Consider the following 56,268-nt stretch of genomic DNA (forward strand, 5'->3'; position numbering starts at 1 on the left):
CAGGGAACGGGTAGAGTCGACCAGGCGGCGGTCATCGGCCTGGTCGCCGACGTTCAGCGGCAAGGCACCGAAGACACTGCCGGCGGAAACCCGCTGCAGGCCGTTGACGCGGATATCGGAGATGGTGAAGGACTCGGCGTGAACTTCAGCGATCATCAGTGCGGACATGACCGCAGTTAGCAGCAGACGTTTCATGAAGTCCTTTTATTCCAACTGGCAATAAACAACCCGCCGCGACAACACGGCAGGTTCGCAATTGAGCGAAGCTTTATAGTCGACCCAGATCGTTGATCAGGGCGAGCAACATCACCCCTATGACCAAACTGATACCGATCTGGACCCCCCAACCTTGCACCCGATCCGACAGCGGACGACCGCGCGCCCACTCGACCAGGTAAAACAGCAAATGCCCCCCATCCAGTACCGGGATGGGCAGCAGGTTAAGAACCCCCAGGCTTATGCTCAGGTAGGCCAGGAAATTCAGGAAATCCCCCACGCCGGACTGGGCTGAAGCGCCCGCCACTTTAGCAATGGTTATCGGTCCGCTCAAGTTTTTTACCGAGAGCTCTCCGAACAGCATTTTCTTCAGCGATTCAAGGGTAAGGACGCTCATGTTCCAGGTGCGCGACAAGCCCTCACCTACTGCATCCAGCGGGCCGTAGCTGACTTCGCGAAGCATGCTGGCAGGCCATTCGCCACCCTTTACCCCGGCACCAAGATAGCCAGCGGCAGCCTTGCCCTCACCCTTGCGCGCCAGGGTGACCGGTACATCCAGGGGCGCGCCATCGCGCTGCACATGCAGCACCACTTTGGCATCCGGGCGAGCACGCACGCTGTCGACCACCTGCTGCCATTCGGTCACTGCCACACCATCGACAGCCAGCAGTTTGTCACCTGTTTTCAGGCCCGCAGCAGCAGCCGGCCCCTTCGGATCGATCTCGGCCAGCACCGGCACGATAGCCGGACGCCAAGGGTGCAGCCCCAGGGACTGAATCGGGTCCGGCTCGTCGGCGCCCTTGAGCCAGCTGTCCAGTTTCACCTGCAGCTGGCGCTCGGCGCTGGCGCCTTCATCGCGCACGCCAACCTGCAAGGTGCCGCTTTCGCCCAGACGACGCACCAGCTGGAGGTTGACTGCCGACCAACCGCTGGTCGGTTTGCCGTCGACGGAGACGATTTCCTGCCCTGCGACCAAGCCGGCCGATGCTGCCAGGCTGCCAGCATCCACCGCACCGATTACCGGGCGAACCTGCTGGGTACCCAGCATCGCCAGCACCCAGAAGAACAGGATGGCCAGCAGGAAGTTGGCGATCGGACCGGCCGCGACGATTGCAATACGCTGGCGCACGGATTTGCGGTTGAACGACTGATCGGCCATCGCCGGCGGGACGTCACCCTCGCGCTCGTCGAGCATCTTGACGTAGCCACCCAGCGGAATCGCCGCGACCACGAACTCGGTGCCATGGCGGTCATGCCAGCGCAGCAGCGGCGTGCCGAAACCCACCGAGAAGCGCAGCACCTTGACGCCGCAGCGGCGCGCCACCCAAAAGTGGCCGAATTCATGGAATGTGACCAGCACACCCAGGGCCACGAGGGTGCCGATAATCATGTAGAGCGCTGTCATGTCCATCTCCGAATGATGTTCAGCGGGCCGGCGTCACGCCATGCCCCCTCACGAACCGTGGCAGGCCAGCATCAGCGACCGTGACGCCTCAGCCACTCACGGGAAAGCTCCCGGGCACGCTGGTCGGCGGCGAACACCGCGTCCAGCGACGGCAGCGGCACGACGGGCTCCTGATCGAGCACCTGTTCGATCATACCCGCGATCTCCGGGAAGCGGATACGCCGCTGGAGAAATGCCTCGACCGCAACCTCGTTGGCCGCGTTGAGCACCGCGGGTGCGCTGTTACCGGCCTCGGCAGCCTGCCGCGCCAGACGCAGGCAAGGGAAGCGCTGTTCGTCGGGCGCCTGAAAATCCAGACGGGCGATGGCAAACAGATCCAGCGGAGCCACGCCGGAATCGATCCGCTCGGGCCAGGCCAGGGCGTTGGCGATCGGCGTGCGCATGTCTGGGTTACCCAGTTGCGCCAGCACCGAACCGTCCACGTAGTCGACCAAGGAGTGGATCACGCTCTGCGGGTGCACCACCACCTCTACCTTGGCCGGCTGGGCATCGAACAGCCAGCAGGCCTCGATCAGCTCGAGCCCCTTGTTCATCATGCTGGCCGAATCCACGGAAATCTTGCGCCCCATGGACCAGTTGGGGTGCGCGCAGGCCTGTTCCGGCGTAACGTCGGCAAGCGCTGCCTGCGGCGTTTCGCGGAATGGGCCACCCGAGGCAGTCAGCAGGATACGGCGCACGCCAACCTGGCTCAGGCCGCGGGCGTAATCACCCGGCAGGCACTGGAAGATCGCGTTGTGCTCGCTGTCGATCGGCAGCAGCACGGCACCACTGCGCCGCACCGCCTCCATGAACAGCGCGCCAGACATCACCAGCGCCTCCTTGTTGGCCAGCAGCACCTTCTTGCCCGCCTCGACGGCAGCCAGGGTCGGGCGCAGCCCGGCGGCACCGACGATGGAGGCCATCACCGCATCCACTTCCGGCGCCGAAGCGACCTGGCATAGCCCGGCCTCACCTTCCAGCACCTCGGTGGCACAGCCAGCCGCCGCCAGGCCTTCGCGCAGCCTGACGGCCGCCTCGCTGCTCGGCACCACGGCGAACGCCGGGCGATGACGCACGCACAGTGCCAGCAGTTCTTCTATACGCGAATAACCGCTGAGGGCGAACACCGAATAGCGCTCTGGGTGACGCGCGATCACATCCAGCGTGCTCAGGCCGATCGAGCCAGTGGCCCCGAGCACCGTGATACGCTGCGGGCGATTCACATCACACCCCATTCGGCAGCCCACAACAACACGGCGAAAATCGGGATCGCCGCAGTAAGGCTGTCGATACGATCAAGCACACCACCGTGCCCCGGCAGCAGGTTGCTGCTGTCCTTGATGCCGGAGCGGCGCTTGAACATGCTCTCGGTCAGGTCACCGACCACCGAGGACATGACCACCAGCGCGGCACCCAGCAGGCCCAGCAGGATCTGGCCGAAGCCCCAGTCGCGACTGATGCCGACCACCAGGGTAATCACCAGGCTGACTGCCAGGCCGCCATACACGCCTTCCCAGCTCTTGCCCGGGCTGACCTGCGGGGCGAGCTTGCGCTTGCCGAAAGCACGGCCAGAGAAGTACGCGCCAATATCGGCGGCCCACACCAGCACCATGACCGACAGGATCAGCCAATTACCCAACGGCCAGTGCTTGAGCAGCACCAGCCCCTGCCAGGCCGGCAGCAGTACCAGCAGGCCGATCAGCAGCCGACAGGCGGCACTGGCCCACAACTCGCTGCTGCGTGGGTAGGTGAGCACCAACCAGGTAGCCAACCCCCACCAGATCACCGCAGCGCCCAGCACCCAGGGCGCCAGCTCTGGAAGGAGATGAAGCAGCATCAGCGCCCCGGCGACGACCACGGCATAGGCAATGCGCAGCGGTTGGGCCATCAGCCCCGCCAGGCGCGCCCACTCCCAGGCACCGAGGGTGACCACGAAGCCGATGAACAGGGCGAAATCCCCACCATTGAGCAGGAAGAAGCCACCCAGCGCGATCGGCAACAGGATCAGCGCGGTAATGATGCGTTGTTTAAGCATTAAGCACGAGCTCCAGCCTCGACCTGCTCGCTGGTCTTACCGAAGCGGCGCTGGCGCGAAGCGAAATCGGCCAGGGCTTTGCGCATGGCCTCGTGTTTGAAGTCCGGCCAGTACAGGTCGGAGAAGTACAACTCGGCGTAGGCCAGCTGCCACAGCAAGAAATTGCTGATGCGATGCTCGCCACCGGTGCGGATGCACAGATCCGGCAGCGGCAACTCGCCGGTTGCCAGGCAGGTTTGCAGCAGGCCCGGGGTGATGTCTTCCGGGCGCAGATGGCCGGCTTGCACTTCCCGCGCCAGGCGCTGAGCAGCCTGGGCGATGTCCCACTGGCCACCGTAGTTGGCCGCGATCTGCAGGATGAAGCGGTTGTTGCCGGCGGTCAGCGCTTCGGCCTCGCGCATGGCAGCCTGCAGCTCGGGGTGGAAACGCGAGCGGTCACCGATGATGCGCAGGCTGATGTTGTTTTCGTTGAGGCGCCTGGCCTCACGGCGCAGGGCCGAGAAGAACAACTCCATCAGCGCGCCGACCTCTTCGGCAGGGCGCTGCCAGTTTTCACTGGAGAAGGCGAACAGGGTCAGTACCTCGACCCCGGATTCGGCACAGACTTCGATAACCGCGCGAACGGCATCGACACCCGCCTTGTGCCCGGCAACGCCGGGCAGCAGGCGCTTTTTCGCCCAGCGGTTGTTGCCATCCATGATGATCGCGACATGACGCGGCACCGAGGACGGCGCCGCTGGCTTGGTCTTTTCCATTAAAAAACCCCGGCCTTAGACGGCCATCAGGTCCTTTTCCTTGGCTTTGAAGGCAGCATCGACTTCGGCGACGAACTTGTCGGTCAGCTTCTGGATCTCGTCAGCAGCACGACGCTCTTCGTCTTCGCTGATTTCCTTGTCCTTGGTCAGCTTCTTCAGGTCGGCCAGGGCGTCACGGCGCACGTTGCGCACGGCCACCTTGGCATCCTCGGCAACGCCGCTGGCCTGCTTGGTGTAGCCCTTGCGGGTTTCCTCGGTCAGGGCCGGCATCGGCACACGGATGGTGGTACCGGCGCTGGACGGGTTCAGGCCCAGGTCGGAGGTGAGGATGGCCTTCTCGATGGCAGCGCTGAGGTTCTTGTCGTGAGCGACGATCTTCAGGGTGCGGGCATCTTCGACGGTGATCGCGGCGACCTGGTTCAGCGGCATCTCGCTGCCCCAGGCAGTGACCTTGACGGTATCCAGGATGCTTGGGTGAGCGCGACCGGTGCGGATTGCCGCCAGGTTGCGGCCCAGGGCCTCGAGGGACTTGGTCATGCGCTCCTGCGCGTCTTTCTTGATGTCGTTGATCATGCTTGGCCTTCCTCGATCAGAGTACCTTCAGCGCCACCTACCACGATGTTCAGCAGGGCGCCAGGCTTGTTCATGTTGAATACCCGCAATGGCATCTTGTGGTCACGGCACAGGCAGATTGCGGTCAGGTCCATCACACCCAGCTTGCGATCCAGAACCTCATCGTAGGTCAGGTGATCGAACTTCTCGGCATGCGGGTCCTTGAATGGATCGGCAGTGTACACACCATCGACCTTGGTGGCTTTCAGCACCACGTCGGCATCGATTTCGATGGCGCGCAGGCAGGCCGCGGAGTCGGTGGTGAAGAACGGGTTGCCGGTACCGGCGGAGAAAATTACCACATCCCCGGAGTTGAGGTGGCGAATAGCTTTGCGACGATCGTAATGATCGGTGACACCGACCATGGAAATGGCCGACATGACCAGGGCCGGGATGTTCGAACGCTCCAGCGCGTCGCGCATGGCCAGGCCGTTCATCACGGTGGCCAGCATGCCCATGTGGTCACCGGTGACGCGGTCCATGCCGGCTGCGCTGAGCGCGGCGCCGCGGAACAGGTTGCCACCACCGATCACCAGGCCGACCTGGACACCGATCCCTACCAGCTGGCCAACTTCAAGGGCCATGCGATCCAGCACCTTCGGGTCGATCCCGAAGTCTTCCGAGCCCATCAGGGCCTCGCCGCTAAGTTTGAGCAAAATGCGTTTATAGCGAGGTTGGCGACCACTCACCTGCTGAGCCATTGCGAGTCTCTCCTGCGGCGTACTTTTAGAAAATTCGTGCGGGCTGTTTGCAGCCTGCTAACTGTAGCGTGGCACCATTTTGGTGCCAGCGGCGGCGGGCTTTATAAACCCTTCGCCGTTTTGACAAAGAGGCTGCGCGCGTGAGCGGGCAGCCTCTTTGGGGCGACAGACGGGGCTGTCTTACTGCTTGGCAGCAGCTACCTGAGCGGCAACTTCAGCAGCGAAGTCGTCGACTGGCTTCTCGATGCCTTCGCCTACTTTGAAGTAGGTGAAGGAAACGATTTCAGCGCCGGCTTTCTTGGCCAGCTCGCCAACTTTGACTTCCGGGTTCATGACGAAGGCTTGCTCTTTCAGCGAGGCTTCGGCCTTGAACTTGGTGATACGACCGTTGATCATGTTCTCAACGATGTTTTCCGGCTTGCCGGCGATCTTGTCAGCGTTCAGCTGCAGGAAGACGCCCTTCTCGCGCTCGATGGCCTCGGCGGAGATTTCCGACGAATCCAGGAACTCTGGGTTCGAAGCTGCAACGTGCATGGCGATGTTCTTGGCCAGCTCGACGTCACCGCCTTTCAGGACAACAACAGCACCGATCTTGTTGCCGTGCAGGTAGGCACCGACAACGTCACCTTCAACGCGCACCAGGCGACGGATGTTGACGTTCTCGCCGCACTTGGCAACCAGGGCTTCACGAGCAGCTTCACGCGAGGCGATCAGCGGAGCAGCGTCGGTCAGCTTCTGGGCGAAGGCTTCTTCGAGGCTTTCGGCAACGAAGTTCTTGAAGTCGTCTTGCAGGGCCAGGAAGTCGGTCTGCGAGTTCACTTCCAGCAGGACGGCGGATTTACCGTCGGTCTTGACGGCGATAGCGCCTTCAGCAGCGACGTTGCCAGCCTTTTTGGCGGCCTTGATGGCGCCCGAGGCACGCATGTCGTCAATGGCTTTCTCGATGTCGCCGCCGGCCTTTTCCAGGGCCTTTTTGCAATCCATCATGCCTTCGCCGGTACGCTCGCGCAGTTCTTTTACCAGCGCTGCAGTAATTGCTGCCATTTCAAAATCCTCTTGGAAAGTTTTTCAACCATTCCACCCGTTGCTCACGGGCGTTAAATTCTGCAAATCCGCTGTTTTCATTTCAGCAGGCCCATGATGCGGGGCCGAAGCTGACAGCAGGATTTCAAGGTGGCAAAAAGGGGGCAAAGCCCCCTTTTCGCGTGCCAAGTAGACGCTAGCGCCTAATTACTCAGCAGCAGGTGCAGCCGCTTCTTCAGCGTAAACTTCGGTGCCGCCGGCAACGTTGTTGCGGCCGCGGATGACTGCGTCAGCCATCGAAGTCATGTACAGCTCGATAGCGCGGATGGCGTCATCGTTACCCGGGATGATGTAGTCAACACCTTCAGGGCTGCTGTTGGTATCGACAACGCCGATAACCGGGATGCCCAGCTTGTTGGCTTCGGTGATCGCGATGCGCTCGTGATCAACGTCGATAACGAACAGAGCGTCTGGCAGACCGCCCATGTCCTTGATGCCGCCCAGGCTGCGATCCAGTTTTTCCAGGTCGCGGGAGCGCATCAGGGCTTCTTTCTTGGTCAGCTTGGCAAAAGTGCCGTCTTCGGCCTGGGTTTCCAGGTCGCGCAGACGCTTGATCGAAGCGCGGATGGTCTTGTAGTTGGTCAGCATGCCGCCCAACCAACGGTGGTCAACGTACGGCGAACCGCAACGAGCTGCTTGCTCGGCGACGATCTTGCCAGCGGAACGCTTGGTGCCGACGAACAGGATCTTGTTCTTGCCCTGGGCCAGGCGTTCTACGAACGACAGAGCGTCGTTGAACATTGGCAGGGTTTTTTCCAGGTTGACGATGTGGATCTTGTTACGCGCGCCGAAAATGTACTTGCCCATTTTCGGGTTCCAGTAACGGGTCTGGTGGCCGAAGTGCACACCGGCCTTCAGCATATCGCGCATGTTGACTTGGGACATGATAGTTCCTTGATAAGTCGGGTTGGGCCTCCACGTATCCCAATGACCAACCCGCGAATTCTGCAACTCGGGGCACCCAGGTCATCGTGTCGACACGTGTGTGGGTTAAGTGCTTACGGGGTCGTCCCCGAAAGCGGCGCATTTTATACCACAGACCGCGGCCGAACGGAACCCGGATACTGTTGCGTCCGTCAGCGGCTTTTGCAGCACCTGCGCTTTCGCGCCAGAATGCCAGCTATAGACAGCAGCCTGGCCTCCTTTATCCCGACCGATCGGCGCCCTGCTCTGCTAGAATCCGGCCTTTCCCGTTTGTTCGCGCCGTGCACGGCGCCGTAGAGAGCCTGTAATGACCGTCACCATCAAGACCGCAGAAGACATCGAGAAGATGCGCATCGCTGGCCGCCTGGCCGCCGACGTGCTGGAAATGATCGAAGAACACGTCAAGCCCGGCATCACCACCGAAGAGCTCGACCGCCTGTGCCACGACTATATCGTCAACGTCCAGCAAGCCATCCCGGCACCGCTCAACTACAAGGGCTACCCGAAGTCGATCTGCACCTCGATCAACCATGTGGTCTGCCACGGCATCCCCAACGACAAGCCGCTCAAGGACGGTGACACGCTGAACATCGACGTCACCGTGATCAAGGACGGCTACCACGGCGACACCAGCCGCATGTTCCACGTCGGCAGCGTGCCGGTCTGGGCCGAGCGCCTGTCCAAGGTGACCCAGGAGTGCATGTACAAGGCCATCGAGCTGGTCAAGCCAGGCTGCCGCCTGGGCGACATCGGCGAAGTGATCCAGAAACACGCTGAAAAGAACGGTTTCTCGGTGGTGCGCGAGTTCTGCGGCCACGGCATCGGCAAGGTGTTCCACGAAGAGCCGCAGATCCTGCACTACGGCCGCGCTGGCACCGGCATGGAGCTGAAAGAAGGCATGACCTTCACCATCGAGCCGATGATCAACCAGGGCAAGGCCGACACCAAGGTGCTGGGCGACGGCTGGACCGCCATCACCAAGGACCGCAAGCTTTCGGCCCAGTGGGAGCACACCCTGGTGGTGACCGCGACCGGCTACGAGATCTTCACCCTGCGCAAGGACGACACTATCCCGCGCACCTCGGCCTGACCGCACCCCCGACAGGCCACCCCACGACAGGAACGTGACGCGATGCCCCAGGTGGACCCCGAGCTGTTCGACCGCGGCCAGTTCCAGGCGGAACTGGCCCTCAAGGCGAGCCCTATCGCCGCCTTCAAGAAAGCCATCCGCCTGGCCGGCGAGGTGCTCGACAAGCGCTTTCGCGCGGGCGGCGAAATTCGCCCGTTGATCGAGGCCCGTGCCTGGCTCGTCGACAATATCCTGCAACAGGCCTGGAACCAGTTCGAATGGGGCGACCAGAGCGGCATCGCCCTGGTCGCGGTGGGTGGCTACGGGCGGGGTGAACTGCACCCGCACTCTGACATCGACCTGCTGATTCTGCTAGGCGCCGCCGAGCATGAGCAGTACCGCGACGCCATCGAGCGCTTCCTTACCCTGCTGTGGGACATCGGCCTGGAAGTGGGCCAGAGCGTACGCACCGTCGACGAGTGCGCCGAGCAGGCCCGCGCCGACCTGACGGTAATCACCAACCTGATGGAAAGCCGCACCATTGCTGGCCCCGAGGCCCTGCGCCAGCGCATGCTGGAAGTGACCAGCACCGCGCACATGTGGCCGAGCAAGGAGTTCTTCCTGGCCAAGCGCGCCGAACTCAAGGCCCGCCACCACAAGTACAACGACACCGAGTACAACCTCGAACCCAACGTCAAGGGCTCGCCCGGCGGCCTGCGCGACATCCAGACGGTGCTGTGGGTGGCCCGCCGCCAGTACGGCACCCTCAACCTGCACGCGTTGGCCGGCGAAGGCTTTTTGCTGGAAAGCGAGAACGAGCTGCTGGCCTCGTCCCAAGACTTCCTGTGGAAGGTGCGCTACGCCCTGCACATGCTGGCCGGGCGTGCCGAGGACCGCCTGCTGTTCGACCACCAGCGCAGCATTGCCGCGCTGCTGGGCTACAGCGACGACAACCCCAAGCGGGCGATCGAGCAGTTCATGCAGCAGTACTACCGGGTGGTGATGAGCATCAGCCAGCTGTGCGACCTGATCATCCAGCACTTCGAAGAGGTCATCCTCGCCGATGATGACAGCGGCACCACCCAGCCACTGAATGCGCGCTTTCGCCTGCATGATGGCTATATAGAGGCCACCAAGCCGAACGTGTTCAAGCGCACGCCGTTCGCCATGCTGGAAATCTTCGTTCTGATGGCCCAGCACCCCGAGATCAAGGGCGTGCGCGCCGATACGGTGCGCCTGCTGCGTGAGCACCGCCATCTGATCGACGATACCTTCCGCACCGACATCCGCAACACCAGCCTGTTCATCGAGCTGTTCAAGTGCGAAATCGGCATCCACCGCAACCTGCGGCGGATGAACCGCTACGGCATCCTCGGCCGCTACCTGCCAGAGTTCGGCCTGATCGTCGGGCAGATGCAGCACGACCTGTTCCACATCTACACGGTCGATGCGCACACCCTCAACCTCATCAAGCACCTGCGCAAGCTGCAGTACACGCCGGTGTCCGAGAAATTCCCGCTGGCCAGCAAGCTCATGGGCCGCCTGCCCAAACCCGAGCTGATCTACCTGGCCGGCCTGTACCACGACATCGGCAAGGGTCGCAAAGGCGACCACTCCGAGCTGGGCGCGGTGGACGCGCAGAAGTTCTGCGAACGCCACCAGTTGCCGGCCTGGGACAGCCGGCTGATCGTCTGGCTGGTACAGAACCACCTGGTGATGTCGACCACCGCCCAGCGCAAGGACTTGTCCGACCCGCAGGTAATCAACGATTTTGCCCTGCACGTGGGCGACGAGACGCGCCTGGACTACCTCTATGTGCTGACCGTGGCCGACATCAACGCCACCAACCCCAGCCTGTGGAACTCGTGGCGGGCCAGCCTGCTGCGCCAGCTGTACACCGAGACCAAGCGCGCCCTGCGCCGTGGCCTGGAAAACCCGCTGGACCGCGAAGAGCAGATTCGCCAGACCCAATCCGCAGCACTGGACATCCTGGTGCGCGAGGGCACCGACCCGGACGACGTCGAACAACTGTGGTCGCAGCTGGGCGATGACTACTTCCTCAAGCACAACGCCGCCGACGTGGCCTGGCACAGTGACGCGATCCTGCAGCAGCCGGCCGATGGCGGGCCACTGGTGCTGATCAAGGAAACCACCCAGCGCGAATTCGAAGGCGGTACGCAGATCTTCATCTACGCCCCCGACCAGCACGACTTCTTCGCCGTGACGGTGGCAGCCATGTCGCAGCTGAACCTGAACATTCATGACGCGCGGATCATCACCTCGAGCAGCCAGTTCACCCTCGATACCTACATCGTGCTGGACAACGACGGCGGCTCGATCGGCGACAACCCGCAACGGGTGCGGCAGATTCGCGACGGCCTGACCGAAGCACTGCGCAACCCCGAGGACTACCCTACCATCATCCAGCGCCGGGTACCGCGCCAGCTCAAGCACTTCGACTTCCCGCCGCAGGTGACCATCCTCAACGATGCCCAGCGGCCAGTGACCATCCTCGAAATCACCGCGCCAGACCGCCCAGGCCTGCTGGCCCGGCTCGGGCGGATCTTCCTGGAGTTCGACCTGTCACTACAGAACGCCAAGATCGCCACACTTGGCGAGCGCGTGGAAGACGTGTTCTTCATCACCGATGCCGACAACCAGCCGCTGTCCGACCCGCAGCTGTGCAGCCGCCTGCAGGAGGCCATCGTCCAGCAGCTGCAGGCCGGCCAGGCCAGCGATGCCAGCCCTACCCGCGTGACCTTTTAACGATTAGACGATTGACGAGACCTTGCGCCGATGAACCATGCCTTGACCCAGCTTCAGCCCTACCCGTTCGAAAAGCTCCGCGCCCTGCTGGGCAGCGTGAAGCCTGCGGCAGACAAACGCGCCATCGCCCTGTCGATCGGTGAGCCGAAGCATGAATCGCCGGCGTTCGTCGCCCAAGCCATGGCCGACAACCTCGACAAACTGGCGGTTTACCCGAGCACCATCGGCTTGCCAGCGCTGCGCCAGGCCATCGGCCAGTGGTGCGAGCGGCGTTTTGGCGTGCCGGCCGGCTGGCTGGACGCCGACCGCCACATCCTGCCGGTCAACGGCACCCGTGAAGCGCTGTTCGCCTTCACCCAGGCCGTGGTCAACCGCGCCGATGACGGCCTGGTGGTCAGCCCCAACCCGTTCTATCAAATCTACGAAGGTGCAGCGTTGCTGGCCGGCGCTACCCCGCACTACCTGCCATGCCTGGAAAGCAACGGTTTCAACCCTGACTTCGATGCCGTGCCGGCAGAGGTCTGGAAGCGTTGCCAGATTCTGTTCCTGTGTTCGCCGGGCAACCCCACTGGCGCCCTGGTGCCGATGGATACCCTGAAGAAGCTGATTGCCCTGGCCGACGAGCACGACTTCGTAATCGCCGCCGACGAGTGCTATAGCGAGCTGTACTTCGACGAAGACGCCCCGCCACCAGGTCTGCTGACCGCTTGCGCGGAACTTGGCCGTAGCGACTTCAAGCGCTGCGTGGTGTTCCACAGCCTGTCCAAGCGTTCCAACCTGCCTGGCCTGCGCTCGGGCTTCGTCGCCGGCGATGCCGAGATCATCAAGCCGTTCCTGCTGTACCGCACCTACCATGGCTGCGCCATGCCGGTACAAACCCAGCTGGCCAGCATCGCTGCCTGGCAGGACGAGGCGCATGTGCGCGAAAACCGCGACCAGTACCGCGCCAAGTACGATGCCGTGCTGGATATCCTGCAACCGGTGCTGGACGTGCAGCGCCCGGATGGCAGCTTCTACCTGTGGGCCAAGGTGCCGGGCGGCGATGCCGAGTTCACCCGTGACCTGTTCGAAGCCCAGCATGTGACGGTGGTGCCGGGGTCGTACCTGTCGCGTGAAGTGGATGGGGTCAACCCGGGTGCCGGGCGCGTGCGCATGGCGCTGGTTGCACCGCTGGCCGAGTGCATCGAGGCGGCAGAGCGGATTCGCGCATTCCTGCAGAACCGCTGACTCAGCAAATTGGGCCGCTTTGCGGCCCTTCGCAGTCTACTTGACTGACCCCAGGTTCGCCTCACTCATATCCAGCTCACCCAGCACCTGCCGCACCACTTCATCCCCCACTTCGTGCCGGCGATGCAGGTTATACAGCTCCAGCCGCTGCGCCCTTAGCGCCCGCAAGCGCAAACGCCGTTCCAGCAAATCCATCTGCTCGGCCAGGGCCTTGGCTTCGGCACTGTCGTTGTAACTGTCCAGCTCATCCCGATATTCCGCCATCAAGCGTGCCTTCAGCTCGGTCGCCAGGGTCGCCTGCGCGGCATCCTGCGGGGCATTGCTGTCGATCACTTCCTCTGCCTCAAGGGCATGGATCGCCGCCTCGGCCGTGCGCCGCCAGGCTTCCTGCACCTCCTGGTGCAAGCGCTCGTCGGGGCTCTTGGTCACCCCACGCAGCAACAGCGGCAGGGCAATACAGGCACTGATCAACGACAGCAGGATCACCCCGGCAGCAATGAAGATCAGCAGGTCACGTTCCGGGAAGGCCTTGCCCGCCCCCATCAGCAGCGGTATCGACATCACACCGGCCAGGGTAACCGCACCGCGGACACCGCCCAAGGTCATTAGCCAGCAGGAGCGCGCCGTGGGCATCAGCACCAGTGCCGGCTTGCCGCGCCAGCGGCGTACCACACCGATCGCGCGCCAGATACTCTGCACCCAGATGAACCGCAAAAGTATCAACACGGCAAAGATTGCCACCACGTCCAGGCTGCGGTAGGCCAGGGTCGGCCAAACGGTGGCCTCGTGGCTGACCACGGCCTTGATGATGTCCGGCAACTGCAGGCCCAGCAGCAGGAAGATCAGGCCGTTGAAAGCGAACTCCAGCAACGACCACACGCTACGGTTGAGCAGGCGGGTGCTGGTCTGCCGTGGCAGCAGGTCAAGCCAGCTCTGCATCATGCCGGCCGCTACCGCCGAGAGAATACCCGACACGCCCAGGCGTTCGGCTAGCACGTAGGCGGCAAACGGCAGCAACAACATGAACACCACGTGGGTGGCCGGGTCGTCCCAGCCACGGGCGATCATCCAGGTGCGCAGGCGGCCAATCAGCCAGCTCAGCGCCACCCCCACCGCCAGGCCGCCAAGGGCGACCAGGACGAAGCTGAAGCTTGCGTCGGTCAGCGAGAACACCCCAGTGATCGCTGCTGCCAGGGCAAACTTGAAGGTCACCAGGCCCGACGCGTCGTTCATCAGCGCCTCACCCTGCAGCATGTGCATCAGCGGCGTAGGCAGGCGGTCCTGGCTAATTGCCGAAACCGCCACGGCGTCGGTCGGTGACAACACCGCAGCCAGGGCGAAGGCCACTGGCAACGGGATGCTCGGCATCAGCCAGTGTATGAAGTAGCCGGCCCCGACCACGGTGAACAACACCAGGCCCACGGCCAGCGCCACCACCGGCCCACGGATGCGCCACAACTCACGTTTGGGAATGCGCCAGCCGTCGGCGAACAGCAGCGGTGGCAGGAACAGGAACAGGAACAGCTCGGGGTCCAGGGCCACATGCAGGCCCAGTGTCGGCCACGCCAGCAAGGCGCCAGCGGCAATCTGCACCAGCGGCAAGGGCAGCGGAATCATGCGACCGACCAGCTTCGACAGGCTGACCAAGGTCAGCAGGATGAGGACGGTGTAGGCGGACTGCATCCGGGAAAGCTTCCTTTGTGAACCAGAAACGACAACAGGGCGAAACATCGCCATTGAAACAATATGTTAGCGGCGATCGGCGAGTTGAGGCCGCTGCACGATAGTCGCAGGTGGCTGGGGAATATGTAACATGATGATACTTCGGTTTGGTGGTTGGGCCTGGCTTGGGTCTTGCCGCGCCTATGAGATCGAGCGCCGCCCGCGCGGCGCATCGCGACGCAAGGCCGCTCCCACATTTGTTTCGGGCCAATTATTCCTGTGGGATTCGCGCGCGAGCGCCTTGGCGCATGGCTCGATATCGCGTCGTACAGACAAGGCAGTCGCGCGCGCCTGGCACAGGATGGACTGGCCCGAAACAAATGTGGGAGCGGCCTTGCGTCGCGATGCGCCGCGCGGGCGGCGCTCGATCTCATAGGCGCTGAAAATGTTCCGGTGAACACCTGCGACGCTCGCCCCCACAGGCGCTGCAAGACCCACGGCAGGCCCAACCACGCTCCCACCGAACCCCAAGACATGCACACCCGTGGCGCTCACAACGTCGTTCCCGCATAATCCCGCGACTAACATCGGAAAATGGAGAGATTGGGGCAACCTGTGATCCCCAATGCACACAATGACCTACACGCTCTACGGCATCAAAGCCTGTGACACCATGAAAAAGGCGCGCACCTGGCTGGAAGACAAAGCCATCGCCTACGAATTCCACGATTACAAAACCCAAGGCATCGACCGTGACAGCCTGAACCGCTGGTGCGACGAACACGGCTGGGAAGTCATCCTCAACCGTGCCGGCACCACCTTCCGCAAGCTGGACGACGCCAGCAAGGCCGACCTCGACCAGGCCAAGGCCGTCGAACTGATGCTGGCCCAGCCGTCAATGATCAAACGCCCGGTGCTCGACCTTGGCGCGCGTACCCTGGTCGGCTTCAAGCCCGACCTGTACGCCGCTGCCCTGGCCTGAGCCCCTACCCTATTTCGCACGAGGTAATCACATGTCCAATACCCTGTTCAGCCTGGCCTTCGGTGTCGGCTCCCAGAACCGCCAGGGCGCCTGGCTGGAAGTGTTCTACGCACAACCGCTGCTCAACCCGAGCGCCGAACTGGTTGCTGCAGTAGCCCCCGTTCTTGGTTACGAAGGTGGCAACCAGGCCATCGCCTTCAGCAACGCCCAGGCCGCACAACTGGCCGAAGCCCTGAAAGGCGTCGACGCCGCCCAGGCCGCACTGCTGACCCGCCTGGCCGAAAGCCACAAGCCGCTGGTCGCCACCCTGCTGGCCGAAGACGCTGCACTGTCCTCGACCCCAGAGGCCTACCTCAAGCTGCACCTGCTGTCGCACCGCCTGGTCAAGCCGCACGGCGTGAGCCTGGCCGGCATCTTCCCGCTGCTGCCGAACGTGGCCTGGACCAACCAGGGCGCGGTCGACCTGAGCGAACTGGCAGAAATGCAACTGGAAGCGCGCCTGAAGGGCGAGCTGCTGGAAGTGTTCTCGGTAGACAAGTTCCCGAAAATGACCGACTACGTGGTCCCGGCCGGCGTGCGTATCGCCGACACCGCCCGTGTGCGCCTGGGCGCCTACATCGGCGAAGGCACCACCATCATGCACGAAGGCTTCGTCAACTTTAACGCTGGCACCGAAGGCCCGGGCATGATCGAAGGCCGCGTTTCCGCTGGCGTATTCGTTGGCAAGGGCTCGGACCTGGGCGGCGGCTGCTCGACCATGGGTACCCTGTCCGGTGGCGGCAACATCGTCATCAAGGTTGGCGAAGGCTGCCTGATCGGCGCCAACGCCGGTATCGGCATTCCGCTGGGCGACCGCAATACCGTCGAAGCCGGCCTGTACATCACCGCTGGTACCAAGGTGAACCTGCTGGACGAGAACAACGAGCTGGTCAAAGTGGTCAAGGCCCGCGACCTGGCCGGCCAGACCGACCTGCTGTTCCGCCGCAACTCGCTGAACGGCGCGGTTGAGTGCAAGACCCACAAGTCGGCCATCGAGCTGAACGAAGCATTGCACGCTCACAACTGAGATTCCTTCAGCCCTGTAGGAGCGAGCTTGCTCGCGAACAGCGTACGCTAAGCGCTTGAAGTGTTAAGATCGGGTCTGGCACCACGCCAGACCCGATTTTCATTCCAGGCCTCGCAAACATGTTCCAGCCCTCCCCCTGGCGTGCCGATTTCCCCGCCATCGCCGCCCTGCAACGGCAGCACCAGACTTACCTGGACAGCGCCGCCACCACCCAGAAGCCGCAGGCCCTGCTCGATGCCCTGAGCCATTATTACGGCCATGGCGCGGCCAACGTGCACCGTGCCCAGCACTTGCCCGGCGCACTGGCGACCCAGGCCTTCGAAACCAGCCGCGACAAGGTCGCCGCCTGGCTAAATGCCGCCGACTCACGGCAGATCGTGTTCACCCATGGCGCCACCTCGGCACTGAACCTGCTGGCCTATGGCCTGGAATACCGCTTCGAAGCGGGTGACGAAATTGCCGTCAGCGCCCTGGAGCACCATGCCAACCTGCTGCCTTGGCAACAGCTTGCACGCCGGCGCAACCTGCGCCTGGTGGTGCTGCCGCTGGATGCCCATGGCCACATCGACCTGGACCAGGCATTGCAACTGATCGGCCCGCGCACCCGCGTGCTAGCCGTCAGCCAGTTGTCCAACGTGCTGGGCACTTGGCAGCCGCTGCCCGCCCTGCTGGCCCATGCGCGCGCGCAAGGTGCATTGACCGTGGTCGACGGCGCCCAGGGCGTGGTGCATGGCCGCCATGACGTACAGCAGCTGGGCTGCGATTTTTATGTGTTCTCCAGCCACAAGCTGTATGGCCCGGACGGCGTCGGCGTGCTCTACGGCCGCAGCCAGGCCCAGGAACTGCTGCGCCACTGGCAGTACGGTGGCGAGATGGTGCAACTGGCCGAGTACCACAGCGCCAGCTTCCGCCCGGCACCTTTGGGATTCGAAGCGGGTACACCGCCGATCGCCGGGGTGATCGGCTTGGGCGCGACCCTTGACTACCTGGCCAGCCTCGATGCCCAGGCTGTCGAAGCCCATGAAACCAGCCTGCACCAGCACCTGCTGCGTGGCCTGGCCGACCGCGAAGGCGTGCGGGTGCTCGGGGCGCCACAGGTCGCCCTGGCCAGCTTCGTCATCGACGGCGTACACAACGCCGATATCGCCCACCTGCTCACCGAGCAGGGCATTGCCGTGCGCGCCGGGCATCACTGTGCCATGCCGCTGCTCAAGGGGCTGGGGCTGGAGGGCGCGATACGGGTGTCGTTGGGCTTGTACAACGACAGCGACGACCTGCAGCGTTTCTTCGCGGCGCTGGATCAAGGCCTGGAGCTGTTGCGATGAGCCTGCCGGAACAGGCGCTTCAGGCGCTGGAAGCGTTTCAACAGGGCAAAGGCTGGGAACAGCGTGCGCGGCTGCTGATGCAATGGGGTGACCGGCTTGAGCCGCTGACTGACGCCGAAAAGACCGAGGCCAACCGGGTACACGGCTGCGAAAGCCTGGTGTGGCTGGTGGCCGAGCGGGTCGAGGGCGTGTGGCGGTTCAAGGCCGGTAGCGATGCCCGTCTGTTGCGCGGGCTGCTGGCGTTGCTGCTGCTGCGCGTGCAGGGGTTGGCCAGTGAAGAGCTGGCCGGGCTTGATCTGCGGGAGTGGTTCACCCAGCTGGGGCTGGAGCGCCAACTGTCGCCATCGCGCAGCAATGGTCTGCATGCGGTGTTGCAGCGGATGGCGGAGTTGGCGTCCAACCGCTAGATCGGCGCTGCCTTCTTCGCGGGTAAACCCGCTCCCACAGGAACAGTGCCAGCCTGAACGCTACGCAGCCCCTGTGGGAGCGGGTTCACCCGCGAAGAAGCCCACGCGGTCTATTCGGGCTTAACCCGCTCCGAAGGCCGCCGCGCCCCAGCCACAAGTTTTTCCACCGCCTTGCTCGCCGCCACCATGCCAAAGGTCGCGGTCACCATCATCACCGCGCCAAAGCCACCCGAGCAGTCCAGCCGCACGCCCTCGCCGACGAAGCTTTTCTGCAGGCAAACGCTGCCATCGCCCTTGGGGTAACGCAGCTGTTCGCTGGAGAACACGCACGGTACGCCATAGTTGCGGCTGACATTGCGCGAAAAGTTGTAATCGCGGCGCAAGGTAGAGCGCACCCGCGAGGCCAGCGGGTCGTTGAAGGTCTTGTTCAGGTCGGCGATCTGGATCTGCGTCGGGTCGATCTGCCCGCCGGCGCCCCCGGTGGTAACGATGGCGATCTTGCGCCGCCGGCACCAGGCAATCAGCGCCGCCTTGGCCATGACGCTGTCGATGCAGTCGATCACACAGTCGAGGTTCTCGGTGATGTACTCGGCCATGGTGTCGCGGGTGACGAAGTCGGCCACCGCATGCACGGTGCACGCCGGGTTGATCGCCCGCAGGCGTTCGGCCATGACCTCGACCTTGGGCCGCCCCACCTGCCCTTCCAGGGCATGGGCCTGGCGGTTGGTGTTGCTGACGCAGACATCGTCGAGGTCGAACAGGGTGATCTCGCCCACGCCACTACGGGCCAGCGCTTCGGCCGCCCACGAACCCACCCCGCCAATACCGACCACGGCCACATGGGCCTGGCCCAGGCGTTGCAGCCCCTGGTCACCGTACAGCCGGGCTACGCCGGCAAAGCGTGGATCTTCTGTGCTCATGTTCATACCCCAAAAAACCGGCGCGCATTATATGCCAGCGGGCCCATGGCCTGCATCGTTAGGAAAGAGACTACCAACCCTGCTTTAATGTCCTATCACTTCGACACATATGGACGACAATGTCTTCACGTAAATTCGGCCTGAACCTGGTCGTGGTCCTGGCCATCGCCGCGCTGTTCACCGGGTTCTGGGCACTGATCAACCGCCCGGTTTCCGCCCCCGCCTGGCCGGAGCAGATCTCCGGCTTCTCGTATTCACCATTCCGCCTGGGTGAAAGCCCGCAAAAGGGCCAGTACCCCACTGACGACGAGATGCGCCAAGACCTGGAGCAGCTGAGCAAGCTGACCGACAGCATCCGCATCTACACCGTGGAGGGCACCCAGGCGGATATCCCGCGCCTGGCCGAGGAATTTGGCCTGCGGGTAACGCTGGGGATCTGGATCAGCCCGGACCTTGAGCGCAACGAGCGCGAAATCGCCACGGCCATCCAGTTGGCCAACACCTCGCGCAGCGTAGTGCGGGTGGTGGTCGGCAACGAGGCGCTGTTCCGTGAAGAAGTCACGCCGGAAAACCTGATCAAATACCTGGACCGGGTCCGCGCAGCGGTCAAGGTGCCGGTGACCACCAGTGAGCAATGGCATATCTGGAAGGAAAACCCGGAACTGGCCAAGCACGTCGACCTGATTGCCGCGCACATCCTGCCCTACTGGGAGTTCGTGCCGATGAAGGATTCGGTCGAATTCGTGCTCGACCGGGCGCGGGAGCTGAAACAGCAGTTCCCACGCAAACCCCTGCTGCTCTCGGAAGTCGGCTGGCCGAGCAATGGCCGCATGCGCGGCGGTGCCGATGCCACCCAGGCCGACCAGGCCATCTACCTGCGCACCCTGGTAAACACCCTCAACCGACGCGGCTACAACTACTTCGTCATCGAAGCCTATGACCAGCCGTGGAAGGCCAGCGACGAAGGCTCGGTGGGTGCCTACTGGGGCGTGTACAACGCCGAACGCCAGCAAAAATTCAACTTCGACGGCCCGGTGGTGGCGATCCCGCAGTGGCGTGCCCTGGCGGTAGCCTCGGTGGTGCTGGCGATGATTGCCCTGATGGTGCTGTTCATCGACGGCTCGGCCCTGCGCCAGCGCGGCCGTACCTTCCTCACCTTCATCACCTTCCTGTGCGGGTCGGTACTGGTGTGGATCGCCTACGACTACAGCCAGCAATACAGCACCTGGTTCAGCCTGACCGTGGGCGTGCTGCTGGCCCTCGGCGCGCTGGGCGTGTTCATCGTGCTGCTCACCGAGGCCCACGAACTGGCCGAGGCGGTATGGATCCACAAGCGCCGCCGCGAGTTCCTGCCGGTGCAGGCCGACAGCGCCTACCGGCCCAAGGTTTCGGTGCACGTACCGTGCTACAACGAGCCGCCAGAGATGGTGAAAAAAACCCTCGATGCCCTGGCCGCGCTGGACTACCCCGACTACGAAGTACTGGTGATCGACAACAACACCAAGGACCCGGCCGTATGGGAGCCGCTCAAGGCCCACTGCGAGAAGCTCGGCGAGCGCTTCAAGTTCTTCCACGTCGCGCCACTGGCCGGCTTCAAGGGCGGCGCGCTGAACTACCTGATCCCGCACACCGCCAAGGACGCCGAGGTGATCGCGGTGATCGACTCGGACTACTGCGTCGACCGCAACTGGCTCAAGCACATGGTGCCGCACTTCGCCGACCCGAAAATTGCCGTGGTGCAGTCACCGCAGGACTACCGCGACCAGCACGAAAGCGCCTTCAAGCAGCTGTGCTACAGCGAGTACAAGGGCTTCTTCCACATCGGCATGGTCACCCGCAACGACCGTGACGCGATCATCCAGCATGGCACCATGACCATGACCCGGCGTAGCGTGCTGGAAGAGCTGGGCTGGGCCGAATGGTGCATCTGCGAGGACGCCGAGCTGGGCCTGCGCGTGTTCGAGAAAGGCCTGTCGGCCGCCTACGCCCACAACAGCTACGGCAAGGGCCTGATGCCCGACACCTTCATCGACTTCAAGAAGCAGCGCTTCCGCTGGGCCTATGGCGCCATCCAGATCATCAAGCACCACGCCAGCGCCCTGTTGCGCGGCAAGGGCAGTGAGCTGACCCGTGGCCAGCGCTATCACTTCCTGGCCGGCTGGCTGCCGTGGATTGCCGATGGCATGAACATCTTCTTCACCGTCGGTGCACTGTTGTGGTCGGCAGCGATGATCATCGTGCCGCACCGGGTCGACCCGCCGCTGATGATCTTCGCCATCCCGCCACTGGCGCTGTTCTTCTTCAAGGTCGGCAAGATCATCTTCCTTTACCGCCGCGCGGTGGGGGTGAACCTGAAGGATGCCTTTGCTGCGGCGCTGGCGGGGCTGGCGTTGTCGCACACCATCGCCAAGGCGGTGCTGTATGGGTTCTTCACCAGCAGCATGCCGTTCTTCCGCACACCGAAGAACGCCGATAGCCATGGGTTGCTGGTGGCTATTTCCGAGGCGCGTGAAGAGCTGTTCATCATGTTGTTGCTGTGGGGCGCCGCGCTGGGTATCTACCTGGTGCAAGGGCTGCCGAGTTCGGACATGCGCTTCTGGGTGGCGATGCTACTGGTGCAGTCACTGCCGTACCTGGCGGCGCTGGTGATGGCTTTCCTGTCTTCGCTGCCCAAGCCTGCAGAAAAGGCTGCCGAACCGCAGCAGGCTTGAGATTGCCGGGGCTGCTTTGCAGCCCATTCGCGGGCACGCCCGCTCCCACAGGTACTGCACAGTTCTGAATGTCTGTGACGGACCTGTGGGAGCGGGCGTGCCCGCGAATGGGCCGTGCCGCCTTAAACCGTTTGATATAAGATAACGCCCCTCAGAATTCCCCGCCTTGCCCCGGAGTCCCTCATGACGGCCCCTGCCGAGCTCTCGCCTACCCTTCAACTGGCCTGCGACCTGATCCGTCGTCCCTCGGTCACCCCCGTCGACGCCGACTGCCAGGCGCAGATGATGAACCGCCTGGGCGCCGTCGGTTTCCAGCTCGAGCCCATGCGCATCGAGGACGTCGACAACTTCTGGGCCAGCCACGGCAACCAGGACGGCCCGGTACTGTGCTTCGCCGGCCACACCGACGTGGTGCCCACCGGCCCGGTGCAGCAATGGCAGCATGAACCGTTCGAAGCGCTGATCGACGCCGACGGCATGCTCTGCGGCCGTGGCGCCGCCGACATGAAAGGCAGCCTGGCGTCCATGGTGATTGCCAGCGAGCGCTTCGTGCAGGACTACCCGGACCACCGCGGCAAGGTCGCCTTCCTGATCACCAGCGACGAGGAAGGCCCGGCCCACCACGGCACCAAGGCTGTGGTCGAACGCCTGAAAGCACGTAACCAGCGCCTGGACTGGTGCATCGTCGGCGAACCGTCCAGCACCACCCTGCTGGGTGACGTGGTCAAGAACGGCCGCCGTGGTTCGTTGGGCGCCAAGCTGACCGTGCGCGGCAAGCAAGGCCATGTGGCCTACCCGCACCTGGCGCGCAACCCGATCCATTTGGCCGCACCGGCCCTGGCGGAACTGGCAGCCGAGCACTGGGACGAAGGCAATGCATTCTTCCCGCCGACCAGCTTCCAGATCTCCAACCTCAACTCCGGCACCGGCGCCACCAACGTGGTCCCGGGCGAGTTGACCGCGCTGTTCAACTTCCGGTTCTCCACCGAGTCCACCGTCGAAGGCCTGCAGGCGCGGGTGTCGGCGATCCTCGACAAGCACGAACTGGACTGGTCGATCGACTGGGCGCTGTCGGGCCTGCCGTTCCTCACCGAGCCGGGCGAACTGCTGGATGCCGTTTCGGCCAGCATCAAAGGTGTCACCGGCCGCGACACCCAACCGTCGACCAGTGGCGGCACCTCCGATGGCCGCTTCATCGCCACCATGGGCACCCAGGTGGTCGAGCTCGGCCCGGTCAACGCCACCATCCACCAGGTCGACGAGCGGATCCTGGCCAGCGACCTCGACCTGCTGACCGAAATCTACTACCAGACCCTGGTCCGGTTGCTCGCCTGATGCTTGCCTGCCCCCTTTGCCAGGCGCCGCTGAGCCGGCTCGACAACGGAGTGGTGTGCCCAGCCGGCCACCGCTTCGACCGCGCCCGCCAGGGTTACCTGAACCTGCTGCCGGTGCAGCACAAGAACAGCCGCGACCCGGGTGACAACCAGGCCATGGTCGAGGCCCGCCGCGACTTCCTCGACGCCGGCCACTATGCGCCGGTGGCCCGCCGCCTGGCCGAACTGGCCACCGAACGCCGGCCTGGCGCCTGGCTGGACATCGGCTGCGGTGAGGGTTACTACACCGCACAGATCGCCCAGGCCCTGCCGGCCGCCGACGGTTATGCCCTGGATATCTCCCGCGAGGCAGTCAAGCGCGCCTGCCGCCGTGCGCCGGAGGTCACCTGGATGGTCGCCAGCATGGCCCGCGTGCCGCTGGCCGACGCCAGCTGCCAGTTCATTGCCAGCGTGTTCAGCCCGCTGGACTGGGCCGAGGCCAAGCGCCTGCTCAGCCCCGGCGGTGGCCTGATGCGCGTCGGCCCGACCAGCGGCCACCTGATGGAACTGCGCGAAGTGCTCTACGATGAAGTACGCCCTTACGCCGACGACAAGCACCTGGCCCTGGTCCCCGAAGGCATGGCCCATGCCCACAGCGAAATCCTCGAGTTCCGCCTGAGCCTGGCCGCGCCCAAGGCCCGCGCCGACCTGCTGGCCATGACCCCGCACGGCTGGCGCGCCAGCGCCGAAAAACGTGCCCGGGTGATCGACCAGCCCGAGCCGTTCGAAGTCACGGTTTCCATGCGTTATGACTATTTCGTGCGCCAAGACTGAGCACACCCGGAGCCCTTATGCGCCAACCTGATATCGAGATCTACCTGAAGGACGCCGACGTCGACCACAAGCAGATTGCCGAGTGGCTCGCCCAGGCGATCGGCCCGTGCAGCGAATGGAAGCAGAAAGGCCAGACCTTCAAATGCCAGGCCGGTAACATTCCGGTCACCTGGTTACCCAAAGCTGTAGGGAAATGGAACAGCCTTTACCTGGAAAGCGACCAGACGCCATGGGCCGATGACGTTGCCTGCGCCCGCGCCGCATTTGCCGCACTGGGTGTGGAAGTGCGCTGCGCACCGGGTGGCTGGGTCGAGGAAGACGGGGAAGAAGATGCCGACCGCTGGGTCCGCATCAGCGCCGACGGTGAAGAGGAAATCACCTGGCGTACCAGCTGAAACAGGTTGCTTCAGGCTGCAAGTTACACGGTCAACTTGCAGCTTGAGGCCTACCGCAAAAGGCTCAGAGGCCTACTACGTCTTCGGCTTGCAGGCCTTTCTGGCCCTGCACGCAGGCGTATTCCACGCGCTGCCCTTCGACCAGGGTACGATGCCCCTCACCGCGGATCGCCCGATAGTGGACGAACACATCCGCACCACCTTCGCGCTGAATGAAGCCATAACCCTTGGCATCGTTGAACCACTTTACATTCCCAGTCTCACGAGACGACATCTGAACTACTCCGGATTTTTATTGTGAAAATCGCCTTGTAGGCATGGGGTCACCTGCCCCGTACCAACGCCGCTTGCCGAAATATCCTGCAAGTGGCAGGCCGAGTATATGACACAGAACAAAAAAAATTGATGACGGTCCCGCTGTTGGCCGATTTTTGCTGAACTTACGCACATACGGCAGACTAAATAGCTGGATACTCACCTGAACATCACACCCAGGGCACACACCCCATGACCCGTTCCCCCCTGCGCCGCCTGATTTTCGGCGCCCTGCGTCGCCTGTTGTACCTGTGGGTGCGCTCCGAGACCATCAACCAGTCTTCCATGTCATTGAACCTGGACCGTAGCCGGCCAGTGTTCTATGCCCTGCCGTCACCGGCGCTCACCGACCTGGCCGTACTCGACCACGAATGCACCAAAGCGGGGCTGCCGCGCCCGGTGCTGCCGGTAGCGGTCGGGCCACTGCAAGAGCCCGCCGCGTTCTTCTACCTGACCCCCGACCCGGACTGGCTCGGCCGCCAGGACAAGCGCGGTGCCCCGCCCACGCTTGAGCGCCTGGTGGCTGCCATCAGCCAGCATGCCGAGGATGATGCGCAGATCATTCCGGTCAGCGTGTTCTGGGGCCAGACCCCGGCCAGCGAATCCAGCCCATGGAAGCTGCTGTTCGCCGACAGCTGGGCGGTTACCGGGCGCCTGCGTCGGCTGCTGACCGTGCTGATCCTGGGGCGCAAGACCCGGGTGCAGTTCTCCGCGCCAATTCACCTGCGCGAACTGGTGCAGCACAACAAGGGCCACGAGCGCACTGTGCGCATGGCCCAGCGCCTGATGCGCGTGCATTTTCGCAACCTCAAGACCGCTGTCATCGGCCCGGACATCTCGCACCGGCGCAACCTGGTCAAAGGCCTGGTCCACGCCCCACTGGTGCGCCAGGCCATCGCCGACGAGGCGCAGCGCGAAAACCTGCCACTGGCCAAGGCCGAAGCCCAGGCGCTGCGCTACGGCAACGAGATCGCCTCGGACTACACCTACACCGCTATCCGCTTCCTTGAAGTGGTGCTCAGCTGGTTCTGGAACAAGATCTACGACGGCATCAAAGTCAACCACATCGAGCAGGTGCAGGGCATTGCCCCCGGCCACGAGGTGATTTACGTACCGTGCCACCGCAGCCACATCGACTACCTGCTGCTGTCGTACCTGCTGTTCCGCAACGGCCTGACCCCGCCACACGTGGCCGCGGGCATCAACCTCAACATGCCGGTGGTGGGCAACCTGCTACGCCGTGGCGGCGCGTTCTTCATGCGCCGTACGTTCAAGGGCAACCCGCTGTACACCGCAGTGTTCAACGAGTACCTGCACACCCTGTACACAAAGGGTTTCCCGGTCGAGTACTTCGTCGAAGGCGGCCGCTCGCGCACCGGACGCATGCTGCAACCGCGCACCGGGATGCTGGCCATTACCCTGCGCAGCTTCCTGCGCTCGTCACGCACGCCGATCGTGTTCGTGCCGGTGTACATCGGCTACGAGCGCGTGCTCGAAGGCCGTACCTACCTGGGCGAGTTGCGCGGTGCCAGCAAGAAGAAGGAATCGGTGTTCGACATCTTCAAGGTGTTCGGCGCACTCAAGCAGCGCTTTGGCCAGGTCTACGTCAACTTCGGCGAACCCATCCGCCTGGCCGGTTTCCTCGACCAACAGCAGCCCGGCTGGCGTGAACAGGACCACGGCCCGCAATTCCGCCCAGCCTGGCTGAACGCCACCACCACCCGCCTGGGCGAAACCGTGGCCCGCCACCTCAACGAGGCGGCCGCGATCAACCCGGTCAACCTGGTGGCCCTGGCGTTGCTGTCCACCAGCCGCCTGGCCCTGGACGAACGTGCCCTGACCCGCGTGCTCGACCTGTACCTGGCCCTGCTGCGCCAGGTGCCCTACTCGCCGCACACCACCCTGCCCGACGGCGACGGCCAGGCGCTGATCGAGCACGTACGTGGCATGAACCTGGTAGCCGAGCAAAAGGACGCCCTGGGCCGCATCCTGTACCTGGATGAAGGCAACGCGGTACTGATGACCTACTACCGCAACAATGTGCTGCACATCTTTGCCCTGCCGGCGCTGCTGGCCAGCTTCTTCCTCAGCAGCTCGCGCATGAGCCGCGAACTGCTGGGCCAGTATGTGCACGCGTTGTACCCGTACCTGCAGGCCGAGCTGTTCCTGCGCTGGGCGCCAGAGCAGCTGGACGAGGTGATCGACCAGTGGCTGACTGCGCTGGTGGAACAGGGCCTGTTGCGCCAGGACAACGACCTGTACATGCGCCCCGCACCCAGCTCGCGACAGTTCGTGTTGCTGACCCTGCTTGCCCGTACCATCACCCAGACCCTGCAGCGCTTCTACATGGCCACCTCGCTGCTGCTCAACAGCGGGCAAAACAGCCTGAGCGCCGAAGAGCTGGAAGACCTGTGCGTGATGATGGCCCAGCGCCTGTCGATCCTGCACGGCCTGAACGCACCGGAGTTCTTCGACAAGACGCTGTTCCGCCACTTCATCCAGACCCTGGTCCAGCAAGGCGTGCTGCACGCCGATGCACAAGGCAAGCTGGGTTACCACGACAAGCTCGGCGAGCTGGCCGAGGGCGTGGCCAAGCGTGTGCTGTCAGCCGAGCTGCGGCTGTCGATCCGCCAGGTGGCATTGCACCGTGACGATGGGCTGGAAACTTCGACCATCTGAGGCTTTATCCGACGGGAAAATCCGCTAAAGTCCCTGGGGTTGGCCACAAGCCAGCGCCAAGGACCACGGAGATTCCATGAAAAAGCTCTTTATGCTGTGTTGCGCATCCCTGCTCGCAGCCTGTTCCAGCCAAACCCCGTCCAACCAGGCCAGCCTGGATGGCGAAGTCTTCTACCTGCAGCGCATTGCCCTGCCACCTGCCGCCACCCTGAGCGTGGAGCTGCAGGATGTGTCGCTGATGGACGCCCCGGCGGTGACCCTGGCGCGCCAGGCCGGCCCGGTCAAAGGCAACGTGCCGCTGCCGTTCCACCTCACCTACGACCCCACCCAGGTCAAGCCCGGCCACCGCTATGCGGTGAGCGCACGCATCGAGCTGGACGGCAAGCTGCTGTTCATCAACACCGAACACCACGGCGTCATGCTGGATGGCAGTGACCCGCAACCGGTGCGCGTCAAGGTCGACCAGGTTCGCTGATACCCGCATTTACCCGTTTACAAGGAAAGCTTCATGATCCGCACCTCCCTGCGCTTCACCACCCTGTGCGCCGGCCTGCTGCTGTCGGCCAGCGCCCTGGCCCTGTCGCTGGGCGACCTGAGCCAGAAGGACGCCACCGGCGGCCTGAAAGATGCCCTGACCCAAGGCGCACAACTCGCCGTCAAGCAACTGAGCACCCCGGGTGGTTTCAGCAACAACCCGGACGTGCGCATCGAGCTGCCGGGTAACCTCGGTAAAGCGGCCAAGGCGATGAAGATGTTCGGCAAGGGTGAGCAGGTCGAGGCCCTGGAAACCAGCATGAACAAGGCCGCCGAAGCTGCCGTGCCGCAAGCCCAGGCGATACTGGTGGATGCCGTGAAGAACATGAGCGTTACCGATGCCAAGGGCATCCTCAGCGGCGGTGACGACTCGGCTACCCAGTACCTGAACAAGAGCAGCCGCGAGCAGATCCGCGCCAAGTTCCTGCCGATCGTCAAGCAGGCCACCGACAAGGTCGGCCTGGCCCAGCAGTACAACAACTTTGCCGGCCAGGCAGTGGCACTGGGCGTGGTTGACGCCAAGAGCGCCAGCATCGAGAACTATGTGACCGAAAAGGCGCTGGATGGCCTGTTCGAGATGATTGGCAAGCAAGAGCAGAGCATTCGCCAGAACCCGGCTGAAGCGGCTACCAGCCTGGCCAAGAAGGTATTCGGCGCCCTGTGATGGCCCTGGGGGCTGCTTTGCAGCCCATCGCGACGCAAGGCCGCTCCCACATCGATCGGCGTATGCAGGACCTTTGTGGGAGCGGCCTTGTGTCGTGATAGGAGGGCAAAGCCCTCCCCTGCGGTGTTCAGCCCTTCTTCACCCTGAACCACGCCGCATACAACGCCGGCAGGAACAGCAGCGTCAGCACCGTGGCCACGATCAACCCACCCATGATCGCCACCGCCATCGGCCCGTAGAACACGCTACGTGATAACGGGATCATCGCCAGCACCGCGGCCAGCGCAGTCAGCACGATCGGCCGGAAGCGCCGCACCGTGGCCTCGATGATTGCCTGCCAACGTTCCATCCCCGCCGCGATATCCTGCTCGATCTGGTCCACCAGGATCACCGAGTTGCGCATGATCATCCCCGCCAGGGCAATGGTGCCGAGCATGGCGACAAAGCCGAACGGCTGGCGGAACACCAACAGGAACAGGGTTACACCAATCAGCCCCAGCGGCGCGGTGAGGAACACCATTACCGTGCGCGAGAAGCTGCGCAGCTGAATCATCAGCAAGCTCAGCACCACCACCACGAACAACGGCATACCGGCATTCACCGACTTCTGCCCACGCTCGGAGTCTTCTACGGTACCGCCCACCTCCAGCAGGTAGCCGTCGGGCAGCTTGGCGCGGATCTCCTGCAGGGTCGGCAAAATCTGCTTCACCAACGTCGCCGGCTGCTCCTTGTCATAGATATCGGCACGCACGGTCACGGTCGGCAAGCGGTTGCGGTGCCAGATGATGCCCTCTTCAAAGCCGTACTCCAGGGTCGCCACCTGCGACAACGCCACGCTCTGGCCGTTGTCGGTGGGTAGCGCCAGGCTGCCGAGGTTGCCCAGCTCGCTGCGCTCCTTCTGCGTGCCACGCAGCAGGATCTCGATCAGCTCGTTGTCCTCGCGGTACTGGCTGACCGTGGTACCGGTCAGCGAGCTTTGCAGGAAGCTGGACAGGTGCGCGGTGCTTACACCCAAGGCACGGGCACGGTCCTGGTCGATCTCCAGGAACACCGCCTTGCTCGGTTCTTCCCAATCCAGGTGCACATTTACCACATGCGGGTTCTGGCGCACCTTGTCGGCCACTTCACGGGCCAATGCACGGGCCTTCTCGATATGCTCGCCAGTCACCCGGAACTGCACCGGGTAGCCCACGGGCGGGCCGTTTTCCAGGCGGGTAACCCGCGCGCGCAGGTCAGGGAACTGCTGGTCCACGGTGCTGATCAGCCAGCTGCGCAGGCGCTCACGGTCTTCCATCGACTTGGCCAGCACCACGAACTGGGCAAAGCTGGCCGCCGGCAGTTGCTGGTCCAGCGGCAGGTAGAAGCGCGGTGAACCAGTGCCAACGTAGGCCACATAGTTGTCGATGCCTTCCTGCTGCTTGAGCAGCGCCTCCAGTTGCTTGACCCGCTCGGCGGTATTGGCCAGCGAGGCGCCTTCGGCCAGCTTCAGGTCGACCATCAGCTCCGGGCGCCCGGAGGCCGGGAAGAACTGCTGGGGCACGAAGCGGAACAGCAGGATGCTGCCGACAAAGGCGGCAATGGTCAGCAGGATCACCGTCTTGCGCCGCCGCACACACCACTCCACCACCCGTCGCACGCGCTGGTAGAACGGTGTGGCGTAAGGGTCTGGCGCGTGGCCGTCCTTGCCATGGCGCGCGGCATGCAGCTTGGCCAGGTCCGGCAGCAGGCGCTCGCCCAGATAAGGCACGAACACCACGGCCGCCACCCACGAAGTCAGCAAGGCAATGGTCACCACCTGGAAGATCGAGCGGGTGTACTCACCGGTGCTGGAGGCCGCCGTGGCTATGGGCAAGAAGCCCGCCGCGGTGATCAGGGTACCGGTGAGCATCGGGAAGGCCGTGCTGCTCCAGGCATAACTGGCCGCTTTGAGGCGGTCGTAGCCCTGCTCCATCTTGATCGCCATCATTTCCACGGCAATGATCGCGTCGTCCACCAGCAGGCCCAGCGCCAGCACCAGCGCACCCAGGGAGATCTTGTGCAGGCCGATGCCGAAGTAATGCATGGCGGCGAAGGCCATGGCCAGCACCAGCGGGATGGCCAGCGCCACCACCAGGCCGGTGCGCAGGCCCAGGGAGAAGAAGCTTACCAGCAGCACGATGACCAGCGCCTCGACCAGCACCTGGACGAACTCGCCCACGCCGGCCTTGACCGCCGCCGGCTGGTCCGAAACCTTGCGCAGCTCCATGCCGGCCGGCAGGTTACGCGCCAGGCGTTCGAACTGGCCCTCCAGGGCCTTGCCCAGCACCAGAATATCGCCGCCGTCCTTCATCGACACGGCCAGGCCTATGGCATCCTCGCCCATGAAGCGCATGCGCGGTGCGGGTGGGTCGTTGAAGCCGCGGTGCACCTCGGCCACATCGCCTATGCGGAAAGTGCGGTCACCGACGCGAATGGGGAACTGGCGAATCTGCTCGACGCTGTCGAAGCGCCCGCTCACCCGCAGTTGCAGGCGCTCGCTGGGCGTCTCGAAGAAGCCGGCGGTGCTTACCGCGTTCTGCTCCCGCAGGGCCTGCTGCACAGCCTCCAGCGGCACGCCAAGGGTGGCCAGCTTGAGGTTGGACAGCTCGATCCAGACCTTCTCGTCCTGCAGGCCGATCAGCTCGACCTTGCCCACGTCCTTGACCCGCTGCAACTGGATCTGGATACGGTCGGCGTAGTCCTTGAGCACCGCATAGTCGAAGCCCTCGCCGGTCAGCGCATAAATGTTGCCGAAGGTGGTGCCGAACTCGTCGTTGAAGAACGGGCCCTGGATTTCCGGCGGCAAGGTGTGGCGGATGTCCGCGACCTTCTTGCGGATCTGGTACCACAGCTCGGGAATGTCCTTGGAATGCAGCGAGTCGCGGGCCATGAAAGTGACTTGCGATTCGCCAGGGCGGGAGAACGAGACAATCCTCTCGTACTCGCCGGTTTCCATCAGCTTCTTCTCGATACGTTCAGTGACCTGGCGCGACACTTCCTCGGCAGTAGCACCTGGCCACAGGGTGCGGATGACCATGGCCTTGAAGGTGAACGGCGGGTCCTCGCTCTGGCCCAGCTTGGTGTAGGACATGGCGCCGATGGCCGCCAGCAGGATCATCAGGAACAGGACGATCTGGCGGTTGCGCAGCGCCCAGGCAGAAAGGTTGAAACCCATCGGGACTTACTCCTTGGCCGTCAGGTTCACTACACGGTTGGTGCGGTCCACGGGGCGTACCTCCTGGCCCTCGCGCAGCACATGGCCACCGGCGGCGACCACCCAGTCGCCTGGGGCGAGGCCTTCAAGTACCGGCACGCTGTCGCTGCCATAGGCCCCCAGGCGCACCTGCGCCCGCTCCAGGCGGCTGTCCTTGTTGACCCGCCAAACGTAGGCCTGGCCGTTCTCCGCAGTAACCGCGGACAGCGGCACCGCCAACGGGATCTGCCCTTCGTGGGCGATGAACACCCGGGCGCTCTGGCCCAGCTCTGCAGGCGTGGCGGCCGAGGTAAAGGCGATGCGTGCGGCGAAAGTGCGCGAGCGCGGGTCGGCGGCCGGTGACAGCTCGCGGATGCGCCCCTGGAAGTGCTCCTGCGGGTGCGACCACAGCTCCACGCTCACCGGCTGGCCCACGGCAAAACGGGAAAATTGCTGCTCTGGCAGGCCGATGGCCACCTCGCGCTCGCCATCAGCGGCGAGGGTGAACACGGTCTGCCCGGCGGCAACCACCTGGCCCACCTCGACCTGGCGCTTAGCGATCACCCCGGCCTGCGGTGCGCGCAGCACGGCATATTCGGCCTGGTTGCCGGCCACATCGAACTCGGCCTTGGCCTGCTTGAGGCGGGCCAGGCCTGCCCGGTAGAGGTTTTCTGCATTGTCGTACTGGGAGTGGCTGACCATCTGCCGGTCCAGCAGCTTCTGGTAACGATCGCGCTCGGCGCGTACCAGCGACAGGTTGGCCTCCGCGGCTGCCAGCTGGGCACGGTTGGCTTCCAGTTGCAGGCGCACGTCTTGCGGGTCCAGTTCGGCCAAAGGCTGGTCGGCCTTGACCCGCTGCCCCTCCTCGACCAGGCGCTTGCTGACCTTGCCGCCTATACGGAAGGCCAGCTCTGGCTCGAAGCGCGCCCGCACTTCACCGGGGTAACTGTCGGCAGCGGCTCCGGCCGGCTGCGGTTGCACCACCAGCGCCGGGCGCGGCGCAGCAGGTGGGGCGGCTTCCTGGCCGCACGCCGCCAGAAGCAGAACCGCGGCGGCGGGCAAGGCGATGGACAAGGCATGGCGCAACATGATGAATCCTTTCGCGGAGGGCACTTCGAATATTTGTACTGACGGGTATATTAAGTCAGGCGAGCTGTGGCGGGAAGGGTGTGGCAGGTGGTTTTTGCAGGGTAGGGCCGAGCCGTGTGAGGGCGGGCATCCTGGTAAACAATACGACGCAGTTCTCGGCAGCGGCTCGAAGGCTGACGCCTGACCCGTTAAGATGGGCGATTCTTCAACCAGATGCAGACCACAATGTCCAACGACGCACCCATCGGCCCGGGCCGGCCGAAGGACCTGGCCAAGCGCGAGGCGATTCTCGAAGCGGCCAAGTCGCTGTTCTTAAGCCTTGGCTACGCCAACACCAGCATGGATGCGGTCGCTGCGGCGGCAGGTGTTTCAAAGCTCACCGTGTACAGCCACTTCACCGACAAGCAGACGCTGTTCTGCTCGGCGGTCATGGCCACTTGTCAGCTGCAACTGCCCGACCTGCTGTTCGAGTACCCCGAAGGCGCGCCGATAGAAGAGGTACTGCTGACCATCGCCCGTGGCTTCCAGGCGCTGATCAGCAGTGACGAGGCGGTCAAGCTCAGCCGCCTGATCATGGCCCAGGGCAGCATGGACCCGAGCTTTGGCGAGTACTTCTACGAGGCCGGGCCCAAGCGCGTGCTGGCCGGGATGGAAGCGCTGCTGCGCGGGGCGGATGAGCGCGGGTTACTGCGTATCGACAACCCGCTGCGGGCGGCGGAGCACTTTTTCTGCCTGGTCAAGGGTGCACCGGATTACCGGTTGTTGCTGGGTTGTGCGGGGCCGCTGGAAGGGGATGAGGCAGAAGCGCATGTGCGCGAGGTGGTGGGAGTGTTCTTGCGGGCATTCCAGCCCTGAGGCAGATGCGGTCCTTTGTGGGCATGCCCGCGAAGAATTCCACGTGGTGGATGGCACCGGCTTCGCCGGTGTTCGCGGGTAAGCTCTAGGCGCAAGGGGCGCGAATACGGATATCACCTGATCGAATAATGACTCTCAGTGCTTAAGCGTCTCGACCCATATAATCTCCGACTCTTAACTTGGCAATTAAACAAGGGCACTTCGAGCTCTGTATACTTCCTCATCAATATAATTACCTGTGAAATCAAGGTAGTTCTTCGACGCAGCACGGGCTCTGGGCCACGTCGCCGATTTTCCAGACGCGGGCTGCTTTGGTTTAGACGAGGCGCCCATAGATTTGATGGCTTCAAATCTTCGCTCGAAGTCGGCCCAATCTTCTGAGGTCATAGTATCATGCCGAGGCTTTTCCTTACGGGTGCTATATTTTTCCAGCAGTTTCAACTGTTGATCAGTCTCAGAATTAGAAAGCAGCTCAAATGGATTGCTACTCTCACCCACCTGTGCAGCGTTTGCGATAACGCTACTGGAACGGCCACCTTGATCCGTGCTCACTTCCGATACTGGCATGCCAGTATTCGCAACCTTTGGCGCCTTGGGTTTCATACCGAACAGTCTTCTGAAGAATTTTCCGATTCCCCAGAAGTGCCCGGTCGGGTCAGTACGATTAGTGGGATCTCCCGCACAATACACATACGCATTAAAACCACCCGCCCCAAACGGGCTCCAACTGTCCGGGCTGCAAAACCGCATCATGACCGGACTGAACTGCCTGTAGCCATTCCCTAGGTGATAATGCCCGGTGATCGCATCCTGCCGCTCGCCATTGAAGGCAAGCAAGGACAGCAAACCGCTCCTTTGAATGTGATGTCCATAGGGAGAATAAGCCTGCGACTCAGCAGCTACTCCCTCATACATAGACAATACCGAGCGCTGCTGGTCGCACGCCACCAGCGTGATAGGTAAGCCCGGGGTTTTGTGGTTATTCTGAGCCAGTATCAGGTCATTTGCCTGAAGGAAACGCCAGCAGGCATCGCCATTAATCTCAGTAGAGATCTTGCCGTTGCAGTAAAAAAACTGGCGGCCATTTTGATTGGTATCGGGAAGAGGCGGCATGAACATTAACCTTGATGAGGATTAAATGTTCGATATGTTCGCTCCCCCAGCTAAAAAATTTCTACTGGCAGAAATGACAGGTCAGCCGAGCGCGGTCATTGTAGGAGCGGGTTTACCCGCGAAGAAGCAGACGCGGTGGATGGCACCGGCTTTGCCGGTGTTCGCGGCTAAAGCCGCTCCTACAATGACCGTACTAGCCGGACCGGTTGGGGCAGGTCAGGCCTTCAGTGCCTTCTTCGGGTAAATGTCATACCGGCTCGACTTGCCTTCCAGGCTATGGCTCGGCTTGGGCCCGTCGATGATCGGCGCCTTGCGCGGGCGCTTCACCACTACCCGGTGGCTGGCCAGTGCCAGGGCGGCTGCGAGCAGCGCCGGGGCATCCAGGTCATCGCCCACCAAAGGCCGGAATACGCGCATTTCCTTCTTCACCAGCGCGCTCTTGTCGCGGTGCGGGAACATCGGGTCGAGGTAGATCACCTGCGGCGCCTCGCCTTCCCAGGCGCGCATGCGCTCGATGGCATTACCGGTCAGCAGGCGCATGCGCCCGACAATCGGCCCCACCTCTTCATCCACACGGGCGCGCGCCAAGCCATCCTCCAGCAGTGCGGCAATCAACGGCTGGCGCTCGATCAGGGTCATCTGGCAGCCCAGGCTGGCCAGCACGAACGCGTCTTTGCCCAGCCCCGCCGTGGCATCCAGCACCTGCGGCCGCACGCCTTGGGCGATACCCACGGCCTTGGCGATCATCTGCCCGTTGCCACCACCAAACTGGCGCCGATGCGCTGCCTGGCCTTCGACGAAGTCCACCCGCACCGGCCCCGGAGCCTGCGGGCCCAACTGCTGGATCTGCAAGCCATCAACGCCCACCTGCACGGCAAACCCGGCGGCCTCGTCCTGCAACGGCAGCGCCAGGCGCTCGGCCCACGCGGCAGCCTGCTCCTCGAATTCAGCCGACAGCGCCTCGACCCGGATACCTGTGCCCTGCTCTTCCATCATTCACACCTAGAAATTGAACCCAGCCATTAATGTATCGGCCGCCGCGGCCGATACAGGCAATATCCCGCTATTCTGCCAGAGCACAACGCGCGCGACTGCCATGTCAGATACTCTTCCCATCGGCTTGACCTACCTGTCGCCTGTCGGCCACTACGGTCAGCACAACACCCAGGCACTCGGGGGCGTCAGCCACCTGTGGCAGGATTTCTTTGCCCGGGCGATGGCCGAGCAGCAGGAAGAGCCGATAGACAGCGTCAGCCAGTCGTTCGTGCAGTACGACCAGGACAGCGGCGAACCGATCGGCGGCGCCCGCGCGCTGGCCATGATCGACGCCCAGCGCGCCTGCCCGGTGCAGGACACCGTGGTAGCACCGCCCGAGCCGCTGTTCCTGCCCAAGGCCGAGCTTGAGGCCAAGCTACTGCCGCCTGCCCCCGAACCGTTCAGCGCCATCGAACTGATCGAGCAGCAGCGCCAGCTCGACATCAGCAACAGTTGGCTGCGCCCGGTGGTGATGAGCCAGGGCCAGCCGATTGCCGAGCCCGGCCCAGGCCCTACCCCACGCTCGCTGTTCCTGCCCATTGCCGAGTTCGAGACCAACCTGCTGGACCCGGCCCCGGAACCGTTCGACGACGCCACCCTGGCCAAGCAGCAGAACGACCTGGAGTTCGATATCCACTGGGCGCGCCCGGTGGTGCTGAACAACGTGCGCGCCTACGCCTGAGGCTAACGGCAGACCTGCCAGCGCCCCATGTCCAGATGAAAGTGGTTGTGGTGCGCGGCGTTGTAGTCCGGCCCCAGTACCGTGCTGAAGCTCTCGCAAGCCGCCTGCTGCACCTGGCGCAGGAATTCCGCCTTGTGCCCGCCCGCCTGCCAGTCACGCGCCAGCACGATGCGCTGGCCGTCCTGCAGGCGAAAACCGCTGATGTCCAAGGCGTTGGCCGTGGCGTGCTGGCTCAAACGGCCCTGCTTGCGGTGGTAGACATTGCGGCAGGCAAAGCTGCCCAGGTGATCGACCTGCGTCACCGGCTGGCCCAGCACCCGTTGTGCGACAGGTTGCAAGCCATGGTTCTCGAACAGCGCATAAGCCACTGCCAGTGGGCAACTGGCCAGGAAGCTGCTGCTGAGGCGCACCTGGCCACCTTCGATGCGCCATACATTTTGCAGCGGGCAGTTGGCCGAGGCCGGGCTGTCGGCCTGCGCCCGGTAGCGTAGCTGGCTGGTTTCAAGTGCCTGGCGGCACAACACCGGGTCATCGCGAAGGCGCGACAGCTTGTAAGCAGTTAGCAAGTTGGGCGGTTGGCGCACATCCAATGGCGCCCAAGGGTTCCACACCGCAGGCAAGCGCCAGCCGAAGTGCCAGGCCAGGCCGGCCAGTAACAGCAGGCTGGCCAGCAGCGCCAGCGCGGCCCGCATCAGCGGCGGAACAGGTCGTTGAGCTGGGCAAATGGCAGCGCCTGCTCGCCATAGCCGAACGTGCCCTCATCTCGAATTTCCAGCGCGGCCCGGTAAAAGGCCCCGAGTGCCGCACGGGCCAGCGACGAACCGACGCTGATGCGGCGCACGCCCAGGTCCTGCAACTGGTTGACGCTCAGCGGCACACCCGCCATGCCCATCAGCACATTCACCGGGCGCGGTGCCACAGCCTGCACCACCGCACGGACTTCCTCGACGGTGCGCAGCCCGGGGGCATAAAGCACATCGGCACCCGCCTCGGCATAGGCTTGCAGGCGCAGGATGGTGTCGTCCAGGTCCATGCGCCCGTGCAGCAGGTTTTCTGCCCGGGCGCACAAGGTGAACGGGAATGGCAGGCTACGGGCGGCCTGCACGGCGGCGCGCACGCGCTCCACAGCCAGGCCGAAGTCATGGATGGGCGCATCACTGCGGCCACTGGCATCTTCAATAGAGCCGCCCACCAGGCCGATCTCGGCAGCACGCCGTATGGTCTGCGCGCAGTCTTCCGGCAGGTCGCCGAAACCGTTCTCCAGGTCGGCGGCCACCGGCAACGGGGTGGCATCCACGATCTCGCCGGCATTGTCCAGGGTATCGTCCAGGCTCAAGGCACCTTCGGCGTCCGGGCGGCCCAGGCTGAAGGCCAGGCCAGCACTGGTAGTGGCCAGCGCCTCGAAGCCCAGGCTGGCCAGCAACTTGGCGGAACCGGCATCCCATGGGTTGGGGATAACGAACGCACCGTCACGCTCATGCAGGGCCTTGAAGGCTTCGGCTCGCAGGGTTTGCACATCCATGGTCTAAACCTCCGGCAGGTCAGGGAAAGGTCAGAGTAGCCCCAGTTGTTCGACCTCGGGGGCGCGTGGCAATTCCGCCAGAGGTGCCAGGCCCGGCATGCGCGCCATCAGCCGCAGGTGGAAACACTGGGCCAAGGCTGCTGCCAGGCGGTTGTCCGAGGTGTGCAGGAAGATGTAAGGGCTACGGCCTTCTTCGATCCAGCCGGCCACCTTGTCCACCCACGGCGTAAGGAAGGCCTCGTTGGCCTGCAGTTGCGGATGGCCGATGAAACGCACCTGCGGATGCTGGCTGAAGGCTGTAGGGCGCGGGGGCACCTTGGGCTTCTTCGACTGGGCGTGCAGCACCGCAGTATCGCGTGAGGTGCAACTGAACAAGGCACGCGGGTCGAGGCATATGCGTTCCACGCCGCGCTCCAACAGCAGCCGGTTGAGCACTCGCTCCTCTTCACCCTTGGCAAAGAATGCCGGGTTGCGCACCTCTACCGCCACCGGCACGCTGATCTCGTCGAGGAAGTGACAAAGCTCGCCCAAACGTGCGGGGCCGAACTGGGCCGACAACTGCAGCCAGTACGGCGATACGCGCCGGCCCAGCGGGGCCATCAGGCGGGTGAAGTCGAAGGCAGGCTCAAGCTGATCGCGCAGGTCGCCTTCGTGGCTGATGTCGCGTGGGAACTTGGCGGTAAAGCGGAAGTGTTCGGGCATCACCTGCGCCCAGCGGGCAATGGTGCCGGGGGCGGGGCGTGCATAGAAGGTGGTGTTGCCCTCGACGGCGTTGAACACCTGGCTGTAGAAGCCAAGCATCTGGTTGGTGGTGGCGTCGGTGGGGTACAGGTAGTCGCGCCAGGCGTTTTCACTCCATGACGGGCAACCGAGAAAGTAAGGCAGTGGTGATGGACTCATCCACTAAATGTACAGGTCGAGCCCCAGTACTTCCATGTCCCAGTCGGTAAAACCGGCGGTGCTCAGGTAGCTGGCCAATGCGGTGGCGGTGCGCCGGTCACGGGCGCGGGGGAAGATCATGTCCTGCTGGCGGGCTGGCAGGCCACCGCTGCGACGGCGGGCGGTGGCTTCCTGCGGGGCGGCTTCGGCCTCCTCGATCAGCTCGGCATCGTCGATGGCCTCGTCACGCAGCGCTGCCTTGCGCGGGGTGCGCTTGATCGGGTAGGACTGCGATGAGAAACCGTCGATACGCATGGCATGAGCACTCAGGACCAATGATGGCAATTTAGCAGCATCAGGGTTCCGTCGCTAATGCTTAAGTGATAACTGGACCACAGATCGCACAGAAGGTTTTAGTGTCGCCGACGCTAACCGACGAACAGCACTTAGTGCTTCTTCGGCGTAGCCACATTATCGCGCAGATATACCGGTTGCGCCTGCTCGGCGGCGATTGCCTCGCCACGCGCCCAGGCGAAGCTGGCCAAGCTGAGTACGTCCAAGGCGTTTGGCAAGGCGCTGGCATTACTCGCCGCCACCTGCACCGCCAGGCGCTCGGCATAGCCCCAACCAGTACCGGCCCCGAACCACTCGCCATTACTACCTTCGGGTAGTGCTACCTGCTCGGGCGGCAATACTGCTTCGCGACCTACCAGGCGCATTTCGCCGGCTGTGGCCTGGTAGCAGCCCCAATACACTTCATCCATGCGCGCATCGATGGCGGCCGCCACCTGCTGCACGCCGTGCTCGCGCAACGCACCCTGGGCCAGTGCTGCCAGGTTGGACACTGGCAGCACCGGGCGCTCCAGGGCGAAGGCCAGGCCCTGGACCACGCCGATGGCGATACGCACGCCGGTGAACGCGCCAGGGCCACGGCCAAAGGCAATGGCATCCAGCGCATTCAGCGCCACGCCAGACTCGGCCAGCAACTGCTTGATCATCGGCAGCAGCTTCTGGGCATGCATGCGCGGGATCACCTCGTAATGGCTGGTTACCTTGCCGTCATGCAGCAGCGCAACGGAACAGGCTTCGGTGGCGGTATCCAGGGCCAGCAGGGTGGTCATCGAACGGGTATCCAGGTGCGAAGGAAAAAGAGCGGCATTATAGAGCAGCGACGGCGTTGTGTCCCGAAGGGGCCGCTGCGCGGCCCATCGCGACACAAGGCCGCTCCTACAAGGACCGCGCCGGACTGCGTTTTACAGCAGCCGCAAACAACAACGGCCCGCAAGCGGGCCGTTGTCGAGGTGCGCCAGGCGCTGGATCAGCTCAGGGCTGCCAGGACCTTGGCAGTGATGGCTTCAACCGAGCCAACGCCTTCGATGTGGCTGTACTTCGGCTTGCCGGCATTGGCAGCCGACAGCTTCTGGTAGAAGTCCACCAGCGGCTTGGTCTGGCTGTGGTAGACCGACAGGCGATGGCGAACGGTTTCTTCCTTGTCGTCGTCGCGCTGGATCAGGTCTTCGCCAGTCTCGTCGTCCTTGCCTTCCACTTTCGGCGGGTTGTACTGAATGTGGTAGGTGCGGCCCGAGGCCAGGTGCACGCGGCGGCCAGCCATACGGCCGACGATTTCTTCGTCGTCCACGGCAATTTCGACCACGGCGTCGATATCGACACCGGCAGCAACCATGGCTTCAGCTTGCGGGATGGTGCGTGGGAAGCCGTCGAACAGGCAGCCGTTGGCGCAATCCGGCTGGGCGATGCGCTCCTTGACCAGGCTGATGATCAGCTCGTCGGAGACCAGCTGGCCGGCATCCATGACTTTCTTCAGTTCCAGGCCCAGCGGGGTGCCGGCCTTGACGGCGGCACGCAGCATGTCACCGGTGGAAATCTGGGGGATACCGAACTTTTCGGTGATGAACTTTGCCTGAGTACCTTTACCGGCCCCGGGAGCTCCCAGCAGAATTACGCGCATCTCGTGCTCCTCAAATTTTTTTATGAAATTCAATGGATTCGGCGACCAGGGCCAAGTCCGGAAAATCGGGTATGACCATAAATCGGTCAGAAGGCTGCTCAAGATACACAGCGCTCGGCAGCCAGACAAGCGTCCCAAAGTTGCAGGAATGCGCCACTTGCGGCTGACCGGGCAGGCGGTTGCGCCAGGCGCAACCACCCTCCCCGCCCACTTGCGGGGCCTGCACAGCACAGCAGCGGGCGGCCCCTTGCACTCCCTCAGCCGGTATTACGCAAGCCAGCGGCAATACCCGCCACAGTCACCAGCAAGGCCTGCTCCAACGGGCTGTCCAGAGCGGCTTCGCGGCTGCGCGAGCGGGCCAGCAACTCGGCCTGCAAACGGTGCAGCGGGTCCAGGTAGGTGTTGCGCAGGCTGATGAATTCCAGCGTCTCGGGGCTGTGCGCCAGTAGCACCGGTTGCCCGGTCAGGCCCAGCACCACCTGGCAGGACTGCGACAATAGGTCGCGCAGGTGCGCACCTAAAGGAAGCAAGTGCGGTTGCACTAGACGTTCGTCGTAGGCCTCGGCGATCTGCGCATCGGCCTTGGCCAGCACCATCTCCAGCATGTCGATGCGGGTGCGGAAGAACGGCCATTGCTCGCGCATCTGCGCCAGCAATGCGCCTTGGCCACGGGCCAGGGCATTGTTCAACGCCGTTTCCCAGCCCAGCCAGGCCGGCAGCATCAGGCGGGTCTGTGTCCAGCCGAAGATCCACGGGATGGCCCGCAGGCTTTCGATGCCACCGGCGCGGCGCTTGGCCGGGCGGCTGCCCAGCGGCAGGCGCCCCAGTTCCTGCTCCGGCGTCGACTGGCGGAAGTATTCGACAAAATCGGGGTTCTCCCGTACTACGCTGCGGTAGGCCTTGACGCCATCGGCGGCCAACTGGTCCATCACCTCGCGCCAGGCCGGCTGCGGTGGCGGAGGTGGCAACAAGGTGGCTTCAAGCACGGCGGCCAGGTACAGGTTGAGGTTCTGCTCGGCGATGCCTGGCAAACCGAACTTGAAGCGGATCATCTCGCCCTGCTCGGTGGTTCGGAAGCGGCCCGCCACCGACCCCGGTGGCTGCGACAGGATCGCCGCATGAGCAGGGCCACCACCGCGCCCGACTGTGCCGCCACGGCCGTGGAACAGCAACAGCTCGACCTGGTGCTCGGCGCAGATGCGCACCAGGTTCTCCTGCGCCCGGTACTGCGCCCAGGCCGCCGCCGTGGTGCCAGCGTCCTTGGCCGAGTCGGAGTAGCCGATCATCACTTCCTGCGGGCCGCGCAGGCCTGCGCGGTAGCCTGGCAGGCCAAGCAGGCGCTGCATCACCGGGCCAGCGTTGTCCAGGTCGGCCAAGGTTTCGAACAGCGGCACCACGCGCATGGGGCGGGTCAGGCCGGCCTCCTTGAGCAGCAACTGCACCGCCAGCACATCCGAGGCGGCACCGGCCATGGAGATGACATAGGAGCCCAACGAGGCGGCAGGTGCGGCGGCAATTTCCCGGCAGGTGGCCAGCACTTCGGCGGTATCTGCCTGCGGTTTGAAGTGCGCGGGCAGCAGCGGCCGGCGGTTCTTCAGCTCGGCCTGGAGGAAGTCTATGCGGCGCTCTTCATCCCAATCGGCATAGCGCCCCAGGCCCAGGTAGTCGGTGATCTCGGTCAGCGCATCACGGTGGCGGGCGGCGTCCTGGCGCACGTCCAGGCGCCCCAGGAACAGGCCAAAGGTAACGGCGCGGCGCAGGCAGTCGAGCAGCGGGCCCTCGGCGATCACGCCCATGCCGCATTCGTGCAGTGACTGGTAGCACAGCTCCAACGGTGCAATCAGGTCGCGGTTATCCACCAGCACTTCGGCGCTGGCCGCCTGGCTGCTGGCCAGCGCCGAATGCGCCCAGGCCCGCGTCGCCCGCAAGCGGTCGCGCAGTTGCTTGAGCACGGCGCGGTACGGTTCGGCACTGGTGCCGACCCGTTCGCGCAGGGCGTCGTTGGCTTGTTGCATGGACAACTCGGCGGCCAGCGCATCGATGTCGCGCAGGAACAGGTCGGCAGCCATCCAGCGCGCCAACAACAGGACTTCGCGGGTGACGGTGGCGGTTACGTTAGGGTTGCCGTCACGGTCACCGCCCATCCACGAGGCGAAGCGGATGGGCGCGGCCTCCAGCGGCAGGCGCAGGCCGGTGGCCTCCAGCAGGGCCTTGTCGACTTTGCGCAGGTGGCTGGGGATGGCCTGCCACAGCGAATGCTCGATCACCGCAAAGCCCCACTTGGCTTCATCCACCGGCGTCGGCCGGGTGCGGCGGATTTCTTCGGTGTGCCAGGCCTCGGCGATCAGCCGGCGCAAACGCTCGCGCACCTGCTGGCGCTCGGCCGGGGTCAGGTCACGGTGGTCCTGGGCGGCCAGCTGGCCGGCGATGGCGTCGTACTTCTGGATCAAGGTGCGGCGGGCCACCTCGGTGGGGTGTGCGGTGAGCACCAGCTGGATATCGAGTTTGGCCAGTTGCCGGGCCAGGGCATCGTTGCTGTGGCCGGCCTGTTTCAGGCGCGCTAGCAGCTCGGGCAGTACCCGCGCCTCGAAAGGTTCAGGCTGGCCGGCGTCGCGGCGGCGAATCAACTGGTACTGCTCGGCCATGTTGGCCAGGTTGAGGAACTGGTTGAAGGCCCTGGCGACTGGCAGCAAGTCTTCTTCGGCCAGGTCTGCCAAGGTCGAGCTCAGTTGCTCGCCAGCGCCGCGGCGGTCGGCCTTGGCACTGTGGCGGATGTCCTCGATCTTCTGCAGGAACGCCTCGCCATGCTGCTGGCGAATGGTTTCGCCAAGCAGCTCACCCAACACATGGACATCTTCACGCAAACGCACATCGATATCGGTCATTGGCCCCTCTCTCCGTTGCATCCCTTCCAGGTTCCACGCGATCCCTGTAGGCGCGGGTTCACCCGCGAACACCGGCGCAGCCGGTGCCCGGCACCGCGTTGGTTTCTTCGCGGGTGAACCCGCTCCTACAACAGGTGAGTGCGCGGTACATGGCCCAAGAGTGCCCACAGCCGGGCAGCGATGGCAAGCCGTGATCGGAGAAAGCAAACTAAAGTGAAAGCACAGCACTCCCATGCAATGCAGCCTTACCAGGCGTTAACAGAGGTCATCATGAAAATCCGTGAACTCGCCCAGCACTGGGAACAGAATGCCGCCGGCACCCTCAGCCGCACGGGCCATGTCTTGCACCTGGACCTGGAGTCCGAGGCGCGCCTGGCTGCGCTGATCGACATGTACCCCAAGCGTACCGCCGAAGAACTGCTCGGTGAACTGGTGGCGGCGGCCCTTGAAGAACTGGAAGCCAGCTTCCCCTATGTGCAGGGTCGCCAGGTCATTGCCACCGATGAAGAAGGCGACCCGCTGTACGAGGACATTGGCCCCACCCCACGTTTTCTCTCCCTGTCACGACAGCATCTGCACGCCCTGAGCAACCCCACCGCCGACAGCGACAAGTAACCATCCGCTGCATCGTTCCGGGCCTGCCAGCGGCCCGGAATACCATTCCAGCCTACGAAATGCCGGGCAAAACACACTGACCGACTAGTCAGAAATAACTACCCACCCTGGGCCACTTTTTCTGAACTATCCAAAAAACGCCTCTGTCACAGCCAATAGCCACCACGCCAAAACCCTGCACATCGCCGTTGTGCACCGTTGAGCTGAAGCGCGCGAATTTGTCAGGGATTGAGCGATGGACTGCTACGGACATCGTCGTAAACAGGAGTGACCCAATGGAACTGACCACCAAGAACACCCGCCCTTGCAACCCCTCATCCACTCATGTGCGCGGGTTGAAGCTGGCCGCGCTGGCCCTGGGCAGTAGCCTGGTCCTGGCGGGCTGTGCGGGCAACCCGCCTACCGAGCAGTATGCCGTCACCCAGTCCGCCGTGAACGCCGCCGTCAGCGCCGGCGGTACCGAGTTTGCCGCCGTGGAAATGAAAACGGCCCAGGACAAGTTCAAGCAGGCCGAGATCGCCATGCACGACAAGAAATTCGACGACGCAAGGCGCCTGGCCGAGCAGGCCGAGTGGGACGCCCGCCTCGCCGAACGCAAGGCCCAGGCGGCCAAGGCCCAGAAGGCCGTGCAGGATGCCCGCCAGGGCGTTCAGGACGTACGTGAGGAAGGCCTGCGCAGCGCTCAGTGAGCCCTGCCCCGCCAACCTTGCCCTTCGCACACGATCAAAGGATGAACACTATGCGCAACTACGTCATGATCCCCGCCCTGCTGGCCCTGAGCGTCGGCCTTGCTGCCTGCGCCCACGACCCTAACGCCAACCTGGAAGCGGCCCGCAGCAACTTCTCCGCGCTGCAAAGCGACCCGCAGTCAAGCAAGGTGGCCGCGCTGGAAACCAAAGACGCCCAAGACTGGCTGAACAAGGCCGACAAGGCCTACATGGACCGTGAGAACGAGCAGAAGGTCGACCAACTGGCCTACCTGACCACCCAGCGCGTCGAGGTGGCCAAGCAGACCATCGCCCTGCGCACCGCCGAGGGTGAGCTGAAAAACGCCTCGGCCCAGCGCGCCCAGGCCAAGCTGGACGCCCGCGACGCACAGATCGCCAAGCTGCAAGACAGCCTCAACGCCAAGCAGACCGACCGCGGCACGCTGGTGACCTTTGGCGATGTGCTGTTCGACTTCAACAAGGCCGAACTCAAGAGCAACGCCTACCCGAACATCACCAAGCTGGCGCAGTTCCTCCAGGAAAACCCGGAGCGCAAGGTGATCGTCGAGGGCTACACCGACAGCGTCGGCTCGGCCAACTACAACCAGACCCTGTCCGAGCGCCGCGCCAACAGCGTGCGCATGGCACTGGTACGTGCCGGTGTAGACCCGGCGCGGGTCGTTTCCCAGGGTTACGGCAAGGAGTACCCGGTAGCGGACAACGGCAGCAACTCGGGGCGTGCGCAGAACCGTCGGGTGGAGGTGACCATCTCCAACGACAACCAGCCGGTGGCGCCACGCGCGGTGAGCCAGGTGCAGCAGTAGGCTGACTAGCTATACCCAACCCCGCCGTCGTGGCGGGGTTTTTCTTGCGTTTCAAACGACAAAAGCACCTTTAAAAGCACTTTATGAAGCACTAGACTCTCCCCATCGCCAACCACACTCATGGGTTGATACAACTATGACCTACCCTGTTCTTGCCGATCTGGCAGCATCCATCACAGACCTGAAGAAAGACCCCATGGGCACTATCCGCGAAGCTGCCGGTGAAACCGTGGTCATCCTCAATCGCAATGAACCGGCTTTTTACGCGGTTCCGCCCGAGCGCTACGAAGCGATGATGGAGCTGATCGACGACATGCAACTGGCTGAGCTTGTCCGCCAGCGGCGCGGTGGGCCCACTGTGAGAGTGGATATCGATGAACTCATCGCCGAAGCCGAAGGAAGCAAGAAGCTACGACCTTGAGTTCGATGTGCGGGCGAGGAAGGAATTTCGAAAACTGGATGGTGAGTTGCAAATTCAGTTTGCCAGAAAACTCAAGGAACGATTGGCTCAACCCAGGGTGGAGAAAGACAAACTTTCCGGGATGGCTGACTGTTACAAGATCAAGTTGAGATCTGCAGGATATCGGTTGGTTTATCGAGTGGTAGATCAGCGCGTGGTAGTGATCGTCATCGCCGTGGGCAAGCGAGAGCGAAGCGATGTTTATGACTCTGCCCGTTCTCGCCAGAAATAATCTGACAGTTTTTCAGGGCCTGTACCGGCCCTTTCGCGGCTAAAGCCGCCCACAGGTACAGTGTCACCTCGAAGCCAGCGCAGTACCTGTGGAAGCGGCTTTAGCCGCGAAAGGGCCGGCACAGGCAGTAGAGAAAATGGCTCACTGCACCTGCTGCGGGGTTTCCTCGCCCATGCAGCGCACCGCACGCTTGCGGCTGTCCACCAGCACGCCGGTCAGGCCTTTCTGCTGGGTATCGAACAGCACCAGCACGCCATCCAGGCACTGGGCCACTTGTGGCGCCGGGTCCAGCGAGACCTTGTAGTCCTCGCCAGGGATGGTCTTGAGCATGGTGAAGTCCTGCAGCAACAGGGCGTCTTCAGGTTTGGCGAAATGCAGGTAACCGTAATACCACAAGGCCCCCACCGTCACGATGATGCTGCCGACGCCGGTCAGGATCAGCGGGATGGCGTTGCGTTCTTCACTCATTGCTTGTTCTTCTCGTCAGGGTAATTGGGCACTTCGGCAAGCCGCCGCAGGCCGTTGAAATGGCTGGGGTCGTCGAGGAAACGCAGCATCACCTGGCGCCAGGTAGGGTCGGCGAAGGTCTGCACGTGGCCACCACGGGTCAGTTGCAGCACCCGCGGCGCTGGCGCGTGCTGGTACAGGCGGATGCCGTTGTCCATCGGCACCAGCTTATCGTCGATGCTGTGGAAAAACAGCTTGGGCGGGCTGCTCAAATGCTCGACCGAGCGGATCGCGCTGTCGCCGTCCGGCACCAGCCACGACAGCGGGACCTGCAGCGGCCAGGTTACCCACGAGGTGCTGAGGGCAAAGCGCCCCACCGCACGGTAACTGGCCGGCACGCCATCGAACACCAGCGCGCTGAAACGCTGACGCTGTTCGGGGTGGGCCGCCAGGTAGTGGATGGCCATGGCGCCGCCCAGGCTCTGCCCCAACAGCACCAGCGGCTTGCCCTTGACCTCGGGCGCCTGGTCCAGCCAGGCCATGGCCGCGGCGATGTCTTCATACACATCAGGCAGGCTCGGCTCGCCCTCAGACAGGCCATAGCCCCGGTAATCGATCATCAATACCTGGTAGCCCTGCTCCGGCAGCCAGTAGCTGCCGCCCAGGTGCCCAGGCAGGTTGCCGCCATTGCCGTGCAGGTGCAGTACCGTACCCTTTACCTCGACACCCGCCTTGGCCGGTAGCCACCAGCCGTGCAGGCGGAGACCGTCTGACGTGACAAGGCTGACATCGCGGTAATCCAGCTTGGCCCGCTCGGGCGTGAACGGCTGGCCACGCTCGGGGTAGAACAGCAGGCTGCTGCAACCGCTCAGCCCCAACAGGACCAAGCCCAGGGCCAGCAGGCGGCAGCGCTCAGAGAATGTTCGCGTAGTCGGCTTCAATGCGATCCAGGCTCAGGTGGTTGAGGAAGTTGGAGAAGCACATCCATGCCGACAGTGCATTAAGGTCACGGAACTGTTCGGGCAGGTACTTGGGCGGTTCGACCAGGCCCTCCTCGACCAGCTGGCGCAGGGTGCGCATGTCTTCCAGGGTGGTCTTGCCACAGAACAGCAACGGGATCTGTTCGAGTTTGCCCTTCTTCACAGCCAACTGAATGTAGTTGTAAACCATGATGAAGCCCTTGAGGTAGGACAAGTCCTTGGTAAATGGCAGGCCATTGGGCACCGAACCGCGGAACACCCGGCTGGCATTGCTGTAGCTTTGCGCCATCTCGAAGCCCTGCTCGCGGAAGAAGCCGTAGATCTGCATGAAATCAGCGCCCTCCTCGACCATGTGGATGGCGCGGGTGCGGTTGGTCAGCTTGCGCAGGCGGCTGGGGTAAGAGGCGAAGGCAATTACCTCCATGAGGATGGCCAGGCCTTCCTGGGTCACTGTCGACGAAGGCGGGCCCTTGGCCAGGAAGGTGCAGATCGGCTGGTTCAAGCCATTGAGCGTGGTACCGACGTGCACCAGCCCTTCGTGCACTTCCAGGGCGCGCACGTCGCGGGCGTTGAACATGGCGTCGGCGCGCACCTTGATGTAGTCGGCACCGGCCGCGGCATCGGCGACGATCCCGTCGGACTCGAATACGCGAATGGTCTCCTCGGCTTCGCCGAACACCTTGTTCAGCCGACGCTGAAGGATATCCACGGCCTCCTTGGCGGTGAGGTTCTTCGGTTCGTCCTTGAGGTCGCCACGGCCATCGATGTTGTTCAGGTAGTCCGACAGCATCAGGCCGAGGTCGGCCAGGGTCGGGTCACCAGCATGGAAAGCATCCGAGGCGGCGCCGTACAGCTCCTGGGAGATCAGGCCGAAGTCCTCGGTGCCACGCGCTTCAAGCATGCGTACCACCATGCGGTACTCGCGGCACATGCGCTTCATGATCTGCCCGACCGGGTTGAACTGGCCGAGCTGGCGAATGATGTCGCGCTCGATGCCCTGGAACTCGGCCTTGACCGCGCTGGAGTCGAACGACAGCGGGCGCGACTGGTAATAGGCGCGATCGATCGCTGGTGGCTCCTTGCCCTTGGCCTTGAGGAAGCCCTGGCGGATATTGTCGTCCCACTTCACCGCATCCAGCACCCGGATCGGGGTCTGTGCCGCGACGATGCGGTCGGACAGGGCGCGGATGGTTTGCTGGTATTCGTCCACCGGGGGACTCCTTTTGAGTACAAGAAACCTGTGCCGGCCTCTTCGCGGCTAAAGCCGCTCCTACAGGGACCCCACAGTATTCAGGGCTTGTGCAGTACCTGTAGGAGCGGCTTTAGCCGCGAAGAGGCCGGCACAGGTAGTTACTTGCCGGAACGCTGGAACCGTGCCACTTCGACGAACAGGTCGGAGTTGGCCGGGTCGTCCAGGTACGCCAACACCCGCGCCGACGGGCTGTCGATCAGCACGCCGTCGCCGTTGTCTTCCGGCACCTCGGTGCTGCGCCCGGTCAGTTCCTTCTTGTCCACCGCCTGCTGCACCTGCTCGACATCCAGGTTGTACACCACCAGTTCCTTGCCATCGACGATGTCGAAACCGCCGATCAGGAAGTTGCCACCCAGGCGCTTGGGTACGCCTGCCGACAAGTACCAGCGGTTGCCGTGGCGCGACACGGTGAACACGTATTCTTCGGGGGCCTTGCCCTTGGCCGTGGCCACCGCCTTGTAGGCATCGCCGCCGCTACGGCTGATGGTGAGCTTCAGCGGCTCGCCCCAGGCGTCCTTGCTGCTCCACTTGCCAAGCAGGGCCTTGGGCGCCGCCTGGTTGCTGGGCAACGGCTCATGGAAGGTCACCAGACAACCGCCCAGCAGCAGGAATGACAGAGTCAACAACACCACACGCCAGGCTTTCATCAGGTTCTCCTTGAAAAGTCGGTCTCGGCTCAGGCCGATGCCAGCACCAGCTGCAGGTATCGGGTAAGCATAGCGAGCATCTGCCCATCGGCTTGCGCATTGGCATCCTTGAGCAGGCCCTGATATTCCATCTGCTCGATAATCGCCGTCAACATTTGGGCGTCCTGTTCCGGTTGCCGCGAGCCCACCACCTGTAGCAATTGCCGGGTACCGTGCAGCAGGATCTGCTCATGGGCGCACACCAGCTCGGCCAGGCGCGGGCACAGCAGCGCCTCCTGGCGGAAGGCCTGTTCGGCCATCAGGAAGTCGCGGCGGTTGAGCAGTTGCCGCTGCACGTAGTCGGCGGTCATGCGCGCCACTTCGTCAGCCAGCCGTGCCCTTGCCTGCGGGCTGCCGTCGCCCTGGGCCAGTAACTGGCGCAACACCACCTCAGTGTTGGCCCACAGCTTGGCCATGTAGGCGGCGCTGCGCTCGACGTACTGGGCGAAGGTATCGGTGAGCAGGTCCTCGATGTCCTTGAAGTAGTAAGTGGTGGCCGACAGTGGCACACCGGCCTCGGCGGCCACGGCGCGGTGGCGCACACCGCGCACGCCATCGCGCACGACGATGCGCATGGCGGCGTCGAGGATCAGCTGACGGCGCTGTTCGCTGCCTTGGCGGGCAGTCTTGCGGCCTTGGTATTGCACGCTTTCGGCGACGGCGGTGGCGATGCCGGCGGCGCCCTGGTCAGGCATGGCGGGTGTCACGGGTGGGGTACCTCATGGGCAGTGTTTCTTCAGTGCCGGCCCTTTCGCGGCTAAAGCCGCTCCTACAACGGCCGCACAGCATTCAGGTCCTGTGCAATCCCTGTAAAGAGGCCGGTACAGACAACATAAAGCTTCAGGCAAGAAAAAGCCGCCTCGAAAGGCGGCTCGTTCAATTCACTCAGGCCTGCGGACGCATGTGCGGGAACAGGATCACGTCGCGGATCGACGGCGAGTTGGTAAGCAGCATCACCAGGCGGTCAATGCCAATGCCTTCACCTGCGGTCGGCGGCATGCCGTACTCCAGTGCGCGAACGAAGTCGGCGTCGTAGTGCATGGCTTCGTCGTCACCGGCGTCCTTCTCGGCCACCTGGGCCAGGAAGCGCTCGGCCTGGTCTTCGGCATCGTTGAGCTCGGAGTAGGCGTTGGCGATTTCGCGGCCACCAATGAACAGCTCGAAGCGGTCGGTGACAGCCGGGTTGTCGTCGTTACGACGGGCCAGCGGCGATACTTCGAACGGGTATTCGGTGATGAAGTGCGGCTGCTCCAGCTTGTGCTCGACCAGCTCTTCGAAAATCATTACCTGCAGCTTGCCCAGGCCTTCGTGGCCCAGCACCTTGGCACCGGCCTTCTTGGCGATGTCGCGGGCGCGGTCAACGTCCTGCAGGTCGGCAGCGGTCAGCTCAGGGTTGTATTTGAGGATCGAATCGAACACCGACAGGCGCACGAACGGCTCGCCGAAGTGGAACACCTTGTCGCCGTATGGCACGTCGGTAGTGCCCAGTACCAGCTGCGCCAGCTCGCGGAACAGTTCCTCGGTGAGGTCCATGTTGTCGCGGTAATCGGCGTAGGCCTGGTAGAACTCGAGCATGGTGAATTCAGGGTTGTGACGAGTCGAAACGCCTTCGTTACGGAAGTTGCGGTTGATCTCGAACACCTTTTCAAAGCCGCCAACCACCAGACGCTTGAGGTACAGCTCCGGCGCGATACGCAGGAACATGGCCATGTCCAGGGCGTTGTGGTGGGTTTCGAACGGCTTGGCCGCGGCACCGCCCGGGATGGTCTGCAGCATCGGCGTTTCCACTTCGAGGAAATCACGCTCGATGAGGAACTTGCGAATGTGCGAGATCACCTGCGAACGCACACGGAAGGTGTGGCGGGTTTCTTCGTTGACCATCAGGTCGACGTAACGCTGGCGGTAGCGCTGCTCGGTGTCGGTCAGGCCGTGGTGTTTGTCGGGCAGCGGGCGCAGCGACTTGGTCAGCAGGCGCACGTTGGTCATCTCGACGTACAGGTCGCCCTTGCCGGAACGGGCCAGGGTGCCTTCGGCGCTGATGATGTCGCCCAGGTCCCAGGTTTTTACCGCAGCCAGGGTTTCTTCTGGCAGGGTCTTGCGGTTGACGTAGACCTGGATACGGCCGGTCATGTCCTGGATGACCATGAACGAGCCGCGGTTGAGCATGATGCGGCCAGCCACCTTGACCGGGATCGCGGCTGCTTCCAGCTCTTCCTTGGTCTTGTCCGCGTACTGTTTCTGCAGGTCGTTGCAGTAGCTGTCGCGACGGAAGTCATTGGGGAAGGCATTGCCTTTGGCGCGCTCGGCGGCAAGTTTTTCCTTGCGCAGGGCGATCAGGGCATTTTCTTCCTGTTGCAGGTCTTGCGATTCGGTCTTGAGGTCGCTCATGTCGTCATTCTTTCCATCAGGTATTCGTTGCCCTTGTCGGGCAGGGCACACGCTACCGGCGGTTGGCCGGTAGCGTGGCAGTGGTGTGCGGCTTACAGGCCCTGCTTGAGGCTCGCTTCCAGGTACTGGTCGAGGTCGCCGTCCAGCACCTTCTGGCAGTCGCTGCGCTCGACGCCGGTGCGCAGGTCCTTGATACGCGAGTCATCCAGCACGTAGGAGCGGATCTGGTGGCCCCAGCCGATGTCCGACTTGCTGTCTTCCAGCGCCTGCGAGGCGGCGTTGCGCTTCTGCATTTCCAGCTCGTACAACTTGGCCCGCAGCATTTTCATGGCGGTGTCCTTGTTGGCGTGCTGGGAGCGTTCGTTCTGGCAGGCCACCACGGTGTTGGTCGGTACGTGGGTGATACGTACGGCCGAGTCGGTGGTGTTTACGTGCTGACCACCGGCGCCGGAGGAGCGATAGGTGTCGATACGCAGGTCGGACGGGTTGATCTCGATCTCGACCTTGTCGTCGATCTCGGGCGAGACGAATACCGCCGAGAACGAGGTGTGGCGACGGGCGCCTGAGTCGAACGGGCTTTTGCGCACCAGGCGGTGCACGCCGATTTCGGTGCGCAGCCAGCCAAAGGCATACTCGCCCTTGATGTGCACGGTGGCGCCCTTGATACCGGCCACTTCACCTTCGGAAAGCTCGATGATGGTGGCGTCAAAACCACGCTTGTCGGCCCAGCGCAGGTACATGCGCAGCAGGATGTTGGCCCAGTCCTGTGCTTCGGTACCACCGGAACCGGCCTGGATGTCCAGGTAGGCGTTGTTCATGTCCATCTCGCCGCTGAACATGCGACGGAACTCAAGCTGGGCCAGGTTTTCTTCCAGGCCTTCCAGCTCGGTCACGACGTCGCCGACGGCGCCTTCGTCATTTTCCTCGACGGCCATGTCGAGCAGGTCCTGGCAGTCGCCCAGGCCGTTGGACAGTTTGTCGAGGGTCTCGACCACCTGCGCCAGCATGGCACGCTCGCGGCCCAGGGCCTGGGCGTACTCGGGCTTGTTCCAGACGTTGGGGTCTTCCAGCTCGCGGTTGACTTCGATCAGGCGGTCATGCTTGTGATCGTAGTCAAAGATACCCCCGAATGGACTGGGAACGCTCGGTGAGGTCCTTGATGGTGTTCAGGATCGGTTGGATTTCCATGGGCTGGCTACTCGCACGAATTCGGTGAAAAGCCTGCGAGTATAACCGAGTCCGCAGCAGGGCGGCAGACCCGCCGGGCGGTAGCGTGTGAATAGAACATCCAGGAATTGCGCGGACCTTGTGGGAGCGGGTTTACCCGCGAAGAAGGTGACTCGGTGCATGGCACCGGCTGCGCCGGTGTTCGCGGCTAAAGCCGCTCCCACAGGGGGCCGCGTAAATTTCAGCGCTTTAGCTTGTCAGGCAATACCAACCTGGTTTCGCCCGCCATTCTTGGCCTGATACAGGCCCTTGTCCGCTGCCGAGATCAACTGCCGGCAATGGCTGCCGATGGCTGGGGTCTGGGTGGCCAGGCCGATGCTCACGGTCAGGTGCGAGCCGGGCACCGGCGCGGAGTGCGGGATGCCCAGGCCCAGTACGGTCTGGCGCAGTTTCTCGGCCACCAGCCGGGCCCCACCTGGCGAAGTGTTGGGCAACACCAGGGCGAACTCCTCGCCGCCATAGCGCGCCGGCAGGTCGGTCGGCCGCGAGCACGAACCACGGATCGCCTCGGCCACCTGGCGCAAGGCCTCGTCGCCGGCCAAATGGCCGAAGCTGTCGTTGTAGGCCTTGAAGTAGTCCACATCGATCATCAGCAACGACAACTGCTGCTGCTCACGCATGGCCCGGCGCCATTCCAGCTCCAGGTACTCGTCGAAGTGCCGGCGATTCGACAGCCCGGTCAGGCCATCGGAGTTCATCAGCCGCTGTAGCATCAGGTTGGTATCGAGCAACTGCTGCTGGCTGACGCGTAGCGCACGGTAGGCCTCGTCACGCTGCAGCAAGGTCAGGTAGGAGCGCGAATGGTAGCGAATGCGCGCCACCAGCTCGATGGTGTCTGGCAGCTTGACCAGGTAATCGTTGGCCCCGGCGGCAAACGCAGCGCTCTTGACCAGCGGGTCTTCCTTGGTCGACAGGACAATGATCGGAATGTCTCGGGTGGCCGGGTTGTTGCGGTACTCGCGCACCAGGGTCAGCCCGTCCAGGCCGGGCATGACCAGGTCCTGAAGAATCACCGTGGGTTTGATGCGCATGGCCTGCGCAACGGCCTGGTGCGGGTCGGCACAGAAGTGGAAGTCGATGTTTTCTTCATTTGCCAGACCACGCCGCACCGCCTCGCCGATCATGGCCTGGTCATCGACCAGCAGCACCATCGCCGAGTTGTCGTTGCTGCTCGCAAAACCTTCGATCGGTAAATCACTCATAGCTGTTCACCCGATCACTACCGGCTTGGCGGCGTGATTCAATACATTTCGTCATTTTCCGAAAATTTCCATCAAACGCCCGGCTATGCGTTCCAGCGGGCGGATTTCCACTGCGGCATCAATGGCCGCAGCGGCTTTGGGCATGCCGTACACCGCACTGCTGGCCTGGTCCTGGGCAATGGTCATGAAGCCTTGCTGTCGCATCAGCTTCAGGCCTTGGGCACCGTCGCGGCCCATGCCGGTGAGCAACACGCCCACCGCATCGCCGCTCCAGTAGCGCGCAACGCTTTCGAAGAACACATCGATCGAGGGCCGGTAGATTTCATTGACAGGTTCGGCAGTGTAGGCGAGTTGGCCGTTCTGTAGCAGGCGGATATGGTGATTGGTGCCGGCCAGCAACACCTGGCCCGGCTGCGGTGGTTCGCCTTCGCGGGCCAGCCGCACCGGCAGGCCGGCAGCGCTGCTGAGCCATTCGGCCATGCCTGCGGCAAACACCTGGTCAACATGCTGGACCAGCACGATGGCCGCCGGAAACGCTGCTGGCAAGCCTTTAAGCAACACTTCAAGGGCCGCAGGGCCGCCTGCCGATGAGCCGATCGCCACCAGGCCACGGCGCTGGGAGGCCTCGCGCAACGGCGTGGCCACCGGGCGTGCGGCCGGTGCGCGCTGCTGGCCCATCAGCCAGCCGATATTGAGTATTTTGCGCAGCAGCGGCGCCGCCGCTTCGCGGGCATCGCCTGCGCCCAGGGCCGGCGTGTCGACTACATCGAGCGCGCCGTGGCCCATGGCCTCGAATACCCGGTGGACATTCTGTTTGCGGTCAACGGTGACAATGACGATGGCGCACGGGGTTTCGGCCATGATCCGCCGGGTCGCCTCGACGCCGTCCATCACCGGCATGATCAGGTCCATGAGGATCAGGTCGGGCAACTGTTCGGTGCAGCGCTGCACCGCCTCGGCGCCATTGCTGGCCACCCATACCACCTGGTGCGCGGGGTCGAAGGCGACTGCCCGACGCAACGCCTCGACCGCCATGGGCATGTCATTGACGATGGCGATCTTCATCCCTGAGCACCTCCAATCAGCTCCTCCACAGCATCCAGCAACGCATCGTCGTGGAAGCTGGCCTTTGCCAAATAGTAGTCGGCGCCAGCATCCAGGCCACGCCGTCGGTCTTCCTCACGGTCCTTGTAGGACACCACCATCACCGGCAGCGATTGCAGGCGCTGGTCGCGACGCACCAGGGTGACCAGCTCGATGCCGTCCATGCGTGGCATGTCGATGTCGGTGATCAGCAGGTCGAAGTCGTCGCCGCGCAGGGCGTTCCAGCCGTCCATGCCATCCACCGCCACCGCCACGTCGTAGCCGC

The 56,268-nt window shown here is 63.5% G+C and carries 53 protein-coding genes and 1 pseudogene (1 of these 54 only partly in view); 21 read left to right on the forward strand and 33 right to left on the reverse strand.

Annotated elements, in window-relative coordinates; all coding sequences use genetic code 11:
• The 9 genes and pseudogenes from ABE456_RS13455 to rpsB form a co-directional block, all read right to left on the reverse strand.
• A pseudogene (locus tag ABE456_RS13455) lies at window positions 1–195 on the reverse strand (outer membrane assembly protein); the annotation flags it as partial.
• 73 nt (window positions 196–268) lie between these two features.
• Window positions 269–1,621, reverse strand: a complete 1,353-nt coding sequence (rseP, locus tag ABE456_RS13460; protein WP_346644347.1) for an RIP metalloprotease RseP — start codon at window positions 1,619–1,621, stop codon at window positions 269–271.
• A gap of 71 nt (window positions 1,622–1,692) precedes the next feature.
• Window positions 1,693–2,883: a 1-deoxy-D-xylulose-5-phosphate reductoisomerase gene (gene ispC / locus ABE456_RS13465; RefSeq protein WP_346644348.1), complete on the reverse strand. Its 1,191-nt coding sequence runs from the start codon at window positions 2,881–2,883 to the stop codon at window positions 1,693–1,695.
• Complete coding sequence (locus tag ABE456_RS13470; protein ID WP_346644349.1) at window positions 2,880–3,695, reverse strand: phosphatidate cytidylyltransferase; 816 nt, start codon at window positions 3,693–3,695, stop codon at window positions 2,880–2,882. Before ABE456_RS13470 ends, ispC begins: the two co-directional genes overlap by 4 nt.
• Window positions 3,695–4,450 carry a polyprenyl diphosphate synthase gene (uppS, locus tag ABE456_RS13475; RefSeq protein WP_346644350.1) on the reverse strand — a complete coding sequence of 252 codons (756 nt, stop codon included), beginning with the start codon at window positions 4,448–4,450 and terminating at the stop codon, window positions 3,695–3,697. Before uppS ends, ABE456_RS13470 begins: the two co-directional genes overlap by 1 nt.
• A 15-nt stretch (window positions 4,451–4,465) precedes the next feature.
• Window positions 4,466–5,023, reverse strand: a complete 558-nt coding sequence (frr, locus tag ABE456_RS13480) for a ribosome recycling factor (protein WP_012270837.1) — start codon at window positions 5,021–5,023, stop codon at window positions 4,466–4,468.
• The gene (gene pyrH, locus ABE456_RS13485) at window positions 5,020–5,763 is read right to left on the reverse strand and encodes a UMP kinase (protein ID WP_003252294.1); all 744 of its coding nucleotides are present in this window, start codon (window positions 5,761–5,763) and stop codon (window positions 5,020–5,022) included. Before pyrH ends, frr begins: the two co-directional genes overlap by 4 nt.
• Before the next feature lie 180 nt (window positions 5,764–5,943).
• The gene (gene tsf, locus ABE456_RS13490; protein WP_012270835.1) at window positions 5,944–6,807 is read right to left on the reverse strand and encodes a translation elongation factor Ts; all 864 of its coding nucleotides are present in this window, start codon (window positions 6,805–6,807) and stop codon (window positions 5,944–5,946) included.
• Between the two features lie 186 nt (window positions 6,808–6,993).
• On the reverse strand, window positions 6,994–7,731 hold the full coding sequence (gene rpsB, locus ABE456_RS13495) for a 30S ribosomal protein S2 (RefSeq protein ID WP_003252287.1): 738 nt from the start codon (window positions 7,729–7,731) through the stop codon (window positions 6,994–6,996).
• Window positions 7,732–8,077: 346 nt separating this feature from the next.
• On the opposite strand from rpsB, the gene map reads away from it, so the two are divergent.
• From map to dapC, 3 genes are read left to right on the forward strand one after another with little or no spacing between them, the layout of a single operon-like run.
• A complete protein-coding gene (map, locus tag ABE456_RS13500) occupies window positions 8,078–8,860 on the forward strand; it encodes a type I methionyl aminopeptidase (protein ID WP_346644351.1) in 783 nt (260 codons plus the stop codon).
• Between the two features lie 42 nt (window positions 8,861–8,902).
• Window positions 8,903–11,605, forward strand: a complete 2,703-nt coding sequence (locus ABE456_RS13505; RefSeq protein ID WP_346644352.1) for a [protein-PII] uridylyltransferase — start codon at window positions 8,903–8,905, stop codon at window positions 11,603–11,605.
• 30 nt (window positions 11,606–11,635) lie between these two features.
• On the forward strand, window positions 11,636–12,832 hold the full coding sequence (dapC, locus tag ABE456_RS13510) for a succinyldiaminopimelate transaminase (protein WP_346644353.1): 1,197 nt from the start codon (window positions 11,636–11,638) through the stop codon (window positions 12,830–12,832).
• A 36-nt stretch (window positions 12,833–12,868) separates the two neighbouring features.
• On the opposite strand, the gene ABE456_RS13515 is transcribed toward dapC, so the two are convergent.
• Complete coding sequence (locus ABE456_RS13515; protein WP_346644354.1) at window positions 12,869–14,515, reverse strand: Na+/H+ antiporter; 1,647 nt, start codon at window positions 14,513–14,515, stop codon at window positions 12,869–12,871.
• Between the two features lie 613 nt (window positions 14,516–15,128).
• Here ABE456_RS13515 and ABE456_RS13520 point away from each other — a divergent pair.
• From ABE456_RS13520 to ABE456_RS13535, 4 genes are all read left to right on the forward strand, one after another.
• Complete coding sequence (locus tag ABE456_RS13520) at window positions 15,129–15,476, forward strand: ArsC family reductase (protein ID WP_003252272.1); 348 nt, start codon at window positions 15,129–15,131, stop codon at window positions 15,474–15,476.
• 31 nt (window positions 15,477–15,507) lie between these two features.
• Window positions 15,508–16,542, forward strand: a complete 1,035-nt coding sequence (gene dapD / locus ABE456_RS13525) for a 2,3,4,5-tetrahydropyridine-2,6-dicarboxylate N-succinyltransferase (protein ID WP_346644355.1) — start codon at window positions 15,508–15,510, stop codon at window positions 16,540–16,542.
• Window positions 16,543–16,661: 119 nt separating this feature from the next.
• Window positions 16,662–17,867, forward strand: coding sequence for a cysteine desulfurase (locus tag ABE456_RS13530; RefSeq protein WP_346644356.1), 1,206 nt, complete (start codon window positions 16,662–16,664; stop codon window positions 17,865–17,867).
• Window positions 17,864–18,274: a SufE family protein gene (locus tag ABE456_RS13535; RefSeq protein WP_346644357.1), complete on the forward strand. Its 411-nt coding sequence runs from the start codon at window positions 17,864–17,866 to the stop codon at window positions 18,272–18,274. The genes ABE456_RS13530 and ABE456_RS13535 overlap by 4 nt, the downstream gene beginning before the upstream one ends.
• Window positions 18,275–18,384: 110 nt before the next feature.
• On the opposite strand, the gene tcdA is transcribed toward ABE456_RS13535, so the two are convergent.
• Window positions 18,385–19,194 (reverse strand): tRNA cyclic N6-threonylcarbamoyladenosine(37) synthase TcdA, encoded by an 810-nt coding sequence (gene tcdA, locus ABE456_RS13540; RefSeq protein WP_346644358.1) that lies wholly within the window; start codon window positions 19,192–19,194, stop codon window positions 18,385–18,387.
• Window positions 19,195–19,313: 119 nt separating this feature from the next.
• Here tcdA and ABE456_RS13545 point away from each other — a divergent pair, with 119 nt between their 5' ends.
• From ABE456_RS13545 to ABE456_RS13560, 4 genes are all read left to right on the forward strand, one after another.
• Complete coding sequence (locus ABE456_RS13545) at window positions 19,314–21,905, forward strand: glycosyltransferase (protein ID WP_346644359.1); 2,592 nt, start codon at window positions 19,314–19,316, stop codon at window positions 21,903–21,905.
• 183 nt (window positions 21,906–22,088) lie between these two features.
• The gene (gene dapE / locus ABE456_RS13550) at window positions 22,089–23,240 is read left to right on the forward strand and encodes a succinyl-diaminopimelate desuccinylase (protein ID WP_346644360.1); all 1,152 of its coding nucleotides are present in this window, start codon (window positions 22,089–22,091) and stop codon (window positions 23,238–23,240) included.
• Window positions 23,240–24,052 carry a putative RNA methyltransferase gene (locus ABE456_RS13555; protein ID WP_346644361.1) on the forward strand — a complete coding sequence of 271 codons (813 nt, stop codon included), beginning with the start codon at window positions 23,240–23,242 and terminating at the stop codon, window positions 24,050–24,052. The genes dapE and ABE456_RS13555 overlap by 1 nt, the downstream gene beginning before the upstream one ends.
• 17 nt (window positions 24,053–24,069) lie before the next feature.
• Window positions 24,070–24,447, forward strand: a complete 378-nt coding sequence (locus tag ABE456_RS13560; RefSeq protein WP_051097386.1) for a hypothetical protein — start codon at window positions 24,070–24,072, stop codon at window positions 24,445–24,447.
• Between the two features lie 64 nt (window positions 24,448–24,511).
• Here ABE456_RS13560 and ABE456_RS13565 read toward each other — a convergent pair whose 3' ends face one another.
• Entirely contained in the window at window positions 24,512–24,721 is a 210-nt protein-coding gene (locus ABE456_RS13565) for a cold-shock protein (protein ID WP_003252255.1), read from the reverse strand.
• A 233-nt stretch (window positions 24,722–24,954) separates the two neighbouring features.
• Here ABE456_RS13565 and plsB point away from each other — a divergent pair, with 233 nt between their 5' ends.
• The 3 genes from plsB (at window position 24,955) to ABE456_RS13580 (ending at window position 28,639) form a co-directional block, all read left to right on the forward strand.
• Entirely contained in the window at window positions 24,955–27,441 is a 2,487-nt protein-coding gene (gene plsB / locus ABE456_RS13570; protein ID WP_346644362.1) for a glycerol-3-phosphate 1-O-acyltransferase PlsB, read from the forward strand.
• A gap of 76 nt (window positions 27,442–27,517) precedes the next feature.
• Complete coding sequence (locus ABE456_RS13575; protein WP_346644363.1) at window positions 27,518–27,916, forward strand: YbaY family lipoprotein; 399 nt, start codon at window positions 27,518–27,520, stop codon at window positions 27,914–27,916.
• Between the two features lie 33 nt (window positions 27,917–27,949).
• Window positions 27,950–28,639, forward strand: a complete 690-nt coding sequence (locus tag ABE456_RS13580) for a DUF4197 domain-containing protein (RefSeq protein ID WP_346644364.1) — start codon at window positions 27,950–27,952, stop codon at window positions 28,637–28,639.
• A gap of 127 nt (window positions 28,640–28,766) precedes the next feature.
• Here ABE456_RS13580 and ABE456_RS13585 read toward each other — a convergent pair whose 3' ends face one another.
• Both ABE456_RS13585 and ABE456_RS13590 read right to left on the reverse strand, forming a co-directional pair.
• Entirely contained in the window at window positions 28,767–31,832 is a 3,066-nt protein-coding gene (locus ABE456_RS13585; protein ID WP_346644365.1) for an efflux RND transporter permease subunit, read from the reverse strand.
• 6 nt (window positions 31,833–31,838) lie between these two features.
• Window positions 31,839–32,939, reverse strand: coding sequence for an efflux RND transporter periplasmic adaptor subunit (locus ABE456_RS13590; protein WP_346644366.1), 1,101 nt, complete (start codon window positions 32,937–32,939; stop codon window positions 31,839–31,841).
• Between the two features lie 213 nt (window positions 32,940–33,152).
• On the opposite strand from ABE456_RS13590, the gene ABE456_RS13595 reads away from it, so the two are divergent.
• Entirely contained in the window at window positions 33,153–33,794 is a 642-nt protein-coding gene (locus ABE456_RS13595) for a TetR/AcrR family transcriptional regulator (RefSeq protein ID WP_346644367.1), read from the forward strand.
• Window positions 33,795–33,980: 186 nt separating this feature from the next.
• Here the strand turns inward: ABE456_RS13595 and ABE456_RS13600 are convergent, their stop codons facing one another.
• A complete protein-coding gene (locus tag ABE456_RS13600; protein WP_346644368.1) occupies window positions 33,981–34,907 on the reverse strand; it encodes an RHS repeat-associated core domain-containing protein in 927 nt (308 codons plus the stop codon).
• Window positions 34,908–35,123: 216 nt separating this feature from the next.
• Window positions 35,124–35,900 (reverse strand): class I SAM-dependent methyltransferase, encoded by a 777-nt coding sequence (locus tag ABE456_RS13605; RefSeq protein WP_346644369.1) that lies wholly within the window; start codon window positions 35,898–35,900, stop codon window positions 35,124–35,126.
• A 103-nt stretch (window positions 35,901–36,003) separates the two neighbouring features.
• On the opposite strand from ABE456_RS13605, the gene ABE456_RS13610 reads away from it, so the two are divergent.
• Window positions 36,004–36,624, forward strand: a complete 621-nt coding sequence (locus tag ABE456_RS13610; RefSeq protein ID WP_346644370.1) for an energy transducer TonB — start codon at window positions 36,004–36,006, stop codon at window positions 36,622–36,624.
• A gap of 2 nt (window positions 36,625–36,626) precedes the next feature.
• Here the strand turns inward: ABE456_RS13610 and ABE456_RS13615 are convergent, their stop codons facing one another.
• The 7 genes from ABE456_RS13615 to ppc all read right to left on the reverse strand — a co-directional run bounded on the left by ABE456_RS13615 (window position 36,627) and on the right by ppc (window position 43,879).
• Window positions 36,627–37,316 (reverse strand): extensin family protein, encoded by a 690-nt coding sequence (locus ABE456_RS13615; protein ID WP_346644371.1) that lies wholly within the window; start codon window positions 37,314–37,316, stop codon window positions 36,627–36,629.
• A complete protein-coding gene (locus tag ABE456_RS13620) occupies window positions 37,316–38,146 on the reverse strand; it encodes an isocitrate lyase/phosphoenolpyruvate mutase family protein (RefSeq protein ID WP_346644372.1) in 831 nt (276 codons plus the stop codon). The genes ABE456_RS13615 and ABE456_RS13620 overlap by 1 nt, the downstream gene beginning before the upstream one ends.
• A 30-nt stretch (window positions 38,147–38,176) precedes the next feature.
• Window positions 38,177–39,046, reverse strand: a complete 870-nt coding sequence (locus ABE456_RS13625; protein ID WP_346644373.1) for a DUF72 domain-containing protein — start codon at window positions 39,044–39,046, stop codon at window positions 38,177–38,179.
• A gap of 3 nt (window positions 39,047–39,049) precedes the next feature.
• Window positions 39,050–39,340 (reverse strand): hypothetical protein, encoded by a 291-nt coding sequence (locus tag ABE456_RS13630; RefSeq protein WP_346644374.1) that lies wholly within the window; start codon window positions 39,338–39,340, stop codon window positions 39,050–39,052.
• A 131-nt stretch (window positions 39,341–39,471) separates the two neighbouring features.
• A complete protein-coding gene (gene tsaB / locus ABE456_RS13635; protein WP_346644375.1) occupies window positions 39,472–40,146 on the reverse strand; it encodes a tRNA (adenosine(37)-N6)-threonylcarbamoyltransferase complex dimerization subunit type 1 TsaB in 675 nt (224 codons plus the stop codon).
• 197 nt (window positions 40,147–40,343) lie between these two features.
• Complete coding sequence (adk, locus tag ABE456_RS13640) at window positions 40,344–40,994, reverse strand: adenylate kinase (protein ID WP_016712963.1); 651 nt, start codon at window positions 40,992–40,994, stop codon at window positions 40,344–40,346.
• Between the two features lie 257 nt (window positions 40,995–41,251).
• Window positions 41,252–43,879, reverse strand: coding sequence for a phosphoenolpyruvate carboxylase (ppc, locus tag ABE456_RS13645; RefSeq protein WP_346644376.1), 2,628 nt, complete (start codon window positions 43,877–43,879; stop codon window positions 41,252–41,254).
• 270 nt (window positions 43,880–44,149) lie between these two features.
• On the opposite strand from ppc, the gene ABE456_RS13650 reads away from it, so the two are divergent.
• From ABE456_RS13650 to ABE456_RS13670, 5 genes are all read left to right on the forward strand, one after another.
• On the forward strand, window positions 44,150–44,494 hold the full coding sequence (locus ABE456_RS13650; protein ID WP_346644377.1) for a pilin assembly protein: 345 nt from the start codon (window positions 44,150–44,152) through the stop codon (window positions 44,492–44,494).
• Window positions 44,495–44,769: 275 nt separating this feature from the next.
• A complete protein-coding gene (locus ABE456_RS13655; protein ID WP_346644378.1) occupies window positions 44,770–45,183 on the forward strand; it encodes a DUF4398 domain-containing protein in 414 nt (137 codons plus the stop codon).
• Window positions 45,184–45,233: 50 nt separating this feature from the next.
• Window positions 45,234–46,025, forward strand: coding sequence for an OmpA family protein (locus ABE456_RS13660; RefSeq protein ID WP_346644379.1), 792 nt, complete (start codon window positions 45,234–45,236; stop codon window positions 46,023–46,025).
• A gap of 136 nt (window positions 46,026–46,161) precedes the next feature.
• Window positions 46,162–46,446, forward strand: a complete 285-nt coding sequence (locus tag ABE456_RS13665) for a type II toxin-antitoxin system Phd/YefM family antitoxin (RefSeq protein ID WP_264363355.1) — start codon at window positions 46,162–46,164, stop codon at window positions 46,444–46,446.
• On the forward strand, window positions 46,400–46,717 hold the full coding sequence (locus ABE456_RS13670) for a type II toxin-antitoxin system mRNA interferase toxin, RelE/StbE family (RefSeq protein ID WP_346644380.1): 318 nt from the start codon (window positions 46,400–46,402) through the stop codon (window positions 46,715–46,717). Before ABE456_RS13665 ends, ABE456_RS13670 begins: the two co-directional genes overlap by 47 nt.
• Before the next feature lie 141 nt (window positions 46,718–46,858).
• Here ABE456_RS13670 and ABE456_RS13675 read toward each other — a convergent pair whose 3' ends face one another.
• From ABE456_RS13675 to ABE456_RS13720, 10 genes are all read right to left on the reverse strand, one after another.
• Window positions 46,859–47,185 carry a hypothetical protein gene (locus tag ABE456_RS13675; RefSeq protein WP_346644381.1) on the reverse strand — a complete coding sequence of 109 codons (327 nt, stop codon included), beginning with the start codon at window positions 47,183–47,185 and terminating at the stop codon, window positions 46,859–46,861.
• Window positions 47,182–48,105 (reverse strand): alpha/beta hydrolase, encoded by a 924-nt coding sequence (locus ABE456_RS13680; RefSeq protein ID WP_346644382.1) that lies wholly within the window; start codon window positions 48,103–48,105, stop codon window positions 47,182–47,184. Before ABE456_RS13680 ends, ABE456_RS13675 begins: the two co-directional genes overlap by 4 nt.
• Window positions 48,077–49,354, reverse strand: coding sequence for a flavohemoglobin expression-modulating QEGLA motif protein (locus tag ABE456_RS13685; protein WP_346644383.1), 1,278 nt, complete (start codon window positions 49,352–49,354; stop codon window positions 48,077–48,079). Before ABE456_RS13685 ends, ABE456_RS13680 begins: the two co-directional genes overlap by 29 nt.
• Window positions 49,355–49,494: 140 nt before the next feature.
• Entirely contained in the window at window positions 49,495–50,043 is a 549-nt protein-coding gene (locus ABE456_RS13690; protein WP_056796298.1) for a hypothetical protein, read from the reverse strand.
• A 29-nt stretch (window positions 50,044–50,072) separates the two neighbouring features.
• Entirely contained in the window at window positions 50,073–50,777 is a 705-nt protein-coding gene (locus tag ABE456_RS13695) for a TetR family transcriptional regulator (RefSeq protein WP_346644393.1), read from the reverse strand.
• A gap of 190 nt (window positions 50,778–50,967) precedes the next feature.
• Entirely contained in the window at window positions 50,968–52,470 is a 1,503-nt protein-coding gene (gene lysS / locus ABE456_RS13700) for a lysine--tRNA ligase (RefSeq protein ID WP_217840011.1), read from the reverse strand.
• Between the two features lie 92 nt (window positions 52,471–52,562).
• A protein-coding gene (gene prfB / locus ABE456_RS13705) for a peptide chain release factor 2 (protein ID WP_110678858.1) occupies window positions 52,563–53,658 on the reverse strand; the annotation gives its coding sequence in 2 pieces (ribosomal slippage) (window positions 52,563–53,585 and window positions 53,587–53,658; 1,095 coding nt in all).
• 236 nt (window positions 53,659–53,894) lie between these two features.
• Entirely contained in the window at window positions 53,895–54,899 is a 1,005-nt protein-coding gene (gene wspR, locus ABE456_RS13710) for a Wsp signal transduction system regulator diguanylate cyclase WspR (protein WP_346644384.1), read from the reverse strand.
• 51 nt (window positions 54,900–54,950) lie between these two features.
• Complete coding sequence (gene wspF / locus ABE456_RS13715) at window positions 54,951–55,964, reverse strand: Wsp signal transduction system protein-glutamate methylesterase WspF (RefSeq protein WP_346644385.1); 1,014 nt, start codon at window positions 55,962–55,964, stop codon at window positions 54,951–54,953.
• Window positions 55,961–56,268, reverse strand: the end of a protein-coding gene (locus tag ABE456_RS13720; RefSeq protein ID WP_346644386.1) for a hybrid sensor histidine kinase/response regulator. It continues 1,999 nt past the right edge of the window; the window shows 308 of its 2,307 coding nt (coding positions 2,000–2,307); its start codon lies off the right edge, out of view; it ends in the stop codon at window positions 55,961–55,963. Before ABE456_RS13720 ends, wspF begins: the two co-directional genes overlap by 4 nt.

This window comes from Pseudomonas sp. TWI929 (assembly GCF_039673335.1).
Lineage (GTDB): Bacteria > Pseudomonadota > Gammaproteobacteria > Pseudomonadales > Pseudomonadaceae > Aquipseudomonas.

Bases quoted from the DNA above. Each gene is read 5' to 3' on its own strand.
- ABE456_RS13690 (WP_056796298.1), bottom strand. From the start codon at position 50,043: ATGAAAGCCTGGCGTGTGGTGTTGTTGACTCTGTCATTCCTGCTGCTG.
- ABE456_RS13655 (WP_346644378.1), top strand. From the start codon at position 44,770: ATGGAACTGACCACCAAGAACACCCGCCCTTGCAACCCCTCATCCACT.
- dapC (WP_346644353.1), top strand. From the start codon at position 11,636: ATGAACCATGCCTTGACCCAGCTTCAGCCCTACCCGTTCGAAAAGCTC.
- ABE456_RS13610 (WP_346644370.1), top strand. From the start codon at position 36,004: ATGTCAGATACTCTTCCCATCGGCTTGACCTACCTGTCGCCTGTCGGC.
- ABE456_RS13470 (WP_346644349.1), bottom strand. From the start codon at position 3,695: ATGCTTAAACAACGCATCATTACCGCGCTGATCCTGTTGCCGATCGCG.
- dapE (WP_346644360.1), top strand. From the start codon at position 22,089: ATGACGGCCCCTGCCGAGCTCTCGCCTACCCTTCAACTGGCCTGCGAC.
- ABE456_RS13555 (WP_346644361.1), top strand. From the start codon at position 23,240: ATGCTTGCCTGCCCCCTTTGCCAGGCGCCGCTGAGCCGGCTCGACAAC.
- tsf (WP_012270835.1), bottom strand. From the start codon at position 6,807: ATGGCAGCAATTACTGCAGCGCTGGTAAAAGAACTGCGCGAGCGTACC.
- ppc (WP_346644376.1), bottom strand. From the start codon at position 43,879: ATGACCGATATCGATGTGCGTTTGCGTGAAGATGTCCATGTGTTGGGT.
- lysS (WP_217840011.1), bottom strand. From the start codon at position 52,470: ATGAGCGACCTCAAGACCGAATCGCAAGACCTGCAACAGGAAGAAAAT.
- rpsB (WP_003252287.1), bottom strand. From the start codon at position 7,731: ATGTCCCAAGTCAACATGCGCGATATGCTGAAGGCCGGTGTGCACTTC.
- tcdA (WP_346644358.1), bottom strand. From the start codon at position 19,194: ATGAGCACAGAAGATCCACGCTTTGCCGGCGTAGCCCGGCTGTACGGT.
- ABE456_RS13590 (WP_346644366.1), bottom strand. From the start codon at position 32,939: ATGTTGCGCCATGCCTTGTCCATCGCCTTGCCCGCCGCCGCGGTTCTG.
- ABE456_RS13695 (WP_346644393.1), bottom strand. From the start codon at position 50,777: ATGCCTGACCAGGGCGCCGCCGGCATCGCCACCGCCGTCGCCGAAAGC.
- ABE456_RS13530 (WP_346644356.1), top strand. From the start codon at position 16,662: ATGTTCCAGCCCTCCCCCTGGCGTGCCGATTTCCCCGCCATCGCCGCC.
- ABE456_RS13615 (WP_346644371.1), bottom strand. From the start codon at position 37,316: ATGCGGGCCGCGCTGGCGCTGCTGGCCAGCCTGCTGTTACTGGCCGGC.
- ABE456_RS13625 (WP_346644373.1), bottom strand. From the start codon at position 39,046: ATGAGTCCATCACCACTGCCTTACTTTCTCGGTTGCCCGTCATGGAGT.
- ABE456_RS13605 (WP_346644369.1), bottom strand. From the start codon at position 35,900: ATGGAAGAGCAGGGCACAGGTATCCGGGTCGAGGCGCTGTCGGCTGAA.
- ABE456_RS13650 (WP_346644377.1), top strand. From the start codon at position 44,150: ATGAAAATCCGTGAACTCGCCCAGCACTGGGAACAGAATGCCGCCGGC.
- rseP (WP_346644347.1), bottom strand. From the start codon at position 1,621: ATGACAGCGCTCTACATGATTATCGGCACCCTCGTGGCCCTGGGTGTG.
- ABE456_RS13565 (WP_003252255.1), bottom strand. From the start codon at position 24,721: ATGTCGTCTCGTGAGACTGGGAATGTAAAGTGGTTCAACGATGCCAAG.
- ABE456_RS13575 (WP_346644363.1), top strand. From the start codon at position 27,518: ATGAAAAAGCTCTTTATGCTGTGTTGCGCATCCCTGCTCGCAGCCTGT.
- ABE456_RS13585 (WP_346644365.1), bottom strand. From the start codon at position 31,832: ATGGGTTTCAACCTTTCTGCCTGGGCGCTGCGCAACCGCCAGATCGTC.
- ABE456_RS13520 (WP_003252272.1), top strand. From the start codon at position 15,129: ATGACCTACACGCTCTACGGCATCAAAGCCTGTGACACCATGAAAAAG.
- ABE456_RS13580 (WP_346644364.1), top strand. From the start codon at position 27,950: ATGATCCGCACCTCCCTGCGCTTCACCACCCTGTGCGCCGGCCTGCTG.
- adk (WP_016712963.1), bottom strand. From the start codon at position 40,994: ATGCGCGTAATTCTGCTGGGAGCTCCCGGGGCCGGTAAAGGTACTCAG.
- plsB (WP_346644362.1), top strand. From the start codon at position 24,955: ATGACCCGTTCCCCCCTGCGCCGCCTGATTTTCGGCGCCCTGCGTCGC.
- ABE456_RS13545 (WP_346644359.1), top strand. From the start codon at position 19,314: ATGTCTTCACGTAAATTCGGCCTGAACCTGGTCGTGGTCCTGGCCATC.
- ABE456_RS13515 (WP_346644354.1), bottom strand. From the start codon at position 14,515: ATGCAGTCCGCCTACACCGTCCTCATCCTGCTGACCTTGGTCAGCCTG.
- ABE456_RS13620 (WP_346644372.1), bottom strand. From the start codon at position 38,146: ATGGATGTGCAAACCCTGCGAGCCGAAGCCTTCAAGGCCCTGCATGAG.
- ABE456_RS13600 (WP_346644368.1), bottom strand. From the start codon at position 34,907: ATGCCGCCTCTTCCCGATACCAATCAAAATGGCCGCCAGTTTTTTTAC.
- map (WP_346644351.1), top strand. From the start codon at position 8,078: ATGACCGTCACCATCAAGACCGCAGAAGACATCGAGAAGATGCGCATC.
- frr (WP_012270837.1), bottom strand. From the start codon at position 5,023: ATGATCAACGACATCAAGAAAGACGCGCAGGAGCGCATGACCAAGTCC.
- ABE456_RS13675 (WP_346644381.1), bottom strand. From the start codon at position 47,185: ATGAGTGAAGAACGCAACGCCATCCCGCTGATCCTGACCGGCGTCGGC.
- wspF (WP_346644385.1), bottom strand. From the start codon at position 55,964: ATGAAGATCGCCATCGTCAATGACATGCCCATGGCGGTCGAGGCGTTG.
- ABE456_RS13560 (WP_051097386.1), top strand. From the start codon at position 24,070: ATGCGCCAACCTGATATCGAGATCTACCTGAAGGACGCCGACGTCGAC.
- ABE456_RS13535 (WP_346644357.1), top strand. From the start codon at position 17,864: ATGAGCCTGCCGGAACAGGCGCTTCAGGCGCTGGAAGCGTTTCAACAG.
- tsaB (WP_346644375.1), bottom strand. From the start codon at position 40,146: ATGACCACCCTGCTGGCCCTGGATACCGCCACCGAAGCCTGTTCCGTT.
- uppS (WP_346644350.1), bottom strand. From the start codon at position 4,450: ATGGAAAAGACCAAGCCAGCGGCGCCGTCCTCGGTGCCGCGTCATGTC.
- ABE456_RS13630 (WP_346644374.1), bottom strand. From the start codon at position 39,340: ATGCGTATCGACGGTTTCTCATCGCAGTCCTACCCGATCAAGCGCACC.
- pyrH (WP_003252294.1), bottom strand. From the start codon at position 5,763: ATGGCTCAGCAGGTGAGTGGTCGCCAACCTCGCTATAAACGCATTTTG.
- ABE456_RS13670 (WP_346644380.1), top strand. From the start codon at position 46,400: ATGAACTCATCGCCGAAGCCGAAGGAAGCAAGAAGCTACGACCTTGAG.
- ABE456_RS13665 (WP_264363355.1), top strand. From the start codon at position 46,162: ATGACCTACCCTGTTCTTGCCGATCTGGCAGCATCCATCACAGACCTG.
- ABE456_RS13660 (WP_346644379.1), top strand. From the start codon at position 45,234: ATGCGCAACTACGTCATGATCCCCGCCCTGCTGGCCCTGAGCGTCGGC.
- dapD (WP_346644355.1), top strand. From the start codon at position 15,508: ATGTCCAATACCCTGTTCAGCCTGGCCTTCGGTGTCGGCTCCCAGAAC.
- wspR (WP_346644384.1), bottom strand. From the start codon at position 54,899: ATGAGTGATTTACCGATCGAAGGTTTTGCGAGCAGCAACGACAACTCG.
- ABE456_RS13505 (WP_346644352.1), top strand. From the start codon at position 8,903: ATGCCCCAGGTGGACCCCGAGCTGTTCGACCGCGGCCAGTTCCAGGCG.
- ABE456_RS13595 (WP_346644367.1), top strand. From the start codon at position 33,153: ATGCAGACCACAATGTCCAACGACGCACCCATCGGCCCGGGCCGGCCG.